55 protein-coding genes and 1 tRNA gene (1 of these 56 running past the window's edge) are annotated in these 56,501 nt (G+C 71.0%); 34 read left to right on the forward strand and 22 right to left on the reverse strand.

Features of this window, described 5'->3' with window-relative positions; all coding sequences use genetic code 11:
- The first annotated feature begins 211 nt into the window (after positions 1-211).
- Complete coding sequence (locus ACGFW5_RS30155) at positions 212-997, forward strand: dioxygenase (protein WP_393837481.1); 786 nt, start codon at positions 212-214, stop codon at positions 995-997.
- An 85-nt stretch (positions 998-1,082) separates the two neighbouring features.
- Here ACGFW5_RS30155 and ACGFW5_RS30160 read toward each other — a convergent pair whose 3' ends face one another.
- Entirely contained in the window at positions 1,083-1,619 is a 537-nt protein-coding gene (locus ACGFW5_RS30160) for a GNAT family N-acetyltransferase (RefSeq protein ID WP_393837482.1), read from the reverse strand.
- Between the two features lie 147 nt (positions 1,620-1,766).
- On the opposite strand from ACGFW5_RS30160, the gene ACGFW5_RS30165 reads away from it, so the two are divergent.
- On the forward strand, positions 1,767-2,789 hold the full coding sequence (locus ACGFW5_RS30165) for an RNA polymerase sigma factor RpoD/SigA (protein ID WP_393837483.1): 1,023 nt from the start codon (positions 1,767-1,769) through the stop codon (positions 2,787-2,789).
- Positions 2,790-2,921: 132 nt separating this feature from the next.
- Here ACGFW5_RS30165 and ACGFW5_RS30170 read toward each other — a convergent pair whose 3' ends face one another.
- Entirely contained in the window at positions 2,922-3,917 is a 996-nt protein-coding gene (locus ACGFW5_RS30170) for a helix-turn-helix transcriptional regulator (RefSeq protein ID WP_393837484.1), read from the reverse strand.
- A 64-nt stretch (positions 3,918-3,981) separates the two neighbouring features.
- On the opposite strand from ACGFW5_RS30170, the gene ACGFW5_RS30175 reads away from it, so the two are divergent.
- From ACGFW5_RS30175 to pfkB, 3 genes are all read left to right on the forward strand, one after another.
- Complete coding sequence (locus ACGFW5_RS30175) at positions 3,982-5,514, forward strand: MFS transporter (RefSeq protein WP_393837485.1); 1,533 nt, start codon at positions 3,982-3,984, stop codon at positions 5,512-5,514.
- Positions 5,515-5,769: 255 nt separating this feature from the next.
- A complete protein-coding gene (locus ACGFW5_RS30180; RefSeq protein WP_393837486.1) occupies positions 5,770-6,531 on the forward strand; it encodes a DeoR/GlpR family DNA-binding transcription regulator in 762 nt (253 codons plus the stop codon).
- Positions 6,528-7,478 (forward strand): 1-phosphofructokinase, encoded by a 951-nt coding sequence (gene pfkB / locus ACGFW5_RS30185; RefSeq protein ID WP_393837487.1) that lies wholly within the window; start codon positions 6,528-6,530, stop codon positions 7,476-7,478. Before ACGFW5_RS30180 ends, pfkB begins: the two co-directional genes overlap by 4 nt.
- Positions 7,479-7,498: 20 nt before the next feature.
- Here the strand turns inward: pfkB and ACGFW5_RS30190 are convergent, their stop codons facing one another.
- Positions 7,499-7,741: a hypothetical protein gene (locus tag ACGFW5_RS30190; RefSeq protein WP_393837488.1), complete on the reverse strand. Its 243-nt coding sequence runs from the start codon at positions 7,739-7,741 to the stop codon at positions 7,499-7,501.
- Between the two features lie 225 nt (positions 7,742-7,966).
- On the opposite strand from ACGFW5_RS30190, the gene ACGFW5_RS30195 reads away from it, so the two are divergent.
- Positions 7,967-8,221: a hypothetical protein gene (locus ACGFW5_RS30195; protein ID WP_393837489.1), complete on the forward strand. Its 255-nt coding sequence runs from the start codon at positions 7,967-7,969 to the stop codon at positions 8,219-8,221.
- Positions 8,222-8,312: 91 nt separating this feature from the next.
- On the opposite strand, the gene ACGFW5_RS30200 is transcribed toward ACGFW5_RS30195, so the two are convergent.
- The 4 genes from ACGFW5_RS30200 to ACGFW5_RS30215 form a co-directional block, all read right to left on the reverse strand.
- Complete coding sequence (locus ACGFW5_RS30200; protein WP_393837490.1) at positions 8,313-9,110, reverse strand: DUF6227 family protein; 798 nt, start codon at positions 9,108-9,110, stop codon at positions 8,313-8,315.
- 154 nt (positions 9,111-9,264) lie between these two features.
- On the reverse strand, positions 9,265-10,563 hold the full coding sequence (locus ACGFW5_RS30205) for an Ig-like domain-containing protein (protein ID WP_393837491.1): 1,299 nt from the start codon (positions 10,561-10,563) through the stop codon (positions 9,265-9,267).
- Positions 10,564-10,675: 112 nt separating this feature from the next.
- Positions 10,676-11,707, reverse strand: coding sequence for a P1 family peptidase (locus ACGFW5_RS30210; RefSeq protein ID WP_393837492.1), 1,032 nt, complete (start codon positions 11,705-11,707; stop codon positions 10,676-10,678).
- Positions 11,708-11,763: 56 nt separating this feature from the next.
- Positions 11,764-12,804 (reverse strand): Scr1 family TA system antitoxin-like transcriptional regulator, encoded by a 1,041-nt coding sequence (locus tag ACGFW5_RS30215; RefSeq protein WP_393837493.1) that lies wholly within the window; start codon positions 12,802-12,804, stop codon positions 11,764-11,766.
- A gap of 135 nt (positions 12,805-12,939) precedes the next feature.
- On the opposite strand from ACGFW5_RS30215, the gene ACGFW5_RS30220 reads away from it, so the two are divergent.
- Together ACGFW5_RS30220 and ACGFW5_RS30225 are read left to right on the forward strand one after the other, a co-directional pair.
- Positions 12,940-13,140: a hypothetical protein gene (locus ACGFW5_RS30220; protein WP_393837494.1), complete on the forward strand. Its 201-nt coding sequence runs from the start codon at positions 12,940-12,942 to the stop codon at positions 13,138-13,140.
- A complete protein-coding gene (locus tag ACGFW5_RS30225) occupies positions 13,140-13,403 on the forward strand; it encodes a hypothetical protein (protein ID WP_393837495.1) in 264 nt (87 codons plus the stop codon). Before ACGFW5_RS30220 ends, ACGFW5_RS30225 begins: the two co-directional genes overlap by 1 nt.
- A gap of 12 nt (positions 13,404-13,415) precedes the next feature.
- Here ACGFW5_RS30225 and ACGFW5_RS30230 read toward each other — a convergent pair whose 3' ends face one another.
- The 4 genes from ACGFW5_RS30230 to ACGFW5_RS30245 all read right to left on the reverse strand — a co-directional run bounded on the left by ACGFW5_RS30230 (position 13,416) and on the right by ACGFW5_RS30245 (position 16,401).
- Complete coding sequence (locus ACGFW5_RS30230; protein WP_393837496.1) at positions 13,416-13,901, reverse strand: hypothetical protein; 486 nt, start codon at positions 13,899-13,901, stop codon at positions 13,416-13,418.
- Positions 13,902-14,032: 131 nt separating this feature from the next.
- Entirely contained in the window at positions 14,033-14,239 is a 207-nt protein-coding gene (locus ACGFW5_RS30235; RefSeq protein ID WP_393837497.1) for a DUF397 domain-containing protein, read from the reverse strand.
- 46 nt (positions 14,240-14,285) lie between these two features.
- Entirely contained in the window at positions 14,286-15,452 is a 1,167-nt protein-coding gene (locus ACGFW5_RS30240) for a low temperature requirement protein A (protein WP_393837498.1), read from the reverse strand.
- Between the two features lie 313 nt (positions 15,453-15,765).
- Positions 15,766-16,401, reverse strand: coding sequence for a TetR/AcrR family transcriptional regulator (locus ACGFW5_RS30245; protein ID WP_393837499.1), 636 nt, complete (start codon positions 16,399-16,401; stop codon positions 15,766-15,768).
- A 94-nt stretch (positions 16,402-16,495) separates the two neighbouring features.
- Between ACGFW5_RS30245 and ACGFW5_RS30250 the strand changes: the two genes are divergently transcribed.
- The 10 genes from ACGFW5_RS30250 (at position 16,496) to ACGFW5_RS30295 (ending at position 26,120) form a co-directional block, all read left to right on the forward strand.
- A complete protein-coding gene (locus ACGFW5_RS30250) occupies positions 16,496-17,347 on the forward strand; it encodes an alpha/beta fold hydrolase (protein WP_393837500.1) in 852 nt (283 codons plus the stop codon).
- 234 nt (positions 17,348-17,581) lie between these two features.
- Positions 17,582-18,523, forward strand: coding sequence for an NADP-dependent oxidoreductase (locus ACGFW5_RS30255; RefSeq protein ID WP_393837501.1), 942 nt, complete (start codon positions 17,582-17,584; stop codon positions 18,521-18,523).
- Positions 18,524-18,611: 88 nt separating this feature from the next.
- The gene (locus ACGFW5_RS30260; RefSeq protein ID WP_393837502.1) at positions 18,612-19,382 is read left to right on the forward strand and encodes a DUF1838 family protein; all 771 of its coding nucleotides are present in this window, start codon (positions 18,612-18,614) and stop codon (positions 19,380-19,382) included.
- A gap of 239 nt (positions 19,383-19,621) precedes the next feature.
- Positions 19,622-20,056, forward strand: a complete 435-nt coding sequence (locus ACGFW5_RS30265; protein ID WP_393837503.1) for an ester cyclase — start codon at positions 19,622-19,624, stop codon at positions 20,054-20,056.
- Positions 20,057-20,330: 274 nt separating this feature from the next.
- On the forward strand, positions 20,331-21,446 hold the full coding sequence (locus tag ACGFW5_RS30270; protein ID WP_393837504.1) for an MFS transporter: 1,116 nt from the start codon (positions 20,331-20,333) through the stop codon (positions 21,444-21,446).
- The gene (locus tag ACGFW5_RS30275; RefSeq protein ID WP_393837505.1) at positions 21,443-23,743 is read left to right on the forward strand and encodes a molybdopterin oxidoreductase family protein; all 2,301 of its coding nucleotides are present in this window, start codon (positions 21,443-21,445) and stop codon (positions 23,741-23,743) included. The genes ACGFW5_RS30270 and ACGFW5_RS30275 overlap by 4 nt, the downstream gene beginning before the upstream one ends.
- 8 nt (positions 23,744-23,751) lie before the next feature.
- On the forward strand, positions 23,752-24,405 hold the full coding sequence (locus ACGFW5_RS30280) for a 4Fe-4S dicluster domain-containing protein (RefSeq protein WP_393837506.1): 654 nt from the start codon (positions 23,752-23,754) through the stop codon (positions 24,403-24,405).
- A complete protein-coding gene (locus ACGFW5_RS30285) occupies positions 24,402-25,052 on the forward strand; it encodes a ubiquinol-cytochrome c reductase iron-sulfur subunit (RefSeq protein WP_393837507.1) in 651 nt (216 codons plus the stop codon). The genes ACGFW5_RS30280 and ACGFW5_RS30285 overlap by 4 nt, the downstream gene beginning before the upstream one ends.
- 333 nt (positions 25,053-25,385) lie before the next feature.
- Positions 25,386-25,781 (forward strand): hypothetical protein, encoded by a 396-nt coding sequence (locus ACGFW5_RS30290; protein ID WP_393837554.1) that lies wholly within the window; start codon positions 25,386-25,388, stop codon positions 25,779-25,781.
- Positions 25,782-25,907: 126 nt separating this feature from the next.
- Entirely contained in the window at positions 25,908-26,120 is a 213-nt protein-coding gene (locus tag ACGFW5_RS30295; protein WP_393837508.1) for a hypothetical protein, read from the forward strand.
- 88 nt (positions 26,121-26,208) lie between these two features.
- On the opposite strand, the gene mscL is transcribed toward ACGFW5_RS30295, so the two are convergent.
- The 6 genes from mscL to ACGFW5_RS30325 all read right to left on the reverse strand — a co-directional run bounded on the left by mscL (position 26,209) and on the right by ACGFW5_RS30325 (position 32,386).
- On the reverse strand, positions 26,209-26,748 hold the full coding sequence (mscL, locus tag ACGFW5_RS30300) for a large conductance mechanosensitive channel protein MscL (protein ID WP_393837509.1): 540 nt from the start codon (positions 26,746-26,748) through the stop codon (positions 26,209-26,211).
- 123 nt (positions 26,749-26,871) lie between these two features.
- Entirely contained in the window at positions 26,872-27,372 is a 501-nt protein-coding gene (locus tag ACGFW5_RS30305; RefSeq protein WP_393837510.1) for an RcpC/CpaB family pilus assembly protein, read from the reverse strand.
- Between the two features lie 526 nt (positions 27,373-27,898).
- Positions 27,899-28,732 (reverse strand): S-methyl-5'-thioadenosine phosphorylase, encoded by an 834-nt coding sequence (locus ACGFW5_RS30310; RefSeq protein WP_393837511.1) that lies wholly within the window; start codon positions 28,730-28,732, stop codon positions 27,899-27,901.
- A gap of 133 nt (positions 28,733-28,865) precedes the next feature.
- Positions 28,866-29,174: an FmdB family zinc ribbon protein gene (locus tag ACGFW5_RS30315; protein ID WP_393837512.1), complete on the reverse strand. Its 309-nt coding sequence runs from the start codon at positions 29,172-29,174 to the stop codon at positions 28,866-28,868.
- 68 nt (positions 29,175-29,242) lie between these two features.
- Positions 29,243-30,514 carry an MFS transporter gene (locus ACGFW5_RS30320; protein WP_393837513.1) on the reverse strand — a complete coding sequence of 424 codons (1,272 nt, stop codon included), beginning with the start codon at positions 30,512-30,514 and terminating at the stop codon, positions 29,243-29,245.
- Between the two features lie 294 nt (positions 30,515-30,808).
- A complete protein-coding gene (locus tag ACGFW5_RS30325; protein ID WP_393837514.1) occupies positions 30,809-32,386 on the reverse strand; it encodes a potassium/proton antiporter in 1,578 nt (525 codons plus the stop codon).
- A 253-nt stretch (positions 32,387-32,639) separates the two neighbouring features.
- On the opposite strand from ACGFW5_RS30325, the gene ACGFW5_RS30330 reads away from it, so the two are divergent.
- Positions 32,640-35,393 carry a penicillin acylase family protein gene (locus tag ACGFW5_RS30330; RefSeq protein WP_393837515.1) on the forward strand — a complete coding sequence of 918 codons (2,754 nt, stop codon included), beginning with the start codon at positions 32,640-32,642 and terminating at the stop codon, positions 35,391-35,393.
- A gap of 157 nt (positions 35,394-35,550) precedes the next feature.
- Here ACGFW5_RS30330 and ACGFW5_RS30335 read toward each other — a convergent pair whose 3' ends face one another.
- Positions 35,551-36,132 (reverse strand): 5-formyltetrahydrofolate cyclo-ligase, encoded by a 582-nt coding sequence (locus ACGFW5_RS30335; protein ID WP_393837516.1) that lies wholly within the window; start codon positions 36,130-36,132, stop codon positions 35,551-35,553.
- 104 nt (positions 36,133-36,236) lie between these two features.
- Here ACGFW5_RS30335 and galU point away from each other — a divergent pair, with 104 nt between their 5' ends.
- The 10 genes from galU (at position 36,237) to ACGFW5_RS30385 (ending at position 44,934) form a co-directional block, all read left to right on the forward strand.
- A complete protein-coding gene (gene galU / locus ACGFW5_RS30340) occupies positions 36,237-37,139 on the forward strand; it encodes a UTP--glucose-1-phosphate uridylyltransferase GalU (RefSeq protein ID WP_393837517.1) in 903 nt (300 codons plus the stop codon).
- 6 nt (positions 37,140-37,145) lie between these two features.
- Positions 37,146-38,447, forward strand: coding sequence for a gephyrin-like molybdotransferase Glp (glp, locus tag ACGFW5_RS30345; protein WP_393837518.1), 1,302 nt, complete (start codon positions 37,146-37,148; stop codon positions 38,445-38,447).
- Positions 38,448-38,506: 59 nt separating this feature from the next.
- Positions 38,507-39,004, forward strand: coding sequence for a cyclic pyranopterin monophosphate synthase MoaC (gene moaC / locus ACGFW5_RS30350; RefSeq protein ID WP_393837519.1), 498 nt, complete (start codon positions 38,507-38,509; stop codon positions 39,002-39,004).
- Entirely contained in the window at positions 39,001-39,600 is a 600-nt protein-coding gene (locus ACGFW5_RS30355) for a molybdenum cofactor biosynthesis protein B (protein ID WP_393837520.1), read from the forward strand. Before moaC ends, ACGFW5_RS30355 begins: the two co-directional genes overlap by 4 nt.
- Entirely contained in the window at positions 39,597-40,223 is a 627-nt protein-coding gene (locus tag ACGFW5_RS30360) for a GNAT family N-acetyltransferase (protein WP_393837555.1), read from the forward strand. Before ACGFW5_RS30355 ends, ACGFW5_RS30360 begins: the two co-directional genes overlap by 4 nt.
- A 174-nt stretch (positions 40,224-40,397) precedes the next feature.
- Positions 40,398-41,612 carry a gephyrin-like molybdotransferase receptor GlpR gene (gene glpR, locus ACGFW5_RS30365; RefSeq protein ID WP_393837521.1) on the forward strand — a complete coding sequence of 405 codons (1,215 nt, stop codon included), beginning with the start codon at positions 40,398-40,400 and terminating at the stop codon, positions 41,610-41,612.
- Between the two features lie 75 nt (positions 41,613-41,687).
- Positions 41,688-41,761 (forward strand) — tRNA-Ala (locus ACGFW5_RS30370).
- 674 nt (positions 41,762-42,435) lie between these two features.
- The gene (locus ACGFW5_RS30375; protein WP_393837522.1) at positions 42,436-42,648 is read left to right on the forward strand and encodes a helix-turn-helix transcriptional regulator; all 213 of its coding nucleotides are present in this window, start codon (positions 42,436-42,438) and stop codon (positions 42,646-42,648) included.
- The gene (locus ACGFW5_RS30380) at positions 42,638-43,024 is read left to right on the forward strand and encodes a hypothetical protein (RefSeq protein ID WP_393837523.1); all 387 of its coding nucleotides are present in this window, start codon (positions 42,638-42,640) and stop codon (positions 43,022-43,024) included. The genes ACGFW5_RS30375 and ACGFW5_RS30380 overlap by 11 nt, the downstream gene beginning before the upstream one ends.
- Before the next feature lie 758 nt (positions 43,025-43,782).
- Complete coding sequence (locus ACGFW5_RS30385; RefSeq protein WP_393837524.1) at positions 43,783-44,934, forward strand: hypothetical protein; 1,152 nt, start codon at positions 43,783-43,785, stop codon at positions 44,932-44,934.
- A gap of 440 nt (positions 44,935-45,374) precedes the next feature.
- Here ACGFW5_RS30385 and ACGFW5_RS30390 read toward each other — a convergent pair whose 3' ends face one another.
- Positions 45,375-46,253, reverse strand: coding sequence for a YwqG family protein (locus tag ACGFW5_RS30390; protein ID WP_393837525.1), 879 nt, complete (start codon positions 46,251-46,253; stop codon positions 45,375-45,377).
- Positions 46,254-46,502: 249 nt separating this feature from the next.
- Positions 46,503-46,859 (reverse strand): hypothetical protein, encoded by a 357-nt coding sequence (locus ACGFW5_RS30395; RefSeq protein WP_393837526.1) that lies wholly within the window; start codon positions 46,857-46,859, stop codon positions 46,503-46,505.
- A 319-nt stretch (positions 46,860-47,178) separates the two neighbouring features.
- Between ACGFW5_RS30395 and ACGFW5_RS30400 the strand changes: the two genes are divergently transcribed.
- A complete protein-coding gene (locus ACGFW5_RS30400; RefSeq protein ID WP_393837527.1) occupies positions 47,179-48,369 on the forward strand; it encodes a serine hydrolase domain-containing protein in 1,191 nt (396 codons plus the stop codon).
- Positions 48,370-48,407: 38 nt separating this feature from the next.
- On the opposite strand, the gene ACGFW5_RS30405 is transcribed toward ACGFW5_RS30400, so the two are convergent.
- Positions 48,408-49,577 carry a hypothetical protein gene (locus ACGFW5_RS30405; protein ID WP_393837528.1) on the reverse strand — a complete coding sequence of 390 codons (1,170 nt, stop codon included), beginning with the start codon at positions 49,575-49,577 and terminating at the stop codon, positions 48,408-48,410.
- A 480-nt stretch (positions 49,578-50,057) separates the two neighbouring features.
- The gene (locus ACGFW5_RS30410) at positions 50,058-50,630 is read right to left on the reverse strand and encodes a TetR family transcriptional regulator (RefSeq protein WP_393837529.1); all 573 of its coding nucleotides are present in this window, start codon (positions 50,628-50,630) and stop codon (positions 50,058-50,060) included.
- 449 nt (positions 50,631-51,079) lie between these two features.
- Between ACGFW5_RS30410 and ACGFW5_RS30415 the strand changes: the two genes are divergently transcribed.
- The 4 genes from ACGFW5_RS30415 to ACGFW5_RS30430 all read left to right on the forward strand — a co-directional run.
- The gene (locus ACGFW5_RS30415; protein WP_393837556.1) at positions 51,080-52,288 is read left to right on the forward strand and encodes an MFS transporter; all 1,209 of its coding nucleotides are present in this window, start codon (positions 51,080-51,082) and stop codon (positions 52,286-52,288) included.
- A 319-nt stretch (positions 52,289-52,607) separates the two neighbouring features.
- On the forward strand, positions 52,608-52,997 hold the full coding sequence (locus tag ACGFW5_RS30420) for a nuclear transport factor 2 family protein (protein ID WP_393837530.1): 390 nt from the start codon (positions 52,608-52,610) through the stop codon (positions 52,995-52,997).
- Between the two features lie 449 nt (positions 52,998-53,446).
- Positions 53,447-53,749 (forward strand): hypothetical protein, encoded by a 303-nt coding sequence (locus tag ACGFW5_RS30425; RefSeq protein ID WP_393837531.1) that lies wholly within the window; start codon positions 53,447-53,449, stop codon positions 53,747-53,749.
- A 153-nt stretch (positions 53,750-53,902) separates the two neighbouring features.
- Positions 53,903-56,501, forward strand: the beginning of a protein-coding gene (locus ACGFW5_RS30430) for an RHS repeat-associated core domain-containing protein (protein WP_393837532.1). The gene runs 4,463 nt beyond the window's last position; 2,599 of the gene's 7,062 nt are visible here — the first part of the coding sequence; it begins with the start codon at positions 53,903-53,905; the stop codon falls past the right edge of the window.

Consider the following 56,501-nt stretch of genomic DNA (forward strand, 5'->3'; position numbering starts at 1 on the left):
CTGGCACGGCACCTCGCGGCGTTGCCGAAACGCCCCGATAGCTCCGCTATCACGACGTTCCGGCGCCTTGCGATGCACCGCACCAGGCGCCGCACACTGACCGACCCTGATCCACCAGACACCCCCTAGGCTCGACGAGAGACGCTTGAGATTTCAATCAATGGTCGCACCGCCACCCCGGTCGGCCAATGATCGCCCCGGAGAGTCCGCCATGACCGTCGCACGCCCCGAGCGCATGCCCGCCCTGTACGTCTCCCACGGCGCCCCGCCGCTCGCCGACGACGCGCTGTGGCCCGCCCAGCTGGCGGCCTGGTCCGCCGGCCTGCCCCGGCCGACGTCCATCCTCGTGGTCTCCGCCCACTGGGAGGAGGCGCCGCTCGCGCTCGGCGCCACCGAGACCGTGCCGCTCGTGTACGACTTCTGGGGCTTCCCCGAGCACTACTACCAGGTGCGGTATGCGGCGCCGGGCGCCCCCGCTCTCGCCGCGTCCGTACGCGCGCTGCTGCGCGCCCCGGGCACGCCCGTGCAGGACGTCCCCGACCGCGGGCTCGACCACGGCGCGTACGTGCCGCTGGTGGAGATGTTCCCCGCCGCCGACATCCCGGTGCTCCAGATCTCGCTGCCGACGCTCGACCCGCGCAAGCTGTACGCCATCGGCCGCAAGCTGGCCCCGCTGCGCGACGAAGGCGTACTGATCCTCGGCAGCGGGTTCTTCACGCACAACCTGGCCGCGCTGCGCAGCCCCGGCGGCCGGGTGCCCGGCTGGTCGGCCGAGTTCGACGACTGGGGCGCGCGGGCGCTCGCCGCGTCCGACGTCGACGCGCTGCTCGACTTCGAGCACAAGGCCCCCGCGGGGCGCCTCGCCCACCCCCGCACCGAACACTTCGCCCCGCTGTTCGTGACGATGGGCGCGAGCGAGGGCGAGCCCGGCGGGGCGCGCACCGTCATCGACGGGTTCTGGATGGGGCTCGCCAAGCGATCGGTGCAGTACGGCTGAACCGGCGTGCGGGGCAGGAGAGTTGCAGCCTCCCCCGGCGCACGGAGGGGCCCGCACGCCCGGGCGCCGGCACGTCCGCGCGCGGCTACGGCTGCCCCAGCTCCTTCTCGTACCAGGCCACGTCCCAGTAGCGGCCGAACTTGCGGCCCACCTCGCGGTAGGTGCCCACATGGGTGAAGCCGAGGCGTTCGTGCAGCCGGACCGAGGCGTCGTTGGGCAGCGCGATCCCGGCGTACGCGCGGTGCAGGTCCTCGCCCGCCAGCGCCTCGAAGAGCGAGCGGTACAACAGGGTCCCGATGCCCCGGCCGGTCGCGTCCGGCGCGCAGTACACGCTCACCTCGACGGACGTCGCGTAGGCGGCCTTGGCACGGAAAGGGCTGCTCGTCGCATAGCCCAGCACACCCTGTGAGCCGACAATTCGGGCATCGTACGCAACCAGAAGGCGGTGCGGGCCGTCTTCAGGGTGGGAGTGCAGCCACGGGCGGCGCTGCTCGGCGGTGAAGGCGGCCGTGTCGAATGTGACGGCGGTCTCACGGATGAAGTGGTTGTAAATGTCCGTAAGAGCCCCGAGGTCCGCCTCCGCACCGGCCCTGACCTGCACTTCTGTACGTTCCTGCGACACGTGCCCCCCTCTCGCGACGGGACAGGGTACTGCATGATCACGAAAATGGATGCGCGCGACGGGAATTCTGTCCGGATTCCAGCCGTTGTTTCCATCGGATGCAGGGCACCCGGGAGGGTGTCGCGACCACTCAGTAAGGGAGCACGCATGGCAACCCGCGCCGTCGCCCGCCGACAGTCCGCCTCCGGCGGTTCCGAGTCGGGAAGCAGGGTCCGCGCAGTCAGCGGTGAGATCGCCGACCGCGACCTGGTCGGTATGTATCTCGACGAAATCGCGCGCACGCCGCTGCTCGACGCAGCCAAGGAGGTCGAGCTCTCGCAGACCATCGAGGCCGGTGTGTACGCACGCCAGATCCTCGACGGCGCTGCGACATCGGACGCTTACGCGCCGGGGTCGAGCAAGGCGGCAGGAGCCTCGCGCGAGGAGCTGGAGGCGTTGTACGCCGCAGGAGAGCGCGCCAAGGACCTCTTCATCCGATCCAACCTCCGCCTCGTCGTCGCCGTCGCCCGCCGCTACCCGAGGGCGGGCCTGCCGCTCCTCGACCTCATCCAGGAGGGCAACGCGGGCCTGGTGCGCGCGGTCGAGAAGTTCGACTACGCCAAGGGCTTCAAGTTCTCCACGTACGCCACCTGGTGGATCCGCCAGGCCATCACCCGCTCCATCGCCGACCAGTCCCGTACCATCCGCCTCCCCGTCCATTTGGTGGAGGAGCTGGGCCGCATCCGCCGGGTCCAGCGCGAATTCAACCGGGAGAACGGCCGCGACCCGGAGCACACGGAGATCGCCACCGAGCTGGGCTCCACGCCCGAGCGCGTCGGTGACGTGCTGGACTGGGCGCGTGACCCGGTCTCCCTCAACATGCCGGTCGACGACCAGGGTGAGACCCAGTTCGGCGATCTGCTGGAGGACACCTCGGCGGTTTCGCCCGAGCAGTCCGTGCTCACCCTGCTGCGCAGCGAGGAGCTGGACGACCTGATCGGCAAGCTCGACCAGCGAACCGCCTCGATCATCAAGATGCGTTACGGCATTGACGACGGTCGGGAGCGTACGCTGACAGAAGTCGGTAAGGAACACGGGCTGACCCGTGAACGGATCCGGCAGATCGAGAAGCACGCACTGCTCGAACTGAAGAAGATGGCCCGAGACACGGGCTTCGACGCGGCGGCCTAGGCCCCGCCCCCCAAAGACGAGCTCCGGCACCCTCCCCCCCCTGGTGCTGGGGCTCCCGGCCCCGGCACCTTCCCCCCCTGGTGTCGGGGCCCCTCTCTGTCCCGACCCCTCACCGTCCAGTCCTCCGCTCCCTCAGTCCTCCACGCCGCCGCTCGCTGCCGCCCGGGTCAGCCGCTCGCCCAGGTCGTGCAGGTACCCGGTCATCGCGGGCGGCCCGTTGACGGTGAACTCGCAGTCCACCAGCGCCAGCCGCAGCGCCACCCACTCCAGCGAGTCGCTGCACGAGGTGCGCAGCCGGCAGCGCTCCGCGCCCAGCGGCTCGGGTGCGCCCAGCGTCCTGGGCAGCCGGGCGGTCACGAACGCGGCCGGAGCCTCGAAGGTCACGTCCAGGTCGAGGGCGGGCGAAATGGGCTGGAGCCGCTGCATCGAGGCGCGTACGAACTCCGCCGCGTTCGCCTCGGGCAGCTCGCGCGGCGCGAACCGGGCGCCCGTCGCGAACGGCTCGGCGATCCGGTCGACCCGGAACGTACGCCAGTCGCCGCGCTCCACGTCGTACGCCACCAGGTACCAGCGGCGGCCCGTGGAGACCAGGCGGTACGGCTCGACCAGGCGCTTGGTGGCGGTGCCGTCGCCCGACACATAGCCGAACCGCAGCCGTTCCTCGCCGGTGACGGCGGAGGCGATCGTGGTCAGGGTGCGGGGGTCCACCGTCGCCCCGTCCCCGCGCCAGGGCCCGACCAGCGGCATCGTCGCCGCCTGGAGGCTCGCGACGCGGTGGCGCAGCCGCGCGGGCAGGACCTGCTCCAGCTTGGCCAGGGCCCGCACCGAAGCCTCCTCCACACCGTCCACCGCGTGGCCCGCGCCCGCGCGCAGGCCCACCGCGATCGCCACCGCCTCCTCGTCGTCCAGGACCAGCGGCGGCATCGCCTTGCCCGCGACGAGCCGGTAGCCGCCCTCGGCGCCCCGCGCCGCCTGGACGGGATAGCCGAGCTCACGCAGCCGGTCGATGTCGCGCCGCACCGTGCGCCGGGAGACCCCGAGCCGGCCGGCGAGCTCGCCGCCGGGCCATTCGCGCGGGGTCTGGAGCAGGGACAGCAGTTGCAGCAGCCGTGCCGGGGTGTCGGTCATGCCCTCCAGGATGCCCGGCCAATGAGGACACAGCCTGACCTATTGGGGACCTAACTTTCTTCTCATGACTTCCACCACGACCAGTAGCACCCCAGAGTCCGCGGCGCTGGCCGCAGCCGACCGCCGACGGTGGTTCGCCCTGGCCATCGTGATGACCGCGGCCTTCATGGACCTGGTCGACGTCACGATCGTCAACATCGCCATACCGTCCATCCAGAAGGACACCGGTGCCAGCTTCTCCTCGATCCAGTGGATAACGGCCGGTTACGCGCTCGCCTTCGCCGCGGGCCTGATCACCGGCGGCCGCCTCGGCGACATCCACGGCCGCAAGAAGCTCTTCCTGCTCGGCATCGGCGGCTTCACGCTCGCCTCCGCGCTGTGCGGGTTCGCCGCCAACCCCGAGATGCTGGTCGCCTCCCGCATCCTCCAGGGCGCGATGGCCGCCATGATGGTGCCGCAGGTCCTCTCGATCGTCCACGCCACCTTCCCGGCCCACGAGCGCGGCAAGGTGTTCGGCCTGTTCGGGGCGGTCGTCGGCCTCGGCGCGGTCTCCGGGCCGCTGCTCGGCGCGCTGCTCACCGAGTGGAACCTGTTCGGTCTGGAATGGCGCCCGATCTTCCTGATCAACCTGCCGGTCGGCATCGCGGGCCTGATCCTCGGCACCAAGTTCATCAGCGAGTCCAAGGCCCCCAAGGCCCTGCGGCTCGACCTGGTCGGCGTGGTCCTGGTGACGCTCGGCCTGCTCATGCTGCTGTACCCGCTGACCCGGGGCCGCGAGCTCGGCTGGCCGCTGTGGGGCTACCTCTCGATGGCCGGCAGCGTCGTGGTCTTCGGCGGACTGATCGCGTACGAGCGGATGAAGGCGGCCCGTGACGGCTCCCCGCTGATCGAGCTGTCGCTGTTCAAGGTGAAGAGCTTCGCCGCGGGCATCGCCGTGCAGGCCACCTTCGGCGTCGGCCTCGGCATCTTCTTCCTGGTGTGGACGCTCTACATGCAGATGGGGCTCGGCTGGAGCGCCCTGCGGGCGGGCCTGACCGGCGTGCCGTTCTCGATCGCGGTCTCGGTGGCGGCCGGCCTGTCCGTGCAGAAGCTCGTCCCGCGCTTCGGCCGCAAGGTCCTCCAGGCGGGCGCCCTGACGATGGCGGCCGGGCTGCTGATCTACATCTGGGAGGCCGCCCGCTACGGCCTGGCCATCGCCTCCTGGCAGATGGCGCTCCCGCTGGTCGTCATGGGCCTCGGCATGGGCCTGATCGTCGCCCCGCTCACCGACGCGGTGCTCTCGGAGGTGCCCAAGGAGCACTCGGGTTCCGCCTCCGGGCTCATCAACACCGTGCAGCAGATGGGCAACGCGCTCGGCCTCGGCCTCGTCTCCGTCGTCTTCTTCGGGTCGATCGGTGACGACCTGGCGCCGCCGCGCCTGAACCAGGCCTTCGTGGACGGCTTCCAGCACTCGCTCTGGTACGTCGCCGGGGTCCTCGCGCTGATCTTCCTGATCATGTTCGCGCTGCCGGCCCGCCCCCAGCAGCACGTCGAGGGCGCGGCCCCGGACGAGAGTGAGCCGGTCGCGCCGGTCAAGGAGGCGCAGCCGGTCGGCTGAGCCACCCCCCGTACGCCGTGAGGCCCCGCACCTTTCGCCATGCGAGGTGCGGGGCCTTCGTGCCGTCCGGCACCCACCGGGCGCCCTCCATCGCGCCCCCGGGGGCCGGTCCGGGGGCGCCCGCCGTGGGCAAGATCACCGGGGCCGACGCCCGTTTGTGCCCGCAGGATGCCCGGACCGGAGGAACATGAAGAGCCACGGTCGTAACCTGACTGTGCAACCACAAGTTCGGGCAGGGAACGGACGTAACCACACGTGTACGCACCGGAGCGGCAGCAGGAGATCCTTCGGATCGCGCGGGAGAGCGGGCGCGTGGACGTGCTCTCGCTCGCCGAGACCTTCCAGGTCACCGCCGAGACCGTACGGCGCGACCTGAAGGCACTCGACCGGGCCGGCCTGGTACGCCGCGTGCACGGGGGCGCCATCCCGGCCGGGCGGCTCGACTTCGAACCCGACCTCGCCGAGCGTGAGTCCACGGCCGCCGACGAGAAGAACCGCATCGCCCGCGCCGCCCTGGCCGAACTCCCCACCGAGGGCAGCGTCATCCTCGACGCGGGGTCGACCATCGCCCGGTTCGCCGCGGAGCTCCCCCTGGAGAGCGGTCTTACCCTCGTCACCCACGCCCTGCCCGTCGCCGCCCGGCTCGCCGACCACCCCGCCATCGACCTGCACCTCGTCGGCGGCCGGATCCGCCACCGCACCCGGGCCGCCGTGGACGCCTGGGCCCTGCGCGCCTACGGCGAGATCCGCGCCGACGTCATCTTCCTCGGCACCAACGGGTTCTGCGCCACCCACGGGCTCACCACCCCCGACCTCGCCGAGGCCGCCGTGAAACGCGCCGCGATCGGCGCCGCCCGCCGCGTCGTGCTGCTCGCCGACTCCGCCAAGCACGGCCAGGAACACTTCGCCCGCTTCGCCGACATCGCCGACGTGGACGTCCTCATCACCGACCGCGGTCTCGCCCCGGACGCCGTCGCCGCGATCGAGGCCACGGGCACCGACGTCATCACCGTATGAACATCCTCACCGTCACCCCCAACCCCAGCCTCGACCGCACCTACGAGGTGTCCGGCCTGCGGCGCGGCGCGGTGCTGCGTGCCACCGGGGAGTACGTGGATCCCGGCGGCAAGGGTGTGAACGTCTCGCGGGTCGTCTCCGCCGCCGGGCACCGTACGGTCGCCGTGCTGCCGCTCGGCGGGACCACCGGCGCCCTGGTCGCCGAACTCCTGGGCGCCGAGGGCATCGACGTCGCCACCGTCCCCGTCGTCGGCCACACCCGGTCCAACATCGCGGTCGTCGAGGCGGACGGCACCCTCACGAAGATCAACGCGCCCGGACCCGAACTGAGCGGCGCCGAGGCCGAGTCGCTGCTCGCCGCCGTGCGCGAGCACGCCGGGCCGGCCGACTGGATCGCCTGCTGCGGAAGCCCGCCGCGCGGCTTGGACCCGCAGTGGTACGCCGACCTCGTCGCGCGCGCCCGGGCCACCGGCGCCAAGGTCGCCCTCGACACCTCGGGGCCCGCCCTCATCGCCGCGCTCGGCGCACGCCCCCACATCGTCAAGCCCAACGCACACGAACTGGCCCAGGCGGTCGGCCGCCCCCTCATCACCGTCGGCGACGCGGTCCAAGCAGCCGAAGAACTACGGGAGTTGGGGGCGGGCATGGTGCTGGCCACCCTGGGAGCCGACGGTCAGCTCCTCGTCACGTCCTTGGGCACCTACTTCGCCCACGCACCCGTCGACGCCGTACGCAGCGACGTCGGAGCCGGTGACGCCTCGCTCGCCGGGTTCCTCACGGCGGGCGGCGCGGGCCCCCGCGCCCTGGCCGCCGCCGTCGCCCACGGCGCGGCCGCCGTCCAGCTCCCCGGCAGTGTGATGCCCGCGCCCGCCGACCTCGCCGCCGCCCCGGTCACCGTCACCGAAGCCGTCCCCGTGGACCGGCCCCTGAGCGAACCGGCGTCCTGAACCCCGGCCACGCCGGCGTTCTAGGGGGTGAGCCGGTTGCCGGGCCCGTCGGGTCCCGGGTAGTCGGGATCGTCCTCGGCGCTCGGCAGGGGCCGGTGCCCCTCGGACCAGTCGTTGGTCCACCCGCAGACGCCGCACGCGTAGCGGCCGTCGAGCCCCGCCACGCGAGTGCCGCACTTGCGGCAGTCCGCCTCGGTGATCTCGGGCGCGAACACGGGCTCGGGCTCGGGCAGCGGTTCCAGTTCCGGCGGCCAGGCACTCATGCCTCGCAGGGTACCGGCGGCGGTTGCGGGCGACCCGGGGAGTCCCGCCGCGGCGCTGCCTGTCGGCCGGGCGCCCCGGGCCGGGTGCCTGGTGGCCGGGTGCTTGGTGGCCGGGTGCTTGGGCGCCGGGCGCCTTCGGCCGTCATGACGTGACATGTACCACTTGGGGACCAAAGTCCCCGCACCCCCTGCCGCAAGTCCCGGCGGGTGTTGTCTACTGGGCGGGTGGCTCAGAACATCACGATCATTCAGCAGATAGGCCTTTCCGTCCTCGCTGCGGCGAGTGTCGCCTGGGTCGTCGGACTGGTCCGCGTCCTGCGCCGCGAGCGCGCCGGCCGGGCCGAGTGGCGTGCCGCGCGCCCGCTGCGGGCCGTGGGCCGCCAGGCCGGGCCGCCCGCGCACGAGGCGGTGGCCCTCACCGAGGCCGAGCGGGACGCCTTCGCGGGCCTGGTCCGCCAGCTGGACCCGCGCAGCTCCTGACCGAGCGGAGCCGCGCGGAGCCGTGCCGCGCCGGGTTGCGCCGAGCCGTGCCGGGCCGAGCCGCGCTCCTGCGCCATGACGCCCGGCGCCCTCAACTCACGCGCGCCCGGCGCTCCATGGCGGTTCTGGCGGCCTGCTCGCTCCCGTACACCTCGCACATGTGGCGGCCGTCCGGGGTCGCCGTGTGCTCGACCTCCCACAGGCTCAGCTCGCTGCCGTCGAGCAGCAGGAACGCGTGCTCGTACAGCGTGAACGCCGCCTCGTGGCCGGCCGCGCGGCAGTGGCTGCCGAACGCCTGGGTGATCCAGTGCGCGTGCGCCGCCCGCAGCCGCAGCGCGGTGCGATGCCCCGGCCGGTCCCGGTTCTCGGCGCGGCGCAGCAGCCGGCGGGCGTGGTCCGCGGAATTGTCGGGGGCGTACGGGTGGGGGTGTCCGGCGCCCGGTGCGGCGCGGTCCGGCTCCATGAGGGCGTCGGGGCCGAGCCCCGCCTCCCAGCAGTCCTCGTCCGGCGCGTCCGACGGCAGGTGTGTGCGCCGCAGCCGGGCCGCGGCGATGCGGGCCTCCTCCTCGGCGGCGTACAGCTCGTGCGCGTACTCACGGCCGTCGTGGTGGGCCACCTCCCACAGGGTGACGGTGGTGCCGTCCAGGAGCAGGTAGCAGTGCCGGTAGGTCTCGCGGCTCAGGCGGTGGCCGCCCGGGCCCGCCGCCGCGTGCAGTGAGGAGTGCAGTGAAGTGGTGTGCGCCATCGCGGAGTCGAGGCGTTCGACGAGCTCGTCGGGCAGGTCGAAGGAGTTCAGGGCCCGCCCCAGGAGCGCGGCCAGGTGGTCCTGGGCCGACTCGTTGCTGGGGCCGCGCTCGCCGTCGAGCGGGTGGGGCACATGGAGCACCAAGGCTTCTCCTGGCCGTCGCTGTTGGTCACGTGGAAGGTGCTCAACGTAGCCCTTGAGGACGGATCGCGCAGGGGGCATGGCCGAAACTTTTCCGGCCGGCACCCCACGTTTGGGTTACCGGCCGGTGAAGTTCCGTCGCTGGGACGGAAGTTGGTCAGGAGGCGCTGTCCGCCGTCCACTGCGCCCACGACAGGTTCCAGCCGTTGAGGCCGTTGTCCGGGGCGATGGTCTTGTCGGGCGAGCCCTGCACCACGACGACGTCTCCGATGAGGCTGTGGTCGAACATCCACTTGGCCGAGGTGTCCCCGGCGGCGCCCTTCACGTCCCGCATGCCGACACAGCCGTGGCTGGTGCCCTCGTTGCCGAACACCGAGGGGTCGCCCCAGTAGTTGCCGTGGATGAAGGTGCCGGAGGTGGACAGGCGCATGGCGTGCGGCACGTCCTTGATGTCGTACTCGCCGCCGAAGCCCACGCTGTCGCCGTTCATCCGGGTCTGCGTGAACTTCTCCGAGATCACCATCTGCCCGTTGTAGGTGGGGTGGGCGGCGCTTCCGGTGGAGACCGGAATCGTCTTGATGGTCTTGCCGTCCTGCTGGACGGTCATCTTCTGCGTCTTCACGTCCACCGTCGAGACCTGGTTGCGGCCGATGGTGAAGGAGACGTCCTTCTTCTGCACGCCGTAGATGCCCTTGGCGCCCTCGACCTTGTCCAGGTCGATCTTCATCGTCACCTTGGACCCGGCCTTCCAGTACTCCTCGGGACGGAAGTCCAGGCGGGTCGAGTTGAACCAGTGGCCGACGACCTGCTGGCCGCTGCTGCTGGTGACCGTGATGTGGGAGAGGACGTCCTTCTTGTTGGTGATCGCCTTGTTGAAGGTGAAGGACACCGGCATGCCGACACCGACCGTGGAGCCGTCGTCGGGGGTGTAGGTGCCGATGAAGCTGTCCTTGGCCGAGACGGTGGTGAACTGCGAGTTCTCCGTCGCGGGCCGGCCCTTGTCGTCCTTGCCGTTCGCGGTGATCTTGTACTGGGTGCCGCGTTCGACCTTGCCGGTCGGCTTCCAGGAGAGCCCGTCGGCGGCGAGCGCGCCGGCCACGGTCTTGCCCCCCTGCGCTTCCGTCATCGTCACGTCGGAGAGCTTGCCGCCGTCCGCCTTGACGGTGACATCGTTGATGGAGGCGTTGGTGGAGCCGTCCTTGGCCGAGATGGTGATCTTCAGGGTGGAGGCGTCCTTGGCGGCCGCGGCGTCCGAGCCCTTGTCCTTCTTGCCGTCGTCATTGGCCTTGGCGTCACCGCCGCAGGCGGTCAGCGCGAGCGCGCCGACGAGCAGGCCGGCCGCTCCGGCGATCAGCCGGATACGACGCCGGGCATGCGGACGCGCGGTGCGCGGGGTGCTGAACTGCTGAGGCTGCGCTGCGTTGTCCGACGCCGGCGGTGTCACGGGCTGCTCCATGTCTGCGTGATGTACTGCGAATTGAATCCAGTACGGGCATAGAGCACCCAAATGGGCCACGCGGTTGCGAGAGCGGAATGTGACGGCCGTCACAATCGGGCGGTGGGCATGCTCAACTCCCGTACAGATCACGATAAGAGGGGAATGTCCCCCCGGGCCCCTCGATGCTTTCCGCGGCCCGCACGCCCCGGACGATCGCCCGCGCCACGACGTCCGCCCCGGCGGCCAGGACGTCGTTCAGCTCCTCGGGGCTCAGCGGGCCGCGTGCGTTCCGGTTCGTGTGCGCCCCGGACGCCAGGGCGAACACGCTGTCCCCGTCGTGCATCAGGTGGACGGGGCGGATCGCGCGGGCCAGCCCGTCGTGCGAGGTCCCGGCGAGCTTCTGCGCCTGCGGCCGGGTGAGGAGGGCGTCGGTGGCGACGACGGCGAGCGTCGTGTTGAGCGGCGGCAGCCCCATGCGCTCGCGGGAGCGCGCGATGTGCTCCTGGGCCGCGGCGTGGGTGCGGGGGTCGGGGATGCGCAACGGGCCGGCCCCGTACTCCCCGTAGAGCACCCCGGTGTGCGGGTCGATGGGCGAGCCGACGGCGTTGACGACGGCCAGCGCCGCCACCGTGGCCCCGGAGTCCAGCCGCACGCTCGCGCTGCCGACCCCGCCCTTGACCCCGCCGACCACCGCGCCGGCCCCGGCCCCCACATTGCCCTCGGCGACCCCGAGCCCGGCGGCCCCGGCCGCCACCGCGGCAGCCCGGCCCACCGACGCGTCCGGCCGCGCCCTCCAGTCGCCGCCGCGCCCCAGGTCGAACAGGCAGGCCGCGGGCACGACCGGCACGACCTGGTACGGCTCGGGGCCCACCCGCACCCCGCGCCCCTGCTCCTCCAGCCAGGCCATCACGCCGCTCGCCGCGTCGAGTCCGTAGGCGCTGCCGCCGGTCAGGACCACGGCGTCGATGCGCTCGACCACGTTCTTGGGGTCCAGCGCATCGGTCTCCCGCGTACCGGGCCCGCCCCCGCGCACCTCGACGGCGGCCACCGCGCCACCGGGCGGGGCCAGCACGACGGTGCTCCCGCTCAGGGCACCCGGCCCCGCGACGGCGGCGTGCCCGACGCGGAACCCGGGGACGTCGGTGAGGGAGTTGGTGGTCATGGCCGCCATGCCTACCACGACGCGGCGCCGGGCGGACGCGTTGCCACGGAGTCGGGCTACGCCTTGAGCCCGGCCACGAAGACCGCCCAGGCGGCGGAGCAGGTTGTCATAACCGGGCTTTCTTCCGCGCTGAACTTCGAGTCGCGCACAGGCACCACGGCCGTAAGGTTCAGGGCTACCTCGACGCATTGCCCTTCGGTATTGCTGCGCGTCGACTTGCGGAAGTCGGCGCCGGTCAGGTCGTGCTGAGGGTGGGTTTTGCTCATCTCGATCATGTCCTCCTGTGCGAGCCGAAGCAGTGCGACCGACTCACGGGGCGTGAGAGCGTGCGCTTGCAGGTGATCGTAGATCAGTCCATAGCGCGCCACCGCTTGTGCTTCCTCGAAGAGTTGACCGTTGGAGGAACCCTCCAGGTAAGCAACGTTGGCCCTTTCTGGAAGAGCAAGGACCGTCAGCGATCCGCCCAAGGCGGGGTGCGCACCGATCGATTCAGGGAGTACCTGAAGGTTCACGGCCGGGTGCTCGGACATGGTGACCATGTGTCCCAACTGTTCCGCCATGACGAGGGGGCCGCCGAGGGGGCGACGCAGTAGGGACTCCTCGACGATGAACCACAGTGCGGGTGGCTGCGTCCGATTGATGATCTCCTGCCGCTTCAGACGCGCCCCAACCTGAAGGTCGATGGCGTCCGCATGCCCTATGCGGCCCAACCGCCCCATGCTCAGCAGCTCTCGGGCGTAAGCCTCGGTCTGAAGTAGTCCGGGCACGGCCATCGGTTGGTACTCGCTGATGCTCACGGCCCGACCCTCGAGCCCAATGAACAAGGCGAGCCAATCCGGAATGGTCGGCGGGTTCTCCACCAGCACCATCAGCCGTTCAAGGATGCCGTCCGTCCCGAACGCCGCGTCGAGATCTCGCGCGTTGTCGAGCGTCGCCGGAATCGTGGCGTTCTCGATCTGCCCGATCCGGGACACCGCCATGTGCGCCTTGTCCGCCAGCTTGGCTTGTGACCAGCCCAGGGCGCGGCGCAGCCGGAGGACTTCCTGCCCGAGGAACCATGCTGGGGAGAGTTCTGGTTCTGAGCGTGTGCTCGTCACAGGCCCTCGCTCCTCTCTAATTCGCCCTCTTAGAGCCCTGGCCACTCCCAACGTAGCTACCAAAACGGCAAGTTGAGGGTTGCGAAGAAAAACCGCCCCGAACGAGGGGCGGAGCTGAACGCGGAGGCGAGCGACATGCAGAGTGATCGGTACGTGGTCGACATGGACACCGGTCAGGTCGGGGAAATCGTCAGCAGACATGCGGGGTCGGTGTTTCTGCGGCCTCCCGGCGGCGGGCGGGAGTGGGCCGTGGCCCCGCACCGCCTGCGTCCGCCCACCGAAGCCGAGCTCCGGCGCGCCGAAATGTACGGCACCCCCGTCGGAGGTGAGCGCTGATGTGGGCCGTGCCGCCCTCGGCGGGCCTTGATGCGTGGTTGTACCAGGCCGACCCCGTCGAAGGGTGCGACGGCTGCGCCCGGGCCATACGGCGCCTCGCCGCGGCGGAGGAGGCGGGCGATCAGACGGCCCGGTACGAGGCGTCCCGCGAGGTGCGGGCGCACCCGCGCCACCAGGAGGAGAGGGGCGAGCCGTCCGCCGCCCGCCGCGAGTCACAGGAGACCGGGGTGGACGTGACTCGCCCCGGTGACCCCAGGAGCTGACGTGTCAGAGCCTCATGTGGCGCGGTCGAGACGGAAGTCGGGGCAGATGTCCGGGTCGGCGTCCTCGTACAGGACCGTCCGTGTGGAGTCCCCCGCGACCGTCAGGAGGTCGACGGTGTCGCCGGACATCCAGTCGTGCGGCCGGGTGAAGTACAGGTGCACCAACGGGCCGTGCTGCGTGCTCATCGGCTCGTCGACCTCCCACGTGCCCGACCCCTTGAAGGTGTCGCCCAGCTCCGCGCGGTAGTGGTCGCCCGTGGGCCAGTTCTCGACCGTCATGGTGCCGCCGTTCCGGTCGGGGACGGGCACGAGCGTCATGGCGGTGCCTTTCGCCTCGTGCCGCCCCTGGTAGGTCCCCGCGAGGTCAGCGGCTTTCACGCCGGGCGCGCCGCCAGGAAGGCAGTGACCGAGCGGACTGGAGGCACCACATCCGGTGAGCCCGGCCATGAGGAGGACGAAGGCCGCGGCCGACGCGGAGGACGGCAGCAAGCGGGACATGCCGTTACTTCTTCCCGCCGCCCGGTCCCGGCAACGGCCGGGTGCCCCACCCGGAGCCCGGCACGTCGGTCAGGTAGTCGTTGATCACGCCGCCATGCCTACCACGTTGCGGGGCCGGGCCGAGCGTTGGGCTATGCGTCGAGCCCGGTAACGAAGGCCGTCCAGGCGGCGGGGGAGGTGGTGAGGGTGGGGCCGCCGCTCTGGGGGACGTGCTTGCTGTCCCGTACGCGGACGATGCCGGTCATCGCGGCGTAAGTGGGCGCCCATACAAGGCAGTTGCCGCCTTCGGGACCGCTGTAGGTGGACTTGACCCACTCGGTGGGAACGGAATTGTTCACGTCAGCCCTTCTCCATCTGAGTCTGGATGAGATGCATTGTGCCGCGTCAGGGGGCGGCGGGTGTGACTGGAGTCTCGGGGCGGAGGCGGTTGAGGGTCCAGCCGATCGCCACCGTCGCGGCGGCCACCGCGCCGGCCAGGGGGACCGCGAGGTGGCCCGCGAACGTGCACGCCAGGATCGCCAACGCCGCAACGGGCAGCAGCACTTGCTGCGCCGCGCCCCGTTTGAAGTGGCGGGAGTGCAGGAGCCAAACCGTCATGAGGAACAGCGCGGCCGGGACCGTCACGGCGGAGGCCGCCGCGTTGGCCGAGATGTGGGCCTTGCCCACGGTCTGCTCGATCGCGACCTCCATGCCCGCGCCGATCGCCGCCGCCGCGGCCAGCACGACGTAATGGCCGTAACCCCACACGAAGGCCTGGCGGTTGGAGGTCAGGTGGTCGTGGATCGGCGCCGCGAAGTAGATCCACCACGCGGCGAACACGATGAGCAGCCCGCCCGCGGCGAGCGGCAGCAGGTCGCCGAGTTCGTCGTGTTCGTCGAGGGCTTCCTGTACGGCGATGGTCGCCGCCGACACCGTCTCGCCGAGCACGATCAGCGTGAACAGGCCGTATCGCTCGGCGATGTGGTGCGCGTGCCAGGTCGTGCTGTGGGCGCGCTCGGCGATCACGGGGACGGACAGTTCGGCGATCGCCAGGAGCGGGAACAGCCAGCTGCGGGCCGCGTCGGGGACGAACAGCAGCACCACCCAGCCCACTTGGCACACCACGAGTCCGGCCGCGTAGCGCAGGCACATCGTGCGCTCGGCCCGGTCGTCGCAGGACATCGCGGCCCGCAGCCACTGGCTGGTCAGGGCGAGCCGCATCACGATGTAGCCGATGACGCTGAGGGCGAAGTCCCCGTCGAACGCGCGCGGGACGCCCGCCGCGAGGATCAGTACGCCGGTGATCTGGACGAGGGTGACGACTCGGTACAGGGCGTCGTCGGTGTCGTACGCCGACGCGAACCAGGTGAAGTTCATCCACGCCCACCAGATGGCGAAGAACACGACCGCGTAACCCGCGAGGCCCGCGCCCACGTGGCCCTCCGCCAGGGAGTGGACGAGCCGCGCGCCGCCCTGGGCGACGGCGACGACGAAACAGAGGTCGAAGAACAGCTCCAGCGGGGTGGAGGCGCGGTGGCCCTCGTGGCGGCTGCGTGCGGTCATGCGTGGCATGCGCACAGCACACCAGACGGGGCGGGGTGCTACGCGGCCAACACCTCGGGCGGCACCGATTCGTACCGGTTCAGCTTCGTGCCGGTTCGGCGTCGTACGGGTTCAGCGTCGTGCCGGTTCGGTGTCGTACGGGTTCGGCGTCGTGCCGGTTCGGCGTCGTGCCGGTTCGGTGTCGTACGGGTTCGGCGTCGTGCCGGTTCGGTGTCGTGCCGGTTCGGCTTGGTGCCGGTTCAGCGTCGTGCCGGTTCAGCGTCGTGCCGGTTCAGCACAAGGCGTGCGGTGAGGGGGCAGGCTCGGTGCCCGTGCCGCCAGGTCACACGGGGCCGGTCCCGCGCGGTGCGCCCGTGGGCCGTGCGCCCGTGGGCCATGCGGCGAGAGCCGTGTCGGCCACACGCTCAAGCGTTTCGCGGCCGACGCCGTCGCACGCCTGGGTGGACATGCCCTGCACGACAGCCGCGTAGAACGTTGCCAGCGCCTCGGCGTCGGTGCCTTCGGGCAGGCGCCCCGCGTCGATGTCCGCCTCGATCTTCTCCTTGATCGCCTGCTTGGTCCCCTCGCGGAAACCGCGCAGTTCGGCCTTGACGTCCTCGGCTGCCGGTGTGCAGTTGGTCGCCGCGTTGATGACCAGGCAGCCCGGCGGATGGCTGGGGTCGGTGTGCTCGGCCGCGGCCAGCCGGAGCAGCGTTTCGACGGCGCCGCGTGCGGTGGGTTCCGCCAGGGCGCGGGCCCCGTAGCTGCCGTGGGTCTGCGCGTAGTGCTGGACGACCTCGCTGAACAACTGCCGCTTGTCGCCGAAGGCGGCGTACAGGCTCGGCGGGTTGATCCCCATCGCCCGGGTGAGCGAGGCGACGGAGGTCGTTTCGTAGCCGTGCAGCCAGAACTCCCTCAGCGCCACCTCCAGCGCCGCGTCCCGGTCGAAAGCTCGTCGTTGCGCTCGTGGGGTGCTCATGAACGCAGTCTATAGCGATCGCTAAAGCTGTGCTACGTTTCCGGCTGTAGCGATCGCTAAAGCTGATTCGTCGAAGCCAAGGAGGCGTTCCGTCATGTCCGTGCTCACCCAGGCCCCGCCCGCCCCGTCCCTTGTTCCGTCCCTTGTCCCGTCCCTTGTTCTGCCCACGCCCGCCCTCGCCCGTACCGTCCGCGGATCCGGTCCCGGACTTCTTCTGGCGCACGGGGCGGGCGGCAGTGTCGAAGGCAACTACGGACCGATCCTCGACGGGCTCGCCGCTCACCACACGGTGGTGGGCGCCGACTACCCGGGCACCGGGAAGACCCCGAGGTCCGCGACCCCTCTCGACGTGGACGAGCTGGCCGACCAGCTGGTGGCCGCGGCGGACGCCGAGGGCCTTGACACCTTCGCGATCGCCGGTTTCTCACTCGGCGGCCCCGTCGCGGTCCGCGCCGCCGTACGTCACCCCGAGCGCGTCACCGCCCTGGTCCTGACCGCGGCCTTCGCGCACCGTGACAGCAAGCTCGATCTGGCCGCCGGGCTCTGGCAGCGGCTGCACGAATCCGGTGACCACTCGCTGCTGGCCGAATACCTGACGCTGGTGGCGCTCAGCACCCCCGCCCTGAACGCACTCGCGCCCGACCCGCTGCGGGCCGGCGTCGACCTCCTCGCCGAGGCCATTCCGCCCGGCACCCCGGACCACACCGACCTGGTCCGGCGCATCGACGTCCGCGACGACCTCGCCCGGGTCGCCGTCCCCACCCTGGTGATCTCCACGACCGGCGACCCGCTGGTCTCACCCGCTCTGCACCGGCAGCTCGCCGACCGGATACCCGGAGCGCGCCTGGCCGAAATCGCCACCGGTCATCTGCCGTTCGCCGAGCGGCCCGAGGAGTGGCTGGAACTCATCACTTCCTTCCTCGATGAGCAGATCCCCAGGGCCTAACCCCCAGGGCCTGACTCCCAGGGCCTGGCCCCCGGCTCCTGACCTCCGGGTCATGACCTCCGGGTCTTGACCCCCAAGTCCTGCCCCTCACGCCCGACTTAGCGCGTCAGCCCCCCCGCACGCGTGACTTCCCGCGCCTGATCCCTCACGCCTGCCCGCCCCCGCTCCCGCGCCCCGATCCCCTCACCCCCCCCCACGTCCACCCGCTCACATCCGACCTCCAGGAGTACCGACATGCACGCGATCACCCAGCACACTTTCGGTGGCCCCGAAGTCCTCGAACTCACCGACGTGGACCGGCCGCAGCCGTTGCCCTCCGAAGTGCTGGTGCGGGTCCACGCGGCCGCCGTCAACCCGGTCGACGCGATGGTCCGTTCCGGGGCCTTCCCTCTGCTGGGCGAGCCGCCGTTCGTCCTCGGCTGGGACATCTCCGGCGTCGTCGAAGAGGTCGTGCCCGGTGTCACGCGCTTCCAGGTGGGGGACGAGGTCTACGGCATGCCCTTCTTCCCCCGGGCCGGCAACGCCTACGCCGAGTACGTCGCCGTGCCGTCGCGCCAACTGGCCCGCAAACCCAAGGCGCTTGACCACGCCCACGCGGCAGCCCTGCCCCTCGCCGGACTCACCGCCTGGCAGAGCATCGTCGACGCCGGACAGGTCGAGGCCGGGCAGCGCGTCCTGATCCACGGCGGCGGCGGTGGCGTCGGCCACCTGGCCGTCCAGATCGCCAAGGCCCGCGGTGCCCATGTCATCGCCACCGCCGGCGCGGCCAAGCACGACTTCGTCCGCGGACTCGGCGCGGACGACGTCATCGACTACCGCACCGTCGACTTCACCGACGTCGTCACCGACGCCGACCTCGTCCTTGACACCGTGGGCGGCACCTACGGCAGGCGATCGCTCCAAGCCCTGCGCCCCGGGGGCCTCCTGGTCACCGTGGTGGACCGGGCGGACACCGCCCTGCGGCAGGCTGCCGCCGCGGCCGGGCGACGATTCGCGGGCGTCACCGTGGAGCCGGACCACGTAGGACTCCAGGAAATCGCCGAGCTGGTCGACACCGGCCGGCTGCGCCCGCACGTCGAGCACACCCTGCCGCTCGCCGACGCCGCCAAGGCCCACCACCTCATCGAATCCGGCCGCACCCAGGGAAAGATCGTGCTGACCCTCCCTCCCAACTGAACGCTCGCTCGTTCGGTGCGGAGGCAGGCGGCCGAGGCGCGCGGCCGCGGGGTATCCGCCGCGCAGGGGCGGCGCGCAGAGTGGGGGGATGACCGCACCCGCGTACTCGCTCCGCGACCTCGCCCGCACCCGCGCCTCCCTCGACGGCGACGAAGTGACCTACTGGTGGTCCGGCGACGTCTACTCCTGGGCCCCCGACGAGCCCTATCAGCGGCTCTTCGGCTTCGAGGGCGTCAACGTCGCCCGCCTCGTCCACGACGAGGACGCCGGCCTCGTCCACGACGAGGACGCCGGACCGGACGCGTACCAACTGCTCACCCGCGAAGCCGCCTTCTACCTCGACCCCGTCACCCGCCACATCCTCGACACCTGGCACGACCTGCCCGTCGTGCACATCTGGAACGACCCGGCCAACCAGCGCTGGCGCCCCTTCCCCGTGCCCGCCACCGAGCTCGGCGGGCAGGTCTGCTTCAGCCTGGAGATCCCGCTCTCCTACCCCTCGCCCCTGCCGGTCGCCCAGTACCCGCTCCACTCCGCCGGCGACACGTACAAGGCGCTCGAACTGTTCCAGTTCTTCGCGGACCGCATCGACCTCGCGGGCCCCGCGCCCAGCGTGCCGGCCACCATGTCGTGGACCCGGATGTCGCCGTGGCTGCCCTGGATGGCGCGCGGGCAGCGCCCCGGCGGGCTCACCTACCACTGCCGTGGCCGCAAGCTCGGCACATACGCCGAGGTCCCCGAACGCACCCGCGCCCACATCGCCGACCACCACCCCGAGTTCGCGCACGCCCCCGAGAAGTGGAGCGAGCCCAACGAGACCAGCTGGACCTACTTCCGCAAACTCAACCCGCCGACGTAGCTGTTCGGCGCCCCGTCGCCGGCCGCCGATGACGTGGCGGCGGACCGTGAGGCCTTCGCCGCGCGCGGCCTTTGCGCGGTCCGAAGCGGTCGCGGCGTCGCGTAGCTGCTTCCGGGTGAACCTCCGGGGCCGCCCGCCACGTCGCCCGGCGGGGCGGGAAACCCCAGTGGTGACGCGGCGACGCGTCGGGCCATGTGCGCCGTTCCGGCGTCACCACGCGAGTGCGAAGAAGGGTTCCCGTGTCGACCGAAGAGAACAAGCAGTTGGTACGCCGCTTCTACCAGGAGATCGACGCGGGCAACATCGACGCCCTGGACGAGTTCGTCGCCGAGGACTACCTGGACCACTCGCCGCCCCCCTTTCCCGGGTTCGCCCCGGGGCGTGAGGGGCTCAAGGAGGCGTTCCGTCTGTTCTGGGAGGCCACTCCGGGCACCCACACGATCGAGGACCAGATCGCCGAGGGCGACAAGGTCGTGTCCCGCCTGACGGCTCGCGGGGTGCACGAGGGAGACCTCCCCGGGATCCCCCGTACCGGCAAGGCGGTGGAGACGACCGCTGTGGTGATCCATCGCATCGAGAACGGCCGGCTCGTCGAGAAGTGGTCGGAAAGGGACCTCCTTCGCATGCTTCAGCAACTGGGTGTCGTGCCGACGCCCGGCGGGGCGGCGGGTTAGGCCTTTGGAGTGCGGTGCGGCGGGCCGCCGAGCGTGGTGGGCCCGCGAGTGCGGCGGACGGCGAGTGCGGCAGGCGGCGAGTGCGGCAGGCCGCCGAGTGTCGCGCGGGTGGCGAGTGCGGCAGGCCGCCGAGTGTCGCGTGGGTGGCGGTGGCGTCCTGCCCGCACCGGGCTGCCGACGGCTCGGTCCTGGGGGCGGGGAAGCGTCCGAACGGACTCACCCCGTTGATGGCTAAAACAGGTATCTGGTCCGGGATTGTTCCTATCGTGAGGAGGTGACCGAGCCACCCGCACCCCCCGCAGCCGCGCCGGACGCCTCCTCGCCTGGTCTGCTGCCCCCACCGGTGCAGGCGCCCGCGGCCGCCCCGCGTTCCGTGGTGCCGCGCGCGACCCTGGCCGGCACGGTCGTGTCCGTTCTGCTCATCCTTGCCATCGTGTTCGGCAGCCGGCTGCTCAAGGACTTCGACTCCGCGCTCCTTCCGTACGCGGTCGCCACCGTGTTCCTGGCCTTCGGTGTCGCCTACCGCTACACCGTGTGGATCTCCTCTCCCGGCGCGCGCCGCCTCTTCAAGCAGGGCTGGCGCAGCCTGTTCTCGGTGGCCAACTTCCGCAAGGCGCCCACCGCCCTGCCGAAAATGATCGCCACCTATCTCGGCTTCCAGAAGTTCCTCGGCGCCCGCTCGCACGCCCGCTGGGCCGCGCATCAGTTGATCTTCTGGGGCTGCATCCTGGCCGCCGCGATCACGTTCCCGCTGACCTGGGGCTGGTTCACCTTCACCGGGGACTCGGGTGCGGGGCCCGGATACGAGATGCGGATCTGGGGGTTCAAGATCCTCGGGTTCGACTCGCTGAGCGTCGCGGGCCGGCTGATGTTCCACGGCCTGGACATCGCCGCCGTGCTGGTGATCCCGGGCGCCTCGTACTTCCTGTGGCGGCGGATGAAGGACCGCGGTGCCATGACCGGCCAGCGCTTCGCCTACGACCTCGTCCCGCTGATCGCACTGATCGTCATCTCCGTGACGGGCCTCCTCCTCACCTTCTCGTCGATCTTCCTGCACGGCGGCGGCTACCAGTTCCTGGCCGTCCTGCACATGGTGTCGGTGGTGTTCACGCTCATCTACATCCCGTTCGGGAAGTTCTTCCACATCGTGCAGCGGCCGGCCGCGGTCGGCATGCAGCTCTTCAAGTACACCTCCCGCCAGGACGAGCAGCTCTTTCCGTGCAAGCGGTGCGGTGAGCCCATCGACACCGCCCCGTACGTCGAGAACCTGCGGGGCACCATGCGCGACCTGAAGCTCGACTTCGACGCCTGGGCCGCGTACTGCCCGCGCTGCAAGCGGGTGCTGCGCGGCTCCGCCTACCTCAGCCATGTCAAGAAGGGCTTCAAGTGAGCAGCCGGCCCATTCCGCTGGATCCCTCGATCGCACCGCCCGGCACCCGCAACTTCCGGGACGCGGGCGGCATCCCCGCCGACCAGTGGCACGCGGACCAGAACGGCGAGACCCTGGTGCCCACCCACTGCTGCTTCTGCGGGGTGCAGTGCGGCATGTATCTGCGGGTGGACCGGGCGGGCAAGGTGTTCGGCGTCGAACCCCGCAACCACGACATCAACCGGATGCGCCTGTGCCCCAAGGGCATCAACGCCTACCAGCAGGTCAACCACCCCGACCGGCTGACCGCGCCGCTGCTGCGCCGCTCCCGCGACGAGCCGTTCAGCGAGGTCTCCTGGGACGAAGCACTCGACTTCACGGCCGCCGAGGTCCGCCGCATCCAGGCCGCCCACGGCAACGACGCGTTCGGACTGCTCGGCGGGGCAAGCCTGTTCTCCGAGAAGACATACCTGGTCGGCAAGTTCGGCCGGGTCGCCCTCAAGACGCGGCACGTCGACTACAACGGCCGGCTGTGCATGGTCTCCGCGGCCGGTGCCAACAAACTCGCCTTCGGCATCGACCGGGCCGGCAACCCGTTCTCCGACATCCTGCTCACCGACTGCCTGCTGATCGCCGGGTCGAACGTCGGCGAGTGCTTCCCCGTCATGACGCAGTACGTGTGGGGCGCCCGGGACCGCGGTGCCACCCTGATCGTGATCGACCCGCGCGAGACGGCCATCGCGCGCACCGCCGACATCCACGTCGCCCTCAAGCCCGGCACCGACGCCGCCTTCTTCAACGCCGTACTGAACGTCGTCATCGAGGAGAACCTTGTCGACGAGCGGTTCGTCGCCGAACGCACCACCGGCTGGGACGAGGTGCGTGCCGCCGTCGCCGACTGCACGCCCGAGGTGGCCGCCGACATCTGCGGGATCCCCGCGTCCCAGGTCGTCCAGGTCGCCCGGGCCTTCGCGGGCGCCGACCGCGCGATGGCCTGGCACGCCCGGGGCATCGAGCACCATTCGCAGGGCGTCGAGAACTGCCTGACCGTCATCAACCTGTGCACGGCGACCGGCAACCTCGGTAAGCCGGGCGCCGGTTACGGCACCATCACCGGCCAGGGCAACGGCCAGGGCGGACGCGAGCACGGCCAGAAGTCCGACCTGCTGCCTGGCGGGCGCTCCATCTCGAATCCGGAGCACCGGCGGCAGATCTGCGAGATCTGGGGGATCGAGGAGACCGAGCTCCCGCCGGCCGGCACCTCGATGATGGAAATGGTCTGGCAGATGCAACGCAGCGAGATCCGCGGCCTGATCGGCATCTGCAACAACCCGTTCGTCTCCCTCCCCAACTACGCGACGGTGAAGTCCGGTTACGACGCTTTGGAGTTCCACGCTCAATTCGACTTCTTCCTTTCCGAGACCGCGGCCAACGCACATGTCGTCTTTCCCGTCACCACCTGGGCCGAGGACGAGGGTGTAATGGCCAACGCGGAGGCGCGGGTGGTCAAGCACAACAAGGCGCAGGAACCGCCCGCCGGGGTACGCACCGACACGTGGGTGATGTGCCGGCTGGCCCAACGCCTGGGCGCGGGCGACAAGTTCAGCTATCAGGGTTCGCGCGACGTGTTCGACGAGCTGCGCCTCGCATCGTCCGGAACGGTCAACGACTACTACGGCATCACGTACGAACGACTGGAGGAGACCGGCGGTATCGCCTGGCCCTGCCCCTCCACCGACCACCCGGGCACACCGCGCCTGTTCGAGGACGGCAGGACCGCACACCCCGACGGCAAGATCCACATGCAGGTCGTCGCGTGGCATCCGCCGATGGATCCGTACGACGAGGACCATCCGATGTCGCTGACGACGGGCCGTACGGTGGCGCACTTCCTGTCCGGCAACCAGACCCGTCGGCTCGGCGCGCTGGTCGAGCAGACGCCGCGGCCCTGGGTGGAGGTCCACCCCTCGCACGGTTTCCGCAACGGTGATCCGGTGCGCGTGGTGACCCGGCGCGGCAGCGAGGTGTTTCCGGCGCTGGTCACCGAGGCGATCCGGCCCGACACCGTGTTCATCCCGTACCACTGGCCCGTCCCCACGGCCGCCAACGCGCTCACCATCGACGCCCTCGACCCCCGCTCGAAGATCCCCGAGTACAAGGTGTGCGCCTGTCGTATCGAGGCCGCCGAGCGGATCGACGAGGTGCCGGCGCCGCCGACCGCCCCGGGACACGTGGCGTACCCGGCGACCCAGGTCTCGCGCACCGACCCCCTGCCCCCCACGTCCCCGCAGGGCCGTGGCACCGCGGAGAGGAGCTGACGTCCGCCATGATGGGCAGAACGATCTTCATCGACCCGGGGCGCTGCATCGGCTGCCAGGCCTGTGTGTCCGCCTGCCGCGAGTGCGACTCGCACCGCGGCAAGTCCATGATCCATCTCGACTATCCCGACGAGGGTCATTCCGTCGCCTCCCTTCCCACTGTCTGCATGCACTGTGAGGACCCGGTCGCGCCGTGCGCCGAGGTCTGTCCCGCCGACGCGATCCTGGTGACCGCGGACGGTGTGGTGCAGCAGGCCGACACCACCCGCTGCATCGGCTGCGCCAACTGCGTCAACGCCTGCCCCTTCGGCGTACCGAAGATCGACCTCCAGGCGAAGCTCCAGATGAAGTGCAACCTCTGCTACGACCGCACCGCCTACGGTCTGGCCCCCATGTGCGCCACGGTCTGTCCGACCGGTGCGCTGTTCTACGGGACCGTCGAGGAGCTGCGCGCCGAGCGCCCCGGGGTCCAGGTCGCCGACTCCTTCACGTTCGGCGATGTCGTCGTCTCCACCGGCGTGGCCATGGTCGTGCCCGCCGACAAGGTCCAGTGGCCGGTGCCCGGCGGCCTGCCGATCGTCGAGGTGAATGGAAAAGCCGTGAACGAAGTGACCTCCGACGGCGGCGGGCGACGGGTGAGCGGGATGGACGTCACCCGATGAGCGTCACCGACCAGTCGCCGGCCGCCCCCGACCCGGGCGCGGATCCCGCGCAGACCGCCCTGCACGACCGCATCGCCGCCGACTCCCTCTCCACCCGCCGTGACTACCTGCGCATCGTCGCCACCGTCTCGGGCGGCCTCGCCGTCGGTGGGCTCGCCGTCGCCGGGGGAGTGCTGCACCGGCACGGCGACAGCGACGGCCCGCCCGAGGCCAAGCGCGTCGCGCCCGTGCTCGCCCGTGGCGAGTCCATGGCCTTCCGCTTTCCCGGCGAGGACGACCGGGCGGTCGCCGTCCGCCTCAAGGACGGCACCCTCGTCGGGTACTCCGCCGTCTGTACGCACCTGGCCTGCGGGGTGCTGTGGCGCGAGGACCGCGGCACCGAGGGCGAGCTGTACTGCCCCTGCCACGAAGGCGTCTTCGACGCCCGCACCGGTGAGGTCACCGCCGGACCGCCGCCACGGCCGCTGCCCAAGGTGCTGCTCGTCGAAAGGGCCGACGGCAGTGTCTGGGCGGTGGCCACGGCGCGCTCAGGGGAGAGCGCCAAGGACGCCGTGTGCCGGCAGTTCGCCGACAAGCGACCCGACATGGCGGCCCGCATGGGCTGCCCCGCCGCGAACGCCAAGTCGGCCCAGAGGGAGCGGACATGAGCCCCCGGAGGAGCGAGCGGACATGAGCACCCAGTGGAGTGACCGGACATGAGCACCGAAGGGAACGCGCACCCCGGCGGCGGCGAAGGCGGCCCCCACCCACACGCCCACGCCGACGACGGCCTGAGCGGTGGCCCCGGCAACCCCTTGAGCGGCGGCCCGAGGGGCGGTAGCAGCGGCGGCCCGAGGGGCGGGCCGAGCGGCCTTAAGAAGGGGCTCGCGGACAGCGGCCAGGGCGGAGGTCCGGCCGGAGGTCCGCCCGGTGGTGCGGCCCGAGGACCGTCCGGTGGTGCGGCCGGAGGTCCGTCCGGTGGTGCGGCCGGTGGTGCGGCCATCGGTCGCCGCGTCGGGGCCGGCGCGGAGGAGGGCTTCGCGGTCCCCTCGCGACCCTCGTACACCCCGGGCTCCGCACAGCCCCGGCTCAACCGGCCGGTCCACGAGCGGTATCCGCAGATCCGGCCGACCAGCGGGTACGGCGACCCCCGCGTCCGGCACACCGGGCCGGGGCCGGGCGCCGGGAGCGAGCAGGAGCCGGAACGCTCGTCGAAGCTGACCGCTCGCCTCACCCTCGCCATCAGCGTGGTCATCGGCCAGCTGTGGGGCCTGACCGTGGTGGTCAACGAGTGGATGCGAGGCAACACCGGCACCGCGTGGTGGGGCGCGGGATTCCTGTGCCTGTCGTTCCTCGTCGTACTGGGCCTGTGGGCACTCGACCCGAAGGACCGTTGACCGGGGGGACGCCGATCCGCGCGGAGCCGACCTTCGCAGCGTTGGTCTTCGCAGCGCCGATCTTCGCAGCGTCGATCGAGGCGGCGCCGAACCGGGCGGCGCCGCCACCAGCCGTACCCTGGAGGCATGAGCACCGCCCCCGCCCCCGGACCGCGCGACCGGGAATCAGCGCCCAAGAAGCCGAAGGAGCAGCCCAAGCCGAGGCTGGACTTCGACGATCCGCTCGACCAGCAGTCCGCCGACGACACGGACCGTGGCTGGGGCGAGCGGCCGGCGTCCGCGGGCAGCGCCGCCGACCTGGCCCGCTTCCTCGACGAGAAGCCGCCCCACCACATCTGAGCCGTACGCACCGTGCGGGCCGTGCGCGCCGTGCGGGCCGTGCGCGCCGTGCGCGCCTTACGCGCCGTACGCGCCGTACGCGCGGGATCTAGGACCCCGCGGGCCCGGCAGTCGGGCCGGAACCGGTCCCGAAACCTGGGCCGGAACCGGGGCCCGTGCCCGGTCCGGTGTCCGGGTGGGAGCCGGAGCTCGGGCCGCGCTGGGCGATCAGGGTGTCGCGGATCTCCTTCAGCACCTCCAGCTCGCTGACCTCCATCGTCTCGCGCACCCCTTCCTTGGCCTTGTCGTGCGCCGCCCGCCTGGCCAGGATCTTGGCCATCGGCAGCACCATCAGGAAGTACACGACCGCAGCGGTGATGAGGAAGCTCAGCACGGCGCTGAGCACCCCGCCCCAGAGGATCTGGATGCCCGAGTCGCCGGTGCAGGGGCCCTTCAGGCAGGAGCTGTAGCTCTCCAGGTTCTTCGTGCCGAACGCGCCGACCAGCGGGTTGATCACGCCCTTCACGACCGAGTTCACGATGTTGGTGAACGCGGCGCCGATCACCACGGCGACAGCCAGGTCGATCACGTTCCCGCGCATCAAAAAGGCCTTGAAGCCGGCCATCACGCTTGTCTTGTCCTCGCTCACCAATGAGCCCTTCTTCGCATGTGCAGGGGGCGGAGCAAACTCCTGCGCCACCTTGGACAGGGCGGACCTGTGCTGTCCAATCCATGCATGCGAACTGGTGACTTGACCGTTCGGCCGTGCGAATCAGCACAGGGTCACCGCCAGCCGGGACGTGGTGCCCGCGCCCGCCAGCACCCGGGCGGTCTCGCGCGGCACGGCGAGGACGACCAGCGCGCCCGCGTCGGGAGCGCCGCCGCGCACGGCCGGAACTCCCGTGACCCTGGCGTTCATTGCCACCACGCGAGCCGTGTCGGAGCCCGCCGATGGCGAGTTGGCGGATGCGATCACGTCGACCCGGTCGCCGGGCCTCAGCAGCCGTACGGTCTCCGCGTCCGCGATCCGTACCGGCGCCGACACGACCGCGGCCTCTCGCGCGGGCCCTCGCTCACGTGGGGCGGGCGTCGCGACCGACTGCGTACGCTCGGCGGCCTGCGGGCTGGAGACCGCCAGTGCCGCGGCCGTGACGGCGAGCCCCGCGGCCACCGCCCGTCGCCGCCTGCGCATCGCGCGCCGCAGCGACTGCCTCCCGCCGCGCACCCGCAAGGGCGGGAACAGGGGCACCCCGCCGGGCTCAGGCGCAGGCACGGGAGGCAGGAAGGGAAGGGGGCGATGAGTGCGTGAGGCGGTGCAGGAAGCGGGGGAAGAGGGGAGAGCCGGGGAAGCGGGGGAAGCGGGGGAGGGGGTGCGGGAGGTGGACGGGGCGGGCCCCGGTGCGGAGGTGGGGCCGGGCGCCGGTGCGGACGTGGTGTCGGGCGCCGATGCTGTGGGCTTCGCGGACATGGTGACCACTGCCGATCGTGGAGTGCCTGTGCTGCTCGGACGCCCCTCACGATCCTCCGCTCCGCGAGATTCCGCCGTGGCCTGTGGACCACTGCCCACATGTGGACAACTCGCTCACCCGTAAGGGGAGTTCGCGCCCCAACCGCAGCGAGCGCACCGGACCCACTGCGGCGAGCCACCGGCCCTCTCTGCGGTGAGCCACGGCCCCGCGACCAGGCCACCGGCCCGCCCCGAAGCCGCCGGGGCACCCGAAGCAGCCAGGGCACCCCGAGGCCCCCGAAGCAGCCAGGCAGCCCCGCCCCCCCAGGCAGAGCAGCGTCGCCAAAGGCAGTCAGGGCAGTTCGATGCCCAGGTCCCATCCGTCGTGCACGTGGGTGCACAGGCAGGCGCGGTCCTCGGTGGCGGGGAGGGCGGCGACCGCGTCGAAGAGCACGTCGCGCAGCCGCGCCACGTTCTCGCCGAACACCCGCAGGACCTCGGTGTGCGAGACGCCCTCGCCGGTCTCGGCGCCCGCGTCCAGGTCGGTCACCAGGGACATCGAGGTGTAGCAGAGCCCCAGTTCGCGGGCGAGGACGGCCTCGGGGTGCCCGGTCATGCCGACCACGGACCAGCCCATCGCCGCGTGCCACCGTGATTCGGCGCGGGTGGAGAAGCGGGGGCCCTCGATGACGACCATGGTGCCGCCGTCCACGGCCTGCCAGCCGCGCCCGTCGGCCGCGGCCAGGGCGGCCTTGCGGCCGTCGGGGCAGTACGGGTCGGCGAACGTGGTGTGGACGACGTTGGGGACGGTGCCGTCCGACAGGGGCAGCCCGTCGAAGAAGGTCTGGGCGCGCCCCTTCGTACGGTCCACCAGTTGGTCCGGCACGAGCAGCGTGCCCGGCCCGTACTCCTGGCGCAGGCCCCCGACCGCGCACGGGCCGAGGACCTGGCGCACGCCGACCGAGCGCAACGCCCACAGGTTGGCGCGGTAGTTGATGCGGTGCGGCGGCAGATGGTGGCCGCGGCCGTGGCGGGGCAGGAACGCCACCTTCCGGCCGGCGATCTCGCCGAGGAAGAGGGAGTCGCTGGGGGCGCCGTAGGGAGTGTCCACCTGGACCTCGGTGACGTCGTCCAGGAACGAGTAGAAGCCCGAGCCGCCGATGACGCCGATCTCTGCGTTGGTCATGCCGGTCACACTAACGGGGGGCCCGAACGCCGAAACCCCCGCCGTCACACGGCGGGGGTGGTGCGGCCCCGGCCGCGCGAGCGCGTTCCGGGGCATGGGTCGTACGGGGGTGGTGCGGGTGCGCGGCGGTGGGTCAGGCGGCCGGGCTCGCGCTCGACGAGGACGAGCCGGAGCTCGACGTCGACGCGGCGGGCTTGGACTCCGAGCCCGACGACGTCGAGGTCTTCGACGCCGCGCCGGACGCGGGCGAACTGCTCGACGACGCGCCGCGGCTGTCGTTGCGGTAGAAGCCGGAGCCCTTGAAGACGATGCCGACCGCCGAGAACACCTTCTTCAGGCGTCCGTCGCAGTTCGGGCATACGGTCAGGGCGTCATCGGTGAACTTCTGCACCGCCTCGAGGCCCTCGCCGCACTCGGTGCACTGGTACTGGTAGGTCGGCACTTGTCTTCCTCCTGGCACTCTCACTCGATGAGTGCTAACGACGGTCCATAGTGACGTATTCCCCGGAATCAGTCCACCGTGACGGGAACACGGTGACCGACGCCACGCGCCACGGTACGTGCCGCAGCGGGCGGAGCGAGCCGCGAGCGCAGGGCGAGCAGCGTGACCAGGGCCAGCGCGGTGCCTCCCATCGGCACCAGGAACCCGGCGGACGAGCCATGCGCGTCGGTCAGGCGTCCCGCCACGGTGACGGCGGCGGCCTGGCCCAGGGCGACCGCGCCGGTCAGCCAGGTGAACGCCTCGGTGCGCGAGGTGGCCGGGACCAGGGTCTCGACCAGGGTGTAGCCGGTGATCAGGGCCGGGGCGATGCACAGGCCGACGATCAGGCCGAGGCCGCCGAGCAGCAGTGCGGAGTGCGCGGCCCACAGGCCGGAGGCCGCCAGGGTCAGCGCCGCGTAGCCGGCGATCAGCCGGACGCGGGGCGCGGACTTCCAGGCGATGGCGCCACAGGCGATGCCCGCCAGCATGTTTCCGGCGGCGAAGATGCCATAGAGGATGCCGTTGATGCCGGGGTTGCCGATCTCTTCGGCGAACGCGGTCAGCGAAACCTGCATGCCGCCGAAGACCGCGCCGATGCCGAGGAAGGCCATCGCCAGGACGCGTACGCCCGGGATGGACAGCGCGGAGGTGTGCTCGGCCTGCTCGTGCTCGGCGGCGCTGCGTACCGGCGGCTGGGTGGCGCGCCGGGCCGCGAACAGGAGGCCGCCGACGAGGGTCAGCGTCGCCTCGGCGATCAGACCGGCCGCCGGGTGCACGCTGGTGCACAGGGCGGTCGCGAGGACCGGGCCGATGACGAAGGTGAACTCGTCCGTGACGGACTCGAAGGCGGCGGCGGTCGCCATCAGGGGCGAGCCGTCGAGCTTGGCGGCCCAGCGGGCCCGCACCATGGGGCCGACCTGCGGCACCGATGCGCCGGTGGGCACGGCCGCGACGAACAGCACCCACAGGGGCGCGCCGGCCAGGGCCAGCGCGGTCAGCGCGGACACCGAGGCCGCGTGGACCAGGACGCCGGGCACAAGCACCGCGCGCTGACCGAAGCGGTCGGCGAGCTTGCCGCTCTGCGGGGCGAACAGGGCCATGGAGACGCCCGTGAAGGCGGCCACGGCTCCGGCGCCGCCGTAGGAGCCGGTGGTGTGCTGGACGAGCAGCAGGATGCCGATGGTGAGCATCGCGAAGGGCTGCCGGGCCGCGAAGCCGGGCAGGAGGAAGGACAGTGCGCCAGGTGTGCGCAGAAGCTGCCCGTAACCGGGCCGCTTGTCAGAAGTGACCGTGGATGCCACGGCCCCTTGCCTTTCTGCCGCCTGGTAGCGCGCCCCATGCACGGATTGTGGGTGCGGGCGTTGCCGAGAGCTGTCCTCTTGCGCGGATCTGCGGTAGATGCCGGGGGCTGCTGCGGGGAGCTCCCGACCGCCATACGGTCGCGCCAGCTCTGCGTCAGGCAGAGTTGGTCGATCAGTGGTGTGCCTTCATGATACAGAGGTTTGGCACTCCGTGCCTACGAAACCGCACGGAGTGCCGTCTTTCGGCCTGTGTTTATCGGGCCTTCACCCGGCGCGACGGGGCGTCACCCGCCCTTAACGCGGTGTTCGCCGCGGCTTGGCGTTGCGGGCCTGCGCGCCCGCCGGGGCGCCGGCGCCCAGCCAGCCCGCGAGCTTGCCGCCCTCGCCGACCGCCCGCAGCCGGGATTCCGCCGCGTCCCGTACCGGATCGGTCGCGACCACCAGGAGCTCGTCGCCGCGGCGCAGCATGGTCGTGGGCCCCGGCACGAAGCTCGCGCCGTCGCGCACGACCAGGGTGACGGCGGCGCCGGGCGGCAGCCTCAGCTCGTGCACCTCCACGCCGTGCATGCGCGACGTCGAGGGGATGGCGACGGACAGGAGGTGTCCGCGCAGCCGCTCAAGGGGTGCCGATTCGACGCCGAGGTCGGCGGCCTCGTCGGCGTCGGAGAGCTGGAGCTTGCGGGCCAGCCACGGCAGCGTCGGACCCTGGATCAGGGTGTAGACGACGACCAGGATGAAGACGATGTTGAAGATCTTCTCGCTGCCCTCGATCCCGGAGACCATCGGGATGGTGGCGAGGATGATGGGCACCGCGCCGCGCAGGCCGGCCCATGACATCAACGCCTTCTCCTGCCACGGCAGCCGGAACGGCAGCAGGCTGAGCAGGACTTCGAGCGGCCGGGCCACCATGGTCAGGACGAGGCCGATGATCACGGCCGGCCAGAAGTCGTCGGTCAGGTTGTGCGGGGTGACCAGCAGCCCCAGCAGGACGAACATGCCGATCTGGGCGAGCCAGCCGAGCCCGTCGGCGAAGCCGCGGGTGGCCGGCCAGTGGGGGAGCTTGGCGTTGCCGAGCATCATGGACGCGAGGTACACCGCGAGGAAGCCGGAGCCGTGGGCCATCGCGCCGGCCGCGTAGGCGCTCACCGCGATCGCCATGACGGCGATCGGATAGAGACCGGACGCGGGCAGTGCCACATGCCGCAGCCCGTACGATCCGAGCCAGCCGACGGCCAGCCCGATCGAGGCGCCGATGGCCAGCTCCAAGGCTATCTTCCCGACCAGCAGGTACCAGGAGTCGACCGGCCCCGGTGTGGAGAAGGCGACGACCAGGATGACGACGGGGGCGTCGTTGAAGCCGGACTCGGCCTCCAGGACGCCGGTGATGCGCGAGGGGAGCGGCACCTTGCGCAGTACGGAGAAGACGGCCGCGGCGTCCGTGGACGACACCACCGCGCCGATGATGAGCGACTGGCGCCATTCGAGGCCCACCAAGTAGTGCGCGCCCGCCGCCGTGACGCCCACGCTCACCGCGACGCCGACGAGCGAGAGGACCATGGCCGCCGGCAACGCGGGCCTGATCTCCTTCCACTTGGTGCCGAGGCCGCCCTCGGCCAGGATCACCACGAGCGCGGCATAGCCGATCACCTGCGTCAGTTCGGCGTCGTCGAACCTGACGTTGAAGAGGCCGTCCTGCCCCATCACGATCCCGATGCCGAGATACAGGAGCAGGCTGGGGAGCCCGCTGCGTGAGGAGATGCGCACCGCCGCGACGGCGATGAGCAGGACGAGCGAGCAGATGAGCAGGAGTTCGTTGAGCTGGTGGACAGTCAGTGGCCGATCCTTCCCCTCAGGCGCCGCAGGCACCCCCATGAAAATCGTGCATCCCGGGACGCCTGGTGCGCATCCGGGGGCCCTCGGGCACACCAGGTGAAACGTTTTGCCGCCCAAGGTACTTCGTTACCTTACCTAATCTTTGACGCTTTCTTTACGCACGGACCGCGTCGCACCGACCCGCGCCGGTGTCCCCGTACGTGAACGCGGACACCGCGTCCGGGGCCGTCAGTGGCTGCGCCTATGGTTGCTCCCAGTACTCCTGGACCACCCTGCCCCTCGAAGGACAGCGATGCCCGCCACCACAACCGCCCCTTCCGCCGGTACGACGGCCGGCAAGACGACCAGGAAGAGGGGCCGCCGCCTCAGGCTGTTCGTCCTCGTCCTGGTGCTGGCGCTGGTCGCGGGCGTCGCCTACGGCGCGTACTGGGGAGTCAGTACCGTGCGCGCCTCCTTCCCGCAGACCACCGGCACCCTCAAGGTCCCCGGGCTGCTCGGTAAGGTCGAGGTCAAGCGCGACGACTACGGCGTCCCGCAGATCTACGCAGACAACGACGCGGACCTGTTCACGGCCCAGGGCTACGTCCAGGCGCAGGACCGCTTCTGGGAGATGGACGTCCGCCGGCACATGACCTCGGGCCGGCTCTCGGAGATGTTCGGCAGCGGCCAGGTCGACACCGACGCCTTCCTGCGCACGCTGGGCTGGCGCAAGGTCGCGCAGCAGGAGTACGACACCCAGCTGTCGCCCGCCACCAAGAAGTACCTCCAGGCGTACTCGGCGGGGGTGAACGCGTATCTCAAGGGCAAGGACGGCAAGGACATCTCCGTCGAGTACGCGGCCCTGAGCTTCAGCAACGACTACCGGCCGGAGGCCTGGACGCCGGTCGACTCGGTGGCCTGGCTCAAGGCGATGGCCTGGGACCTGCGCGGCAACATGCAGGACGAGATCGACCGCTCCCTGATGACGAGCAGGCTCAGCCCGCAGCAGATCAAGGACCTGTATCCGGCGTACCCGGCCGCCACCCACCGCCCCATCGTCGACCAGGGCTCGTACAACAAGGCGACCGGGAAGTTCGACCCCCAGCGCGCCCCCACCGCCTCCGACGGCGCGTCAGGGACCGCCCAGGACGCGCTCAAGGGCATGCAGAGCCAGCTCTCCTCGCTCTCCGACACCCTGGACAAGATCCCGGCGCTGCTCGGCCCCAACGGCAGCGGCATCGGCTCCAACTCCTGGGTGGTGTCGGGCCAGTACACGACGACCGGCATGCCGCTGCTCGCCAACGACCCGCACCTCGCGCCGATGATGCCCTCGCTCTGGTACCAGATGGGCCTGCACTGCCGGAAGCTGTCCAGCACGTGCACCTACGACGTGGCGGGCTACACCTTCTCCGGCATGCCCGGCGTGATCATCGGCCACAACCAGGACGTCTCCTGGGGCTTCACCAACCTCGGCGCCGACGTGACCGACCTGTACCTGGAGAAGATCTCCGGCTCCAACTACCTCTACGACGACCAGGAGAAGCCCCTCGCCACCCGCGAGGAGGTCATCAAGGTCGCCGGCGGTCCCGACAAGACCATCACCATCCGCGAGACCAACAACGGTCCCCTGGTGTCCGACCGCGACGACGAGCTGGAGACGGTCGGCCAGAAGGCACCCGTCAACACCGCCGCCCCCGACCGGGGCGCCGGTTACGCGGTCGCCCTCAAGTGGACGGCGCTCGACCCCGGCAAGTCCATGGACGCCGTGTTCGCGCTCGACAAGGCCCATGACTTCAAGTCCTTCCGCAGCGCCGCCAAGGACTTCGAGGTGCCCGCGCAGAACCTGATCTACGCCGACACCAAGGGCAACATCGGCTACCAGGCGCCCGGCAGGATCCCGGTCCGCGCCGACGGCGTCGACGGCACCATGCCGGCGCCCGGCTGGGACTCCAAGTACACGTGGAAGAAGGACTACGTCCCCTTCGACGCGCTGCCGTACGAGTACAACCCCAAGCGGGGCTTCATCGTCACCGCCAACCAGGCCGTGATCGACGAGAAGAAGTACCCGTACCTGCTCACCAAGGACTGGGGCTACGGCACCCGCAGCCAGCGGATCAACGACCTCATCGAGTCGAAGATCAAGGGCGGCGGGAAGATCTCCACCGAGGACATGCAGAAGATGCAGATGGACAACAGCAGCGAGATCGCCGCGCTCCTGACGCCCGCCCTGCTGAAGATCGACGTGTCGGACCCCTCGGTGCGCGAGGCGCAGAAGCTCCTCGAAGGCTGGGACTACACCCAGGAGAACGACTCGGCGGCCGCTGCCTACTTCAACTCGGTGTGGCGCAACGTCCTGAAGCTGGCGTTCGGCAACAAGCTGCCCAAGGAGCTGCGCCCCAAGGGCGAGTGCCTGTACGTGACGCCGCCGGCCGGCACGGGCCCGGTCGACGACCCCGACAAGAAGGTCTGGGAGTGCGGCGAGCGCGACGGCGACTCGGCGCAGCCCGACGGCGGCGACCGGTGGTTCGAGGTCGTCCGCAAGATCTTCAACGACCAGAACAACACCTGGTGGAAGGCGCCCGCGACGCGTCTGGACAAGGCCACCACGACGCGCGACCAGCTGCTCGCGCGGGCCATGAAGGACGCCCGCTGGGAGCTGACCGCCAAGCTCGGCAAGGACACCACGACCTGGACCTGGGGCCGGCTGCACCAGCTGACGCTGGAGAACCAGACCCTCGGCAAGGAGGGCCCCGGCTTCCTGCGGTACGTCCTCAACCGCGGCCCGTGGAACCTGGGCGGCGGGGAAGCCGCGGTCGACGCCACCGGCTGGAACGCGGCGAGCGGCGACTACGGCGTCACCTGGGTCCCCTCGATGCGGATGGTCGTCAACCTCAAGGACCTCGACAAGTCCAAGTGGATCAACCTCACCGGCGCATCGGGCCACGCCTACAGCGCCCACTACTCGGACCAGACCGAGAAGTGGGCCAAGGGCGAGCTCCTCGACTGGTCGTTCAGCGGGAAGGCGGTCGACGCGTCGACGGTCGACACGCTGACGCTCACGCCGTAGTACGGGCCTTCGCTGGGCCCGGCCGACTCGGCGCGGCCCGGCCGACTGGGCTGGGCCGGCTCGGCTGGACCGACGCGGCGCGGATACGCCGACTCGGCGCCGCGCCGCTCGGCCGGCTCAGGCCGACTCAGACCGGCTCAGACCGCCTCAGACCGGCTCAGGCCGAAAAGCGTGTCACTCCCTCGGGGGTGACCACCGCCTGCACGGGGTGGTCGTGCGGTTCCACCGGAACCCGCGCGACCACCTCGTTCGCGTACAGGAGCACCACCAGGGCCGGCGTGTGGCCGGACGCCTCGATGCGGGCCAGGGCCCGGTCGTAGGAACCGCCGCCGCGGCCGAGCCGCATGCCGCGCGCGTCCACCGCGAGACCGGGCAGCAGCACGGCGTCCGCTGCCGTCACGGCGTCCGGCCCGAGCCGTTCGCCGTCGGGTTCGAGCAGTCCGCGCCCGGCGGGCACCAGGCGCTCGGGCCCCGCATAGGCGGCCCAGTCCAGGTCGTTGTCCGCGAGCAGCACTGGCAGCAGCACCCGTACGCCCCGGGCGTACAGGGAGTGGACGAGGGCGCGGCTGCCCGGCTCGCTGCCCACCGAGATGTAGGCGGCCACCGTGCCGGCCCCCGCCAGTTCCGGCAGCGCCAACGCCCGGTCGGCGAGCCTGAGCGAGGCCGTGAGCAGGTCGTCGGCCGTCCGCCCCTTCCTGGCATCGAGGAGACTGCGCCGCAAGCGTGCCTTTTCGGTCATGTGATCACTCACCGTATTTCTGCGATCCCCTCAAATGCGCGGTTAAGAGAGCGAATTCACCGGAGAATAATCTTCCGCACATACGCAGCGGATAGGGTGCCCGCATGACTCAGTCGCCCCCTCGGATCACCAAGGCTGTCATCCCCGCCGCCGGGCTCGGCACCCGGTTCCTTCCGGCCACCAAGGCCACGCCGAAGGAGATGCTGCCGGTGGTGGACAAGCCGGCCATTCAGTACGTGGTGGAGGAGGCGGTGGCGGCGGGCCTGTCGGACGTGCTCATGGTGACCGGCCGCAACAAGCGTCCCCTTGAGGACCACTTCGACCGGAACTACGAACTGGAGTCGGCGCTGACCCGCAAGGGCGACGCGGACCGGCTCGCCAAGGTGCAGCAGTCCAGCGACCTGGCGACCATGCACTACGTACGCCAGGGGGACCCGCGAGGCCTCGGCCACGCGGTGCTGTGCGCGGCGCCGCACGTGGGGGACCAGCCCTTCGCGGTGCTGCTCGGCGACGACCTGATCGACGCCCGTGACCAGTTGCTCTCGCGGATGGTGGAGATCCAGGAGCACGAGGGCGGCAGCGTGATCGCCCTCATGGAGGTCGACCCCGAGCAGATCCACCTCTATGGCTGCGCGGCCGTCGAAACCACCGCGGAGAGTGACGTGGTCCGGGTCACCGGGCTCGTCGAGAAGCCGGAGCCCGCCGACGCGCCTTCCAACCTCGCCGTCATCGGCCGCTATGTCCTCGACCCGGCGGTCTTCGGCGTACTGCGCACCACCGAGCCCGGCCGCGGCGGCGAGATCCAGCTCACCGACGCCCTCCAGCACATGGCCGCGGACGAGTCGATCGGCGGCCCGGTGCACGGAGTCGTCTTCAAGGGCCGTCGCTATGACACGGGTGATCGCGGAGACTATCTGCGCGCCATTGTCAGACTGGCGTGCGAACGTGAAGACCTGGGCCCGGACTTCAAGGCCTGGCTTCGCCGGTACGTCACCGAGGAGATGTAGGCACCCGTGAGCAACACGATCTGGTCGGTGGACGAGCACCTGGACGACATCCTCGCCGCGGTCCGCCCGCTCGAACCCATCGAGCTGCAACTGCCCGACGCCCAGGGCTGTGTCCTGGTCGAGGACGTCATGGTGCCTGTCGCGCTGCCGCCCTTCGACAACAGCTCGATGGACGGTTACGCGGTGCGCGTCGCCGATGTCGCGGGCGCCAGCGAGGAGTTCCCCGCGGTGCTCACCGTCATCGGCGATGTCGCGGCGGGCAGCGGAGAGCTGCCCACCGTGGGCCCCGGCCAGGCCGCCCGGATCATGACGGGCGCCCCGCTGCCGCCCGGCGCCGAGACCGTCGTCCCCGTCGAGTGGACCGACGGCGGGTCAGGTGAGGGCGCCGCCCTCGCCATGCGCCCGGCGGGGGCCGCCCCCGAAGGGGCGAGCGGCGAGGTGCGGGTGCACCGCGCCGCCGAGGCGCGCGCCCATGTCCGCGCCCGCGGCAGCGACGTCCAGGCGGGCGACCTCGCCCTGGCGGCCGGCACCGTGCTCGGCCCGCCCCAGATCGGGCTGCTCGCCGCGATCGGCCGCGGCACCGTCACCGTACGGCCGCGCCCGCGCGTGGTGGTGCTCTCCACCGGCAGCGAACTGGTCCAGCCCGGCGAGCCGTTGGGCGACGGCCAGATCTACGACTCCAACAGCTTCGCCCTGGCCGCCGCCGCCCGGGACGCGGGCGCCATCTCCTACCGGGTCGGCGCGGTCACCGACGACGCGGCGGTACTGCGCGACACCATCGAGGACCAGTTGATCCGCGCCGACCTGCTGGTCACCACCGGCGGGGTCAGTGTCGGCGCGTACGACGTCGTCAAGGAGGCGCTGTCCTCCGTAGGAGACGAGGACGAGCCGGGCAGCGGCATCGACTTCCGCAAGCTGAAGATGCAGCCCGGCAAGCCGCAGGGCTTCGGCTCGATCGGCCCCGACCACACCCCACTGCTCGCGCTGCCCGGCAACCCGGTCTCCTCCTACGTCTCCTTCGAGCTGTTCGTACGCCCCGCGATCCGCACCCTGATGGGCCTGGACGACATCCACCGGCCCACCGTGCGCGCCGCCCTGAAGACCGGCAAGGCGCTGTCGTCGCCCGCCGACCGGCGCCAGTTCCTGCGCGGCACCTACGACGCGGAGTCGGGCACAGTCAGCCCCGTCGGCGGCACCGGATCGCATCTCATCGCGGCGCTCGCGCTCGCCGACTGCCTCATCGTGATCCCCGAGGACACCACATCGGCGGAGCCCGACAGCGAGGTGGACGTGGTCCTGCTCGGCTGAGCGGCGGCCGGTGGGGGTACGGTGTCTGCCCACAGAAGCCGTACCGGGAGCGCCACCGAATGAGTACGACGCACAGCAGGCTCACGCACATCGACGAGGCGGGCGCGGCCCGCATGGTCGATGTCTCCGAGAAGGACGTCACCGCACGCACCGCCCGCGCGAGCGGCCGCGTACTGGTCTCGCCGCGCGTGGTGGAGCTCCTGCGCGGCGAGGGCGTGCCCAAGGGTGACGCCCTCGCGACCGCGCGCATCGCCGGGATCATGGGCGCCAAGCGCACCCCCGACCTCATTCCGCTGTGCCACCCGCTGGCCGTCTCCGGCGTGAAGCTCGACCTGGCGGTCACCGACGAAGCGGTGGAGATCCTGGCCACGGTCAAGACCACGGACCGCACGGGTGTCGAGATGGAGGCGCTGACCGCCGTGTCGGTGGCCGCGCTCACCGTCGTCGACATGGTCAAGGCGGTCGACAAGGCCGCCGTCATCACCGACGTCCGGGTCGAGGAGAAGACCGGCGGCAAGTCCGGCCACTGGAACCGGCCCGGAACGGCCGCGTCATGACGCCCCCTCAGGCAGGCCGTGTCCCGTCGCGCCCGGGACCGCAGTCCACGGCGCCCTTCCCGCGGGGCGGCGAAGACCTCGGCGAGGCGCTGCTCGCGCCGTACGCCGCCCTCGTCGTCACGGCGTCCAACCGGGCGTCCGCCGGCGTGTACGCGGACACGGGCGGACCACTGCTCGCCGAGGGCCTGGGAGCGATGGGCTTCGCCGTGGACGGGCCGCTGGTCGTGCCCGACGGCGACCCGGTGGAGCAGGCGCTGCGCGCCGGAGCGGCCGCCGGGTACGACGTGATCGTCACCACCGGCGGCACCGGCCTCTCGCCGACCGACCGCACCCCCGAGGTCACCCGCGCCGTCATCGACTACGACGTCCCCGGGATCCCCGAGGCCATCCGCGCCGAGGGCCTGGCCAAGGTGCCCACGGCCGCCCTCTCCCGCGGCCTCGCCGGAGTGGCGGGCGGGCGCACCCTGATCGTCAACCTGCCAGGATCGTCCGGCGGCGTACGCGACGGGCTCGCCGTCCTGGAGCGGATCCTGCGGCACGCCGTGGACCAGATCCGCGGCGGCGACCACCCCAGACCCGCGGGGAGCCCGAGCTGAACGTTCCTTCCTGGCCGGTCGAGCTGGCGGAGGGCGATGTGGTCCTCCGCCCCATAAAGGTGCGCGACCAGCGGGCCTGGCGCGAGGTCAACCGGCGCAACCGCGACTGGCTGCGGCCCTGGGAGGCGACGGTTCCGCCGCCCGCGCCGGGCGCGCCCTTCGCGCAGCGTCCCACCTACCGGCAGATGGTCCGCCATCTGCGGTCCGAGGCCAACGCGGGCCGCATGCTGCCGTTCGTCATCGAGTACCAGGGCCAGCTGGTGGGCCAGCTCACGGTCGCCGGGATCACCTGGGGCTCGATGTGCTCGGCCCACGTCGGGTACTGGGTGGACCGCGAGGTGGCCGGCCGTGGCGTGATGCCGACGGCCGTCGCACTCGCCGTCGACCACTGCTTCCGCGCGATGGGCCTGCATCGCATGGAGGTGTGCATTCGCCCCGAGAACGCGCCGAGCCGCCGGGTCGTGGAAAAGCTGGGTTTCCGCGAGGAGGGAGTGCGCCCGCGCTATCTCCACATCGACGGGGCCTGGCGCGACCACCTCGTGTACGCGCTCACCGCGGACGAAGTCCCCGAAGGCCTCCTCGCCCGGTGGCGCCGGGCACGGCACTCCCGACCCGGTAAATAAAATAAACGTTCGAATTCGACCGGGACCCGATCCGGGTCGGATACGGATCCGATCCGCTCGTCTCGTCGAACGATCTGAGAAATCACAAAAAAATCCAGTGATATCAGCCAGATCGTGCGACACACCGGCTCAATTGGCGTATCCCCGCGCGCCCCTCCCTCTACGGTGTGGTGTGTGAGCAGCAGCGGCCTCATTTACGCAGTCATCGTCGGGGCCTGGGCCGCCTACTTGGTGCCGATGTGGCTCCGCAGGCAGGACGAGCTCAACGAGGCACGCCCGACGGAACGCTTCAGCACCGCCATCCGGCTGCTGTCCGGGCGGTCGGCCATGGAGCGCCGGTACGCCAAGGAGCTGCGCCAGCGGGCCGCCGATGAGGCAGAGTCCGAGGCGGGACCGGGCGCCCCAGCGGACGCCCTCACGGAACCCCTCGCCACCCCCGGGGAGCCCGTCGGCGGCCGGGAGTTCGCCGTACCCCAGGCCCGCGGCAGGCGCCCCGCCCCGCAGGACCACCAGGACCGCCAGGACCAGCGGGATGCGCGGGAGGACCAGCGGGATCAGCGGGAGCGTCAGGAACAGCGCCCGGAACGTCAGGAGCAGCGCCCGGAACGTCAGAAGCGCGGTGAGCTCCCCACCGGGGACCCCCGGCGCCCGCGAGTGGTCCGCCCCGGGAACGGGGCATCGGCCGAGCGTGCCCGGCGCGCTCAGCGCAGCGCGGTGCTCGCCCGGCGCCGACGCACCACCGTCGTCCTCTTCCTCGCCTTCACGCTGGGCGCGATCGTGGCGGCGGTCGGCGGCCTCGGCTTCCTGTGGGCGCCGGCCTTCCCGGCCGCACTGCTGAGCGCGTACATCGTCCACCTGCGCATTCAGGAGCGGCGGCGCTTCGCGTTCACCATGGACCGCCGTCGCGCCGAGGCCGCGGCGCAGCGACTGCGCGAGAGCCGGCCGCGCGCGCGGGCCACGGCGCCGGGCGCGGAGGCCGACGACGAAGCGGAGTCCCACCACCCGGCCCCCGTGCCCGAACCCGCGCCCGCCCCCGCCCTCTCCCCGCAGGAGGCCGGACGGCGCGCCCTGGTCGAGCAGACCGACCACGCGGAGTGGGTCGACCAGCAGCGCGAGCGCGGGCCCGAGCGCGGGGCCAGCTGGGACCCGGTGCCGGTCCCGCTGCCCACGTACGTGACCGCGCCGGTCGCCCCGCGCGCCACCGGCAGCATCGACCTGGGTGCGCCGGACACCTGGTCCTCGGCCCGCTCCTCGACGGCGGACCCGACCCCGCCCCTCGCCCCCACCACCGACGAGTCCCCCAAGCAGCGCTCGGGCCCGGGCCGGCACCGGACCCCGCTCTTCGACCAGTACGCGGACGAGGACCGGCCCCGCGCCGCCAACGAATGAAGCCCCTCCCGCTGACCAGCGAGGAACGGATTTCCAACCACTCCCTTCCGGGTGCTAAGGTTTCACTCGTTGCAAGGGCCTGTGGCGCAGTCCGGTAGCGCACCTCGTTCGCATCGAGGGGGTCAGGGGTTCGAATCCCCTCAGGTCCACAACAACGACTGTTCTTGAGTTGGCTCAGGTTCGGTTGACGAGATCCCGTCCGATCATCTTGATCGGGCGGGATCTTTGTCGTTTCCGGCGCCCTGTTCGGGGTTCGCGCGCGGGTCTTCGGCCGGGTGGGGGCTGCCGTTGTGTCGCTGCGGCCCGATGGGAGGAATTCGCAGGGCCCGCAGCACCGTTGTTGTCCGAGGCCGGTCCCATCGGGCACCGTCAGCCCTTCCCGGATCGCCGGTACGTCGGTGCGGCGCCGGACATCGTAGGGAACGCGAGGCGTGCCGGGCTGCCAAATGGGCGGCTCCTGCCGGCAGTTGGGGCGAGCTACCCCTGTGTACGCAGTCCTGTTGACGCGACCTCTGCCTCCGGTATGCCGGCCTCGCCGACACGGTGACTCCGATCCTCAGACTGATGCGGGGCCCCGCAACCAGCATCCGCCGTGGGGGGCCTGAACTCCTTCCGCCCTTCTGCGTCCCGCCCCCAAGAGGCGCCCTTGAAGGGGCAGTTGGGGATGCGCTTGCCCTTCTGTGCCGGGCGGCCGCCAGCGCGGTGAACCCATTCCTGGCGGCCGCCGGCGCGGTGAACGCGGTGCCCGAGGCGCCGTGCGAGCCCCGTCCCGCCTGTAAAGCTAGCTTGACAACCCCTGAAGGGTGTCAAGTAGGCTTTACACGTGCGAAACAGCGTCAGGAAACTGCGGTCGTCACGAGGGCTCTCCCAGGGCCGGCTAGGCACAGCCCTGGGAGTCTCGCGGCAAACCATCAACGCCATCGAGACCGAGCGCTACACGCCCTCCCTGCCGCTCGCCATGTCCATGGCCAAGTTCTTCGAAGTCAGCGTTGAGGAGATGTTTCATGTCGAGGAGAGCTCAGCAGATGACCAGTAACACAGCCAGGCGGTCCGTTCCCGGCTTCTTCCTCGCCGTCGGTGGCGCCTGCCTCGTGGCCGCGACTCTTGGCGGCCGCCTCGCCATAGGCCTGGTGACGTTTGGGATCCTGGCGGTCTGCAGTCTGGCCTTAATGCTGTTGGGACGGCGGAGCGAGACGTATCAGGGCCTCACTGCAAAGGCTCCCGACGAGCGCTTCGCCCGGATCTCGGGGCGGGCCTGGGCCGGCACGGGCGTGGTGCTTACCGTGGGCAATCTCTGCGCCTTCATCGGTGGCCTGGCATCAGGGAGAAGCGGCGATCCGTACTTCTGGTTCGTGGCCACCGCCGCCATCTCCTACATCGCGTTCGTCGCCCTGTGGGCTCGGCATGCCTGAGAAGGCGCCGCCTCGAACACTGGGCTGCCCTACGTACGGCCAGGCCGCGCGATCAATCCGGTCACCGGCGGTCGCCGCCGGGGGCGGAACCGCGGACATGCTGCGGGGGCCGGGTCGATCCGGCAGGCGGGCACCCACCCGTTGCCCGTGACGGTTCCCCAACGCACCCGGCCTCCGGTCGTGGCCTCTGCCGCGAATCGGGCGGCGGCTGCTTGCGCATACGACTCGCGCAGCCCCACGTCGGGCTGAGGGACGGCCCACGTCGGGCTGAGGGACGGCCCACGTCGGGCTGAGGGACGCCCCACGTCGGGCTGAGGGACGCCCCACGTCGGGCCGAGGGACGCCCCACATCGGGCCGAGGGATCGCGCCGAGGGACGGCCCACGTCGGGCCGAGGGACGGCCCACGTCGGGCCGAGGGACGCCCCACATCGGGCCGAGGGATCGCGCCGAGGGACGCCCCACGTCGGGCCGAGGGATCGCGCCGAGGGACGGCCCACGTCGGGCCGAGGGACGGCCCCCGCGCGAAGTGCCGTGGGCCGGCTGTGCGACCACGCGACCCGTCGGTCGAGGTTGAGGTCGGGGCGTACGAGAGCGGTGATGCGGCGGAATCCGGGAACGGGGGAGGTGCGTCCTCCGCCCTCACGACTCGCTGCACCCGTAGCCAGGGATGTGGCACGGAAGGGGTATGTCCTTGCGCCGTCCGGGCGCCGTGCCGGAGCGAGCCGACACTGTCCAGCTCCGTAAGGGTTGGCAGGCCGTGAATGCACACTTTTTGCCTTCCGAGTGGGAGTTCCAGGCCGAAGCCGGCCCCGACTTCACTCTCAGGTTCCGAAGCGCCGTCCAGATTGCCCACGGCTGGATCGTGGAAGTACTGGCGTCCGATCTGGCCCCGCTGGCGGCAGCGCCGGACGCCGCCCGGAAGTTGCAGGCGCGGCGCGGCTACCTCCGGGGAAGTCAGGCCAACCGCTGCCTCGCCGACATCCTCCGGGACCGGCCCACCGATTTCGGGGCGGTGGGCCATATCGTGCTCGGCGCAGCGGCGGCGGAGCTGGTCAACAACAGGCCTGGCGGGTTCGCCGAGGCGTTGCACGTCAGTGGGGCCGAGTGCATCGACGGCTTCCAGCGGTTGAAGATCATCGCAGAGATGGCGCAGTCCCCGACGCCCGAGCGCCTGGCCTGGTCCACGGTCCGTGTCGAGATCGTTTGCGGCCCGGCGAGGGCGCAGGCGCGACACCTCTACGACACTGCGGACGGCTGCCTGAATTCTGTCGCTGCCCAAGACCGCCTGATCCGATGCCCCCACATCAGACGGCTCATGGACATGGACTGGGAGCGGCAGGGCTACTTCGACCCCAGGCGCGGTGCGACCGCCGGGCCGCAAGGGCGGATCTTCTCGATGGCTGATGTCACGCGGGGCCTCGCGTGCCTGTCGGCGTCGCCACGGCCGGACGCGGCCAATCTGGTCGTCGACGACGAGGGACTGGAGGCCTTGTGGAGCGACATCTCCTCGCCTCTCTATCTCGGCCTTTTCCATGACCGGATGAGTCCGGTCGGGGTGATGCGAGCCGTGGAGGCGCGGCGCGCGGCGCGCGCGGCCCTGGATTCGCTGCCGAAGCGGCGTCGCGAAGGGCCTGGTCATCTCATCGCGTACGCACCCGATCTGATCTGCTGGTTCGCCTGTCACGAAGTCCTGCCGGTGGAGGGGCTGCACGATGAAGGGACGGATTACCCGTGGGGGCAGGTCATCAACGACCAGCTGCCGACGGTAACCCTGCGGGTGGCCGATGACCTTGTGGCTCGCTACCAGGCTGTGCGAGAAGCCCTCGAAACCCCCAAGCACTCCTCCTACAAGTCGGACGCGTCAGAGCTTGCGATGTGGCTTGAGGTCATCCACCACGGCGGGATGTAGACGCCTTTCGCAGGTACTGGGGACGATCGGCTCCCAGCCGTTGGGAAGCCCTGCCGAAGCATCGGCAGCCGCAGGTTCGACCCGCTCGTGAACGGCCCACGACACGACTGTTCTTGCGTTCGCTCAGGAAGGGTGACGAGATCCCGTCCGACCGCACGATCGGGTGGGATCTTGGTCGGTGCGGGGGGCGGTCGATGCCTGGTTCCAGGATGTCCAGGCTTCTCATGACCACCGTGATCGCAATGAGGGCCGTCCGGGCCGTCCGGGCCGCCTGGACCGCCTGGGCCGCCCGGCCGGGTGCTCGACGGTGCATGGGGCCGCCGACATCCATATCCCGGACAGCTCAGCGGCAGCGGCGCGCGCAGCGCCGCGGGCAGCGCCCCCACTCGGCGGGCTCCATGGGTACTGAGCGCCCCGAGCGGGAGGCGCCGCCACGGCCATCAGCTGCACTGCCAGGTGAACATCGCCCGCTCGAAGCGCCGCTCGGCCAGATCGTCCCGGCGGATCAGCCAGTACAGGGCTCCGGCATCGCCCCACATCATGTCCGCGGTGTCCTCGCTGTCGAACTGGGCCAACAGCACCCAGTTGCCCGCCTCCTGCGACAACCGGGGGTCGTCCCACGACACCTCGCCGCCCAGAACTGCCTCCGCGATTTCCATCTCCACGGGGTTCTGCACCGAGTGGGCGTGGCCGCCGATCTGATGCCCCACCTCGTCGTCGAACTCCCACAACGCGTCGAGGAACTCCTGCGAGCAGACGGGGTGGTCGTACCGGTTCCCCAGCGGAGCATCCGGGGCGAAGACGGCCCGCACCGACGGATGCCAGGGCTCGGCCGCTGTCATCTCCACCCGAGCGGTAAGCGGCACCACCGGATACGGCTTGAGCCCCGCAGGTGCCCCACGCTCCGCCACTTTCTCGTCAGCCGCCACATAGAGCACGCGGGCGCCCGCCCAGCTCTCCCGCCGCTCAGCCAGAACAAGAGCATCGCCGCCGTCCAACTGCCCGTCGAAATAGAAGAACAGCAGGGTCCCCGCCACGGGCAGGTCGATGTCCGACGCAGGCGTCGGCAGGACGGCGCAGTCGATCGAGGCGATGAACGACAGCGGGCCGTGGCCTTCCCACACCGGCCACTGCGAGGTGGTCGGCAAGGCCGGGTGGCCGCCGAGTCGGCCGACTGCATCGTCAATGCCGGCTGCTGCCCCGAGGCGCACACCAGGGCGAAGCAGACCAAGCCACTTCTCGGCAGCCTCAGGAGACAGATGCTGCAAGGCGAGAGCGCGCAGGGCATCTCGGGAACCATGTGTCATACGCCTGATCATCTACGAAGCCACTGACAGAGTCCTCAACCTAGGGAGCGACGTTGGGGCCGCCGATTCGCTGCCCAGCGGGAGGCGAAAGGCGGGATGCGGGAGGCGAAAGGTACGCGGCCGGATGCGGGATGCAGGAGGCGAAAGGCGGGATGCGCATCGGGCAGGCCCCGGCGGGGAATCCCGGGCGGGCCCCACTTCGGTGCTGGTCAGCCGCTTTGTCAGGTCGGGCGCCCAAGCCGGGCAACCCAAGGCGGGCGCCTAGAAGGGATCGGGCAGGGCGAGCACGAGGGCGAACGAGAGACAGACGCTCAAGATGAACCTCCGTGTCTTGAAGGGACGCTGGTGTCCTCTGGCATCCACGAGCTGGCCGAGCCAAGCAGCCAGGAGGACGCCGAACGCCCCCAGTGCGGCATGCCCAAGGTTCTTCTCTTTCAGCGCCGATGAAAGGAAGAACATGCCCACCGTTTGAAGGACCACCGTAAGCACGAAGAGGACGAGGGCGGCGACAGCGTTCCCATGCGCTTCCTCCTCCTCCGGCGTGACGATTCTGACCCGCACATATCGAGGCACCGCTCTCCAATCACCCGCGGACACACCGGTGTTGACGGTGACCAACGTTATCGGGGATTCCTGCTTGAGATCTTGTTCCCGCGTGCCCCCGGCTCACTTGCGCCGGGCGCCGCCCACTTCGGACGCGCCAACCGGTGCGTGAACACCTGCGAGATCGAAAAGAGGGATGGCCAGGGCGCCGCGCGACCGCAGGCCGATCCCGCTCGTGAACACCCGGCCAGTACGGAGACGCTTTCCTGGGGCCAGGATCAACCGCCTTCCCGGACGGGCCGGTCCGGGAAGGAAGGGAACTGTGGAAAACCCGACCTCAGACCTCTGGTTAGCCGGATGGATGGCCTGCTGACCCATTTCTAGGGTGGGGCGCATGTCGACAACCCGCCGCAGGACCGTCTTCCGGACAGTGGCCTTCGTCGCTGTCTCGTCCCTTGTCGCACTCGGCCCGGCGGGCGCCGCAGCCGCGGCCACCGGGCGCCCTTCGCAATTACAGAGGGACACCGATGCGCTGCACGAGGATGGCGTCACGGGAGTGTCGGTCACCCTGGAAACGCCCCGCGGCGTGCGGACGGCCCGCAGTGGGGTGGGCGACCTCGGCACCGGGCAGCCGGTGCCTCGGAACGAGTACGTGAGGATCGGCAGCACCACGAAGACGTTCGTGGCGACCGTTCTTCTCCAACTCGTCGGCGAAGGACGGCTGTCGCTGGACGACACGGTGGACACCTGGCTGCCGGCCGTGGTCGAAGGCCATGGCAACGACGGACGCGGGATCACCCTGCGCCAGCTGCTTCAGCACACCAGCGGACTGCCCGACTACACCAGTGACGTCGTGCCTGACCTCAGCGCCGCCGGATACCGCACGAATCGCTGGACCACCTACACCTCCGAGCAACGCGTCGCCTTCGCGATGCGGCACTCGCCGTCCTTCGAACCCGGTACCGCCTGGAAGTATTCCAACACCAATTACGTCCTCGCGGGCATGGTGATCAAGGCGGTCACGGGCCACTCCTGGGAGCAGGAGGTCCAGGCCAGGATCGTGCGGCCGCTCCATCTCACGCACACGCTCACCCCCGGCACGTGGCCCTTCCTGCCCGCCCCGCACGCCCGCAATTACCAGCAGTTCGAGCCGGGCGGGGCCATCACCGACACCACGACCGCCTACCTGCCCTTCGACGGTGACGCCGACGGGGCGATGATCAGTACGGCGGACGACACCAACAGGTTCTTCACGGCGCTGGCAGGAGGCGAGCTTCTGGCTCCTGCCCAACTCGGCGCAATGCAGCACACGGTTGAAGTGCCCGCTGACCACGGCGCCCCGCCGGGCACCCGCTACGGTCTCGGCCTCGACTGGACTCCGCTGTCCTGCGGTGGTGGCTACTGGGGACACAGCGGCGACGGATTCGGCTACATGGCCTGGCCTGCCACCGACGGGCGAAACGCCATCACCGTGTCACTGCACAGCCGGCCCGGCGACGACATCACCGCCACGCGGCAGATCCGGGAGGTCACCGGCCTTGTCGACCACGCCCTGTGCTCCGCACGCGACGAGGCGCCCCAGTGAATAACGGTGTGGGTGCGCCCCGGCGCCGTATCCGGCCCTCACGGAGAGTGGGTCCACACCATGGTGAGGTAGCCGCTGTAGAGGGCGGAGGCGATGGCGGCCCCCGTCAGCACGGCGTAGACGGTGGTGGTGCGTGCGCGGGCGAGGGCTGTGGCCAGCGGGAAGAGGAGGGGGAAGGCGGGCAGCAGGAAGCGGGCTTTCGCGTGGAAGTAGCCGGCGCCGCCGAGGGTGATGAGGACCAGCGCGGCAGCGTAGATCCAGATGGCGAGGGGCGGGCGGCGCAGCGCCAGGCTGCCGAGCAGGATGACCGCGGTGACGACGGTGGCGGCCACCACGACGTCGTCGAGGGAGAGTTGGGGCTGGGTGAACAGGTCGCGCAGGCGCTGGACGGTGAACGAGCCGCCGTCGAGAGTGGACCCCCACAGGCGCTGCTCGACGAAGTAGCCGTCCCAGCGGTGCATGCGGTGCCCGACCCAGAGGACGAAAGCGACCCAGCCGAGGGGGGCCAGGGCCACGGCACCGTACAGGCGTGCCGTGGAGCGCCGTTGCGCGCGTCCGTCCCGGAGGGGTAGCGGCTCGGCCGTACGCCTGCCCGTCGCGGACAGCAGGTGCCAGGCCGCGCCAACGGTGACGGCGGCGATGACGGCGAGGCCGGAGGGCCGAGTGGCACCGGCGAGCAGAGCGAGGGCGCCGGCGGTGAGCCAGGCCCGGGTGAGTACCGCGTACAGGGCCCAGGCGGCCAGGGCGGTGAAAACCGGCTCGGTATAGGCCATGGACTGCACGAGGGCGTGCGGCACGACCGCGTACAGGGCGACGGTGAACAGAGCGACCCGTGCGCCATGCAGCTTCTCGGCGACGGCGAAGATCCCCCACGCCGCGAGGAGTGAGGCGGCCAGTGCTATGCCCCAGGCGGCCCAGCCGGCCGGGAGGTGGGTGACGGCGCAGACGGCCCGTATCAGAGCGGGGTACAGCGGGAAGAAGGCGAGCTTGCAGGTGGGGCCGCCTTCCTGGCAGGCGGGAACCATGGCGCCGCTGTAGCCGTGCTCCGCGATGTTCAGGTAGTAGACCGAGTCCCACCGCGTCGCCAGGATCTCGTGCAGGCCGAGTCCCTTGCGATGTCCCCATGTTCGCACCATGGCGATGCCGACCAGGCGCAGCCCGCAGTGCAGGAGCAGTGCTTTCTGTGCCCGCCGCCATGACCCGGCCATGGCGCGTCGAGCCGCCTGCGCGCGCCCGGCAACAGGCGCCGGGCGTCTGCCTCTTCGGCTGCGAGGCACGTCGGTGTGTATCTGAGTCCCTGTCACATTTCCGTCCAAAAGATCAATCAAGATGCTCTCCGGGCATGCCCGTCCATCGCGCCCCCCCGGGGGCACGCCCCACGCCGCAGTGCCGAAGAGCAGGTAAAGGCAGCCGTACGGGCACGGCGAAGTCCGCACTGCTTGGATTCGATGCGGCTTCAGCGGCGCGTTCGTATGAGCTCTGCGACGCTCCCGCGCTTGCGCGGTGGCCTGACGATCATCGGTCACGCCGCGGCTTGGCGCCAGAGGCACCTGGGGAGCCAGGGGAATCCGCGGCGCCGGGAGGGTGCCGGAGCTCGGTCGGCGGCGAGGGCCCGTCCGACGCGGCACTGACCAAGCCCAAAGCCCAAAGCCCAAAGCTCCCGCGACGGATGGCTCGTGGTGGACGCGTTACCGCTCCCGCGGCCCCTCCTCGTCGGGCAGGGCCCGGACGGCGTGCGCGATGGCGGGGCGGAGCTGGTCGAGGGTGTGGCCGTCGCCCAGGATCATGCGCCTCAGCTGGGGCATGGCCAGGCTCCAGCTGACCAGGCCGAGCGCGAAGAACAGCCGGGTCCTGGGGTCCCCTTCGTCGTCCTCGGTCCGCACGGCCCGCAGCTTGTCCTGGTAGTGGCGGGTGCGGGCTTCCTCGCCGGGGACCGCGTCGCCGCCGAGTTCGAGGGCTTCCCACATGAGCAGGCGCAGGGCCTCCGGGTGGGCGCGGTGGTAGTCGAAAAGGCGCTCCGCGTAGGCGGGCAGGTCGTCGTCGCCGGGCGGCACGGCCTCGGCGAGGTCGGCCATGAGGCGTTCGAGTACGGCGGCGAAGAGCTTGTTCTTGTCACCGAAGTAGTCATAAATCGCCCGCTTGTTGGCCTTGGCCTGGGCGGCGATGCGGTCCACGCGGGCGCCCGCGACGCCGTGGGCGGCGAACTCCGATGCCGCTGCCGTGAGGATGCGTCCCTTGGTCGCCGCGGAGTCGTAGGCCATGCGCCGATGGTAGCGAAGCGAAGCGGTGCGGGGTAACGAACCAGTTCGTTTGACCAACGGGTGGCGGGCTGCAATTCTGGCTCCAGCTTTCGAACCATCCAGTTCGTTCGGTTGGAGTCGCCGTGTCCTCGATGTCCTCCACGCCTTCGTCCACGTCTTCGTCCGTGCCTTCGTGCTCGTCTTCGTCCGTGCCTTCGTGTACGCCTTCGTCCCTGCCCTCCTCCGCCACGCCCCCGGCCGATTCGCCCGCGTCGACCAAGTCGCCCAGGTCCGCCACTTCGCCCGCGCGGATCGGGGCGTCCGGGTCCGCCGATTCGCCCGCGCGGACGAGGTGGTCCGGGTCCGCCGATTCGCCCGTGCCGACGAGGCCGCCCGGGTCCGCCACTTCGTCCGCGCCGACCACGCAGGAACCCCCGGGCCTGAGGCGGCGGCGGCGACTGCCGCTCGTCATGGCGCTGGCGTGCGGCGTCAGCGTGGCCAATGTCTACTTCCCGCAGGCGCTGACCCCACTGATCGCCGACGGGCTCGGCATCACGCCCTCGGCGGCGGCGGGCGTGGCCACGGTGACCCAACTCGGTTACGCCGCCGGGATCTTCCTGCTGGTCCCGCTCGGCGACCGGCTCCCGCGCCGCCCGCTGATCACCGTCCTGCTGGTCGTGACCGCCTGCGCCCTGCTGGCCGCAGGACTTGCTCCGGCCGCCGGTTGCCTGCTCGCCGCCGACGCCGTGATCGGCATCGCGACGGTGGTCCCCCAGCTGCTGCTGCCCATGGCGGCGGGTCTGGTGGCCCCGGACCGGCGCGGCTCGGTGATCGGCACGTTGCAGGGCGGTCTGATCGGCGGAATCCTGCTGGCCCGTACGTTCGGCGGCGTCCTGGGCGAACACCTCGGCTGGCGCTCCCCATACCTGGTCGCCGCCGCGCTCACGGCCGTGCTGGCCCTCGTCCTCGGCGTGACGCTGCCTGCCGGTGCACCGGCCGTACGCGACCGCTACCCGGCTCTTCTCCTCGGCACCGTACGGATGGTGCGTACCGAGGCCGGTCTGCGTCGCTCCGCGTTCTGCCAGGCCGCGCTCTTCGGGGCGTTCAGCGCAGCCTGGACCGCGCTCGCCCTGCTGATCACCGGCCCCCGCTACCGCATGGACGCCCAGACCGTCGGCGTACTGGCGCTGATCGGCGCGGTCAGCATGTTCTGCGCGCCGGCCGCGGGCCGCTGGGTGGACCGGCGCGGCGCGGACCGGGTGAACGCGTGGTGCGTCACGGCCACCCTCGCCGCCGCCGGGGTCCTCGCCGCGGGAGCCGTGGGCGGCGCGGTGGGCCTGGCGGCCCTCACGCTGGGGCTCCTGCTGCTCGACGTGGCGGTGCAGTGCAGCCAGGTCGCCAACCAGGCCCGCATCTTCGCCCTGCGCCCCGAGGCGCGCAGCCGTCTCAACACGGCGTACATGACCTGCTCGTTTCTCGGCGGCAGCGCCGGATCGTGGCTCTCCGTGCGCGCCTATGCCCTGGCGGGGTGGCCCGGCGTGTGTGTGCTGATCGCGCTCGCGGCCGCGCTTGCCCCCGGCGCCCTCCTCGGCCTTTTCGCCGGCCGTCGACGCGGCCCGCGCCCCGAGGACCCGTCCTCCCCGCCGACAGTCGCGCCGCGCACGGGCTCGCCGCGGTGAACGGCCGCCGGACCACCGCGCGGGCACCGCCGCTGTCGCCGCGCCCGCGATCCCGTACGAAAGCAGCCGCGATACCGGACGAATCCAGCCCGCGACCAGCGCGCAACGACCTCGCGGTCAGCTCCCCAACAGCCCCCGGCCAGCGCGCAACGACCTCGCGACGACCTCCCGACGACCTCCCGGTCAGCGTGCAACAACGGCCCGACCAGCGCGCAACGCGCTCCGACCAGCTCCCGGCCAGCGCGCGCCCCCCGGATGGCCTCCCCGACCACCACGTCCCCGACGACCTCCCGACCAACACCGACTCGAAGGACCTCTCATGACATTCCCGGCCATGCCCCCGGCGATCCTTCAGTTCTTCCACGCCTCGCAGGACGCGGATGCCGACACCTGGGCGGAGTCGTTCGCGCAGGACGGCGTCTTCCACGACCCCATCGGCACCGCGCCGATCGTCGGACGCGCCGCGATCCGCGATTTCATCGCGTCCGTCCTGCCCAACTTCCGGCCCTTCCTCGGGCTGACTCCGATCGACGCCCACACGATCGGCAACCACGTCGCCGTCTCCTGGCGCGGCGCCGCCGTCACCCTGGACGGCAGGCCCGTCAACTGGTCGGGCATCAACATCTACGAGTTGGACGAGTCCGGCCTCATCCGCCAGGCCAGGGCGTACTTCAACCACGCCGTCTTCCAGGCCCAGCTCACTGGCTGAACGGGGTGCACCCGCGCGGTGCGAGCCGAGGGCGCGACCCCCTCGGCCGCACCCCCTCCCCTCACGGGTCCATACCGATCCCGGTCAATGCGGGGTAAAGAAACCAGCGCGTCGGCGGCACTGGTGAGCGTCCTCTCCGGCGGCAGGCACGTGACCCGTAATGGCCAAAAGCTCTTCCCGGAACCATCTTGTTTCCGGGGAGGTCCGCCGCGGGACCGCGAACCATGGCGGCTGGATTTGGTCCCTGGGGGCCAGCGATGGTGGCCCGGGTCGCGCCGCAAGCCCCGCAGTCACCTGTTGACCTGCTGCGTTGACGGTGCGTTTGATGCGCGCACTTGTGTTTTTTCTATGTGGTTCCTGTGGGGGGAGCGTCAGTGCGGGGTGGTGACGGCCGTCGTGCCGTGAGACAGGGGCGGCGCCGGGGGACGGCGCGGCGGGCCGGAGTGGCGGTGGTGTCGGGGCTTCTGCTCGTCACCGCGCACCCGTTGGTGGCCGCGGCGGATTCCACGGTCCCGAGCGATGCGGCGACGTCGAAGAGGGCGGGTCCCGCGCAGACTCGGCGGCAGACGCAGCCACGCAAAGCCACCAAAGAACTCAGGTTCGGGCGCAACCCGGCCTCCGTCGCCAACGCCGACTGGTTCTCCGGCCAGATCGACGACGTATGGGCCTACCAGGGCGTTCTGAGTTCCGCCGGGATCGCACAGCTGGCCCGGGGCGATGAGCTCGACAGTGCCGACGGGCCCGCCAACTAGGCGGGCCACCGCCGCGGATACGGGCCCGTCGCACCTCCCGGGCAGGCCCGTATCCCGGCCCCTCCTTGCCTCCTCTTCCTACCTGCCTGGCTCACCGCCGGCACGATCAGCCGCCACGGACCTCGTCCCGGCGCGGCAGGGGAATTGCCTACGATGCGCATCACACAGGCCCGCCGAGCGGGCGTCCGTACCCCAGCGAGAATCGCTGTCGTCCTCTCGGCCGTGCTGACGGCGGGACTGCTGCAAGCCCTGCCCGGCCCCGAGGCCGTGGCCGAAACGAACCTTCCCGTCGCGACGTGGAAGGAGAAGTCGGTCAAGGGCGTCAACACCAAGGTCGCGCCACGGCCCGTGGACAGGACCGTCTCCCAACCCCGCGCGCCGAAGGCGAAATGGCCCGCGCCATCCATGGCCGGTCTCGTCCTGCCCGCAAGTGGCGGCTCGGCGTTCGACGGCACGAAGCCGACCGATGCCCGCGGCAGGGCCGAAGCCGGGGCACTGCCCGTGTCCCTGGCCGCGGTGCCGCACGGCCCGCTCGCCCCGCACAAGCAGGCCGCGGCCTCCCCGGCCGTACGGGACACGGACGTCACGGTGAGGGTGCTGGACCACGAGGCCGCCGACAAGGCCGGGGTGGACGGCGTGCTGCTGACGGTCGCCTCGGGCGTCGGGGCGGCCGACACGGTGCGGGCCAGTGTCGACTACGGCGCGTTCGCGGACGCGGCGGGCGCCGGGTACGGGGAGCGGCTGCGCCTGGTGCAGCTGCCCGCCTGCGTGCTGACCACCCCCAGCAGGCCGGAATGCCGCACCTCCACGCCACTGGCGGGCGCCAACGACGCGGAGAAGCACACGGTGACCGCCGACGCGGTCGCCATCCCGGCCGCCGCGGCCGCGCCGAAGTCCGCGGCCCGCTCCTTCGGCGCCAAGCCGGCGTCGGCGGGCGGGATGACCGTGCTGGCCGCCACCGCGGGCGCCGCGGGCCCGGCGGGCGACTTCAAGGCGTCCCCGCTGTCGGCGGCATCGACCTGGAGCACGGCGCTCTCCAGCGGCTCGTTCACCTGGTCCTACAGCATGGCCGTGCCGCCGGTGCCGAACGGGCTCGCCCCGACCGTCGGCCTGTCCTACAACTCGGGTGCGATCGACGGGCGTACCGGCAACACCAACAACCAGGCGTCCTGGGCGGGCGACGGGTTCGACATCGCTCCCGGCTTCATCGAGCGTTCCTACACGTCGTGCGGCGACGAGGGAGTGAAGACCGACGGGGTCGAGACCGGTGATCAGTGCTGGGCGTACGACAACGCCACCATCAGCTTCGCCGGACACTCCGGTGAACTGATCCCGGTCAGCACCGACGAGTGGCGGATCAAGGGCGACGACAACACCCGGGTCTACCGCTGGCACCGGAGCGATCACGGCAACGGCGACAACGACGGTGAGTACTTCCGCGCCACCACCCCCGACGGAACCAACTACTACTTCGGCTACAACCGGCCCGACAACTGGAGTGCGGGCAAGCCCGAGACCAAGTCGGTGGAGACCGTGCCGGTCTACGGCAACAACAGCGGCGAGCCGTGCCACAAGGACGCGTTCGCGGACTCCTGGTGCCAGCAGGGACGACGCTGGAACCTGGACGTGGTCGTCGACGCCAAGGGCAACGACATCACCTACTGGTACAAGCAGGAGACCAACTCCTACGGCCGCAACCTCAAGGACACCGACGGCACCCCCTACGTCCGCGCGTCCGTCCTGGACCACATCGAGTACGGCCAGCAGCTGAAGGACGTGTACTCCGACACGGTCAAGCCGATGGCCAGGGTGGAGTTCGCCACCGCCGAGCGCTGCCTTGAGACGGACACCTCGCTGTGCGACCCGGCGAAGATCGACACCAATCGGCAGTACTGGTACGACACGCCGTGGGACCGGAACTGCGACGCCGGCAGCACATGCGACAAGGGGCGGCTGTCCCCGACGTTCTGGGGACGCACCCGGCTGGCCAACGTCACCACCAAGACGCTCCAGGCCGACGGCAGTTACAAGCCCATCGACTCCTGGGACCTGCACCACAAGTGGGGCACAGCCGACTTCGACTACCAGCTCCTGCTGGACTCCATCAAGCACACCGGTCTCGCCGGAGCCACCCCCGTCCACCTGCCGCCGACGACCCTGTCCTACAGCGCACAGGCCGGGCGCCTGGACAAGAGCGACGACGGGCGGCCGGGCTTCTACAAGCAGCGGCTGCGGACCGTGCTCGACGAGTCGGGCGGCCAGCTGGACGTGAACTACTCGAAGCCGGCGTGCTCCTGGGACGACCTGCCGAGCCCCCAGTCCAACACCTCGCGCTGCTTCCCTCAGATGTACCAGGCCGGATTCACCGACCCGGTCGTCACCGAGTGGTTCAACAAGTACGTCGTGGACTCCGTCATCTCCACCGACCGGACCGGCGGCGCCGTCAGCACCCAGACGAACTACGCCTACCTGGACGGCGGCGCGTGGGCGTTCGACGACACCGAGGGCATCACCAAGGCGAAGCTCAAGACCTGGTCGCAGTGGCGTGGTTACGCCAAGGTCCGCACGCAGGCCGGCAGCAGCCAGTCCATGTCCAGCCAGAGCGACCACTACTTCCTGCGCGGCATGGACGGCGACCGCACCGATCCCGGTGACAAGAACAAGACCCGCAGCGTCACCGTCCCCGACGGCGAGGGCACCACGCTCACCGACGACAGGGCCTGGGCCGGGTTCGAGTACCGCAGCGAGACCT

This window comes from Streptomyces sp. NPDC048416 (assembly GCF_043200435.1).
Classification (GTDB): domain Bacteria; phylum Actinomycetota; class Actinomycetes; order Streptomycetales; family Streptomycetaceae; genus Streptomyces.

Excerpts from the sequence above, each read along its gene's own strand:
- ACGFW5_RS30165 (WP_393837483.1), top strand. The coding sequence starts at position 1,767 with ATGGCAACCCGCGCCGTCGCCCGCCGACAGTCCGCCTCCGGCGGTTCC.
- ACGFW5_RS30355 (WP_393837520.1), top strand. The coding sequence starts at position 39,001 with ATGACGCCCCCTCAGGCAGGCCGTGTCCCGTCGCGCCCGGGACCGCAG.
- ACGFW5_RS30220 (WP_393837494.1), top strand. The coding sequence starts at position 12,940 with ATGCAGAGTGATCGGTACGTGGTCGACATGGACACCGGTCAGGTCGGG.
- ACGFW5_RS30190 (WP_393837488.1), bottom strand. The coding sequence starts at position 7,741 with ATGAGTGCCTGGCCGCCGGAACTGGAACCGCTGCCCGAGCCCGAGCCC.
- ACGFW5_RS30410 (WP_393837529.1), bottom strand. The coding sequence starts at position 50,630 with ATGGCCTACGACTCCGCGGCGACCAAGGGACGCATCCTCACGGCAGCG.
- ACGFW5_RS30335 (WP_393837516.1), bottom strand. The coding sequence starts at position 36,132 with ATGACCGAAAAGGCACGCTTGCGGCGCAGTCTCCTCGATGCCAGGAAG.
- ACGFW5_RS30405 (WP_393837528.1), bottom strand. The coding sequence starts at position 49,577 with ATGGCCGGGTCATGGCGGCGGGCACAGAAAGCACTGCTCCTGCACTGC.
- ACGFW5_RS30155 (WP_393837481.1), top strand. The coding sequence starts at position 212 with ATGACCGTCGCACGCCCCGAGCGCATGCCCGCCCTGTACGTCTCCCAC.
- ACGFW5_RS30325 (WP_393837514.1), bottom strand. The coding sequence starts at position 32,386 with ATGGGGGTGCCTGCGGCGCCTGAGGGGAAGGATCGGCCACTGACTGTC.
- ACGFW5_RS30390 (WP_393837525.1), bottom strand. The coding sequence starts at position 46,253 with ATGATCAGGCGTATGACACATGGTTCCCGAGATGCCCTGCGCGCTCTC.
- ACGFW5_RS30260 (WP_393837502.1), top strand. The coding sequence starts at position 18,612 with ATGACCGCACCCGCGTACTCGCTCCGCGACCTCGCCCGCACCCGCGCC.
- ACGFW5_RS30255 (WP_393837501.1), top strand. The coding sequence starts at position 17,582 with ATGCACGCGATCACCCAGCACACTTTCGGTGGCCCCGAAGTCCTCGAA.
- ACGFW5_RS30330 (WP_393837515.1), top strand. The coding sequence starts at position 32,640 with ATGCCCGCCACCACAACCGCCCCTTCCGCCGGTACGACGGCCGGCAAG.
- galU (WP_393837517.1), top strand. The coding sequence starts at position 36,237 with ATGACTCAGTCGCCCCCTCGGATCACCAAGGCTGTCATCCCCGCCGCC.
- ACGFW5_RS30380 (WP_393837523.1), top strand. The coding sequence starts at position 42,638 with ATGACCAGTAACACAGCCAGGCGGTCCGTTCCCGGCTTCTTCCTCGCC.
- ACGFW5_RS30175 (WP_393837485.1), top strand. The coding sequence starts at position 3,982 with ATGACTTCCACCACGACCAGTAGCACCCCAGAGTCCGCGGCGCTGGCC.
- pfkB (WP_393837487.1), top strand. The coding sequence starts at position 6,528 with ATGAACATCCTCACCGTCACCCCCAACCCCAGCCTCGACCGCACCTAC.
- ACGFW5_RS30280 (WP_393837506.1), top strand. The coding sequence starts at position 23,752 with ATGATGGGCAGAACGATCTTCATCGACCCGGGGCGCTGCATCGGCTGC.
- ACGFW5_RS30210 (WP_393837492.1), bottom strand. The coding sequence starts at position 11,707 with ATGACCACCAACTCCCTCACCGACGTCCCCGGGTTCCGCGTCGGGCAC.
- ACGFW5_RS30415 (WP_393837556.1), top strand. The coding sequence starts at position 51,080 with ATGGCGCTGGCGTGCGGCGTCAGCGTGGCCAATGTCTACTTCCCGCAG.
- ACGFW5_RS30245 (WP_393837499.1), bottom strand. The coding sequence starts at position 16,401 with ATGAGCACCCCACGAGCGCAACGACGAGCTTTCGACCGGGACGCGGCG.
- ACGFW5_RS30205 (WP_393837491.1), bottom strand. The coding sequence starts at position 10,563 with ATGGAGCAGCCCGTGACACCGCCGGCGTCGGACAACGCAGCGCAGCCT.
- ACGFW5_RS30295 (WP_393837508.1), top strand. The coding sequence starts at position 25,908 with ATGAGCACCGCCCCCGCCCCCGGACCGCGCGACCGGGAATCAGCGCCC.
- ACGFW5_RS30170 (WP_393837484.1), bottom strand. The coding sequence starts at position 3,917 with ATGACCGACACCCCGGCACGGCTGCTGCAACTGCTGTCCCTGCTCCAG.
- ACGFW5_RS30400 (WP_393837527.1), top strand. The coding sequence starts at position 47,179 with ATGTCGACAACCCGCCGCAGGACCGTCTTCCGGACAGTGGCCTTCGTC.
- ACGFW5_RS30225 (WP_393837495.1), top strand. The coding sequence starts at position 13,140 with ATGTGGGCCGTGCCGCCCTCGGCGGGCCTTGATGCGTGGTTGTACCAG.
- ACGFW5_RS30310 (WP_393837511.1), bottom strand. The coding sequence starts at position 28,732 with ATGACCAACGCAGAGATCGGCGTCATCGGCGGCTCGGGCTTCTACTCG.
- moaC (WP_393837519.1), top strand. The coding sequence starts at position 38,507 with ATGAGTACGACGCACAGCAGGCTCACGCACATCGACGAGGCGGGCGCG.
- ACGFW5_RS30285 (WP_393837507.1), top strand. The coding sequence starts at position 24,402 with ATGAGCGTCACCGACCAGTCGCCGGCCGCCCCCGACCCGGGCGCGGAT.
- ACGFW5_RS30240 (WP_393837498.1), bottom strand. The coding sequence starts at position 15,452 with ATGCCACGCATGACCGCACGCAGCCGCCACGAGGGCCACCGCGCCTCC.
- ACGFW5_RS30230 (WP_393837496.1), bottom strand. The coding sequence starts at position 13,901 with ATGTCCCGCTTGCTGCCGTCCTCCGCGTCGGCCGCGGCCTTCGTCCTC.
- ACGFW5_RS30250 (WP_393837500.1), top strand. The coding sequence starts at position 16,496 with ATGTCCGTGCTCACCCAGGCCCCGCCCGCCCCGTCCCTTGTTCCGTCC.
- ACGFW5_RS30420 (WP_393837530.1), top strand. The coding sequence starts at position 52,608 with ATGACATTCCCGGCCATGCCCCCGGCGATCCTTCAGTTCTTCCACGCC.